At 75.4% G+C, this 55,088-nt stretch carries 53 protein-coding genes (1 of these 53 only partly in view); 23 read left to right on the top strand and 30 right to left on the bottom strand.

All coding sequences use genetic code 11. The features are described 5' to 3' along the window. Positions 1–269: 269 nt before the first annotated feature. The 5 genes from RM844_RS06880 to RM844_RS06860 all read right to left on the bottom strand — a co-directional run bounded on the left by RM844_RS06880 (position 270) and on the right by RM844_RS06860 (position 4,653). Entirely contained in the window at positions 270–464 is a 195-nt protein-coding gene (locus RM844_RS06880; protein WP_311665942.1) for a ferredoxin, read from the bottom strand. A gap of 79 nt (positions 465–543) precedes the next feature. Beyond that, on the bottom strand, positions 544–1,743 hold the full coding sequence (locus tag RM844_RS06875) for a cytochrome P450 (RefSeq protein WP_311665940.1): 1,200 nt from the start codon (positions 1,741–1,743) through the stop codon (positions 544–546). A gap of 61 nt (positions 1,744–1,804) precedes the next feature. Beyond that, positions 1,805–2,992 carry an NAD(P)/FAD-dependent oxidoreductase gene (locus tag RM844_RS06870; protein ID WP_311665938.1) on the bottom strand — a complete coding sequence of 396 codons (1,188 nt, stop codon included), beginning with the start codon at positions 2,990–2,992 and terminating at the stop codon, positions 1,805–1,807. After that, a complete protein-coding gene (locus RM844_RS06865) occupies positions 2,989–3,699 on the bottom strand; it encodes a TetR/AcrR family transcriptional regulator (RefSeq protein WP_311665936.1) in 711 nt (236 codons plus the stop codon). Before RM844_RS06865 ends, RM844_RS06870 begins: the two co-directional genes overlap by 4 nt. Positions 3,700–4,044: 345 nt before the next feature. Then, the gene (locus tag RM844_RS06860) at positions 4,045–4,653 is read right to left on the bottom strand and encodes a TetR/AcrR family transcriptional regulator (RefSeq protein WP_311665934.1); all 609 of its coding nucleotides are present in this window, start codon (positions 4,651–4,653) and stop codon (positions 4,045–4,047) included. A gap of 156 nt (positions 4,654–4,809) precedes the next feature. Between RM844_RS06860 and RM844_RS06855 the strand changes: the two genes are divergently transcribed. From RM844_RS06855 to RM844_RS06845, 3 genes are all read left to right on the top strand, one after another. Beyond that, positions 4,810–5,442: an NAD(P)H-dependent oxidoreductase gene (locus RM844_RS06855; protein WP_311665932.1), complete on the top strand. Its 633-nt coding sequence runs from the start codon at positions 4,810–4,812 to the stop codon at positions 5,440–5,442. 148 nt (positions 5,443–5,590) lie between these two features. Beyond that, on the top strand, positions 5,591–6,379 hold the full coding sequence (locus RM844_RS06850) for an alpha/beta fold hydrolase (protein ID WP_311665930.1): 789 nt from the start codon (positions 5,591–5,593) through the stop codon (positions 6,377–6,379). A 204-nt stretch (positions 6,380–6,583) separates the two neighbouring features. Beyond that, a complete protein-coding gene (locus tag RM844_RS06845; RefSeq protein WP_311665928.1) occupies positions 6,584–7,084 on the top strand; it encodes a hypothetical protein in 501 nt (166 codons plus the stop codon). Between the two features lie 198 nt (positions 7,085–7,282). Here the strand turns inward: RM844_RS06845 and RM844_RS06840 are convergent, their stop codons facing one another. Further along, positions 7,283–7,657 (bottom strand): ArsR/SmtB family transcription factor, encoded by a 375-nt coding sequence (locus RM844_RS06840; RefSeq protein WP_311665926.1) that lies wholly within the window; start codon positions 7,655–7,657, stop codon positions 7,283–7,285. 93 nt (positions 7,658–7,750) lie between these two features. Here RM844_RS06840 and RM844_RS06835 point away from each other — a divergent pair, with 93 nt between their 5' ends. Continuing rightward, positions 7,751–9,751, top strand: a complete 2,001-nt coding sequence (locus RM844_RS06835; RefSeq protein ID WP_311665924.1) for a heavy metal translocating P-type ATPase — start codon at positions 7,751–7,753, stop codon at positions 9,749–9,751. Positions 9,752–10,551: 800 nt separating this feature from the next. Here RM844_RS06835 and RM844_RS06830 read toward each other — a convergent pair. Continuing rightward, positions 10,552–11,505, bottom strand: a complete 954-nt coding sequence (locus RM844_RS06830; protein WP_311665922.1) for a TIGR03621 family F420-dependent LLM class oxidoreductase — start codon at positions 11,503–11,505, stop codon at positions 10,552–10,554. Between the two features lie 579 nt (positions 11,506–12,084). Here RM844_RS06830 and RM844_RS06825 point away from each other — a divergent pair. Then, positions 12,085–13,188, top strand: a complete 1,104-nt coding sequence (locus RM844_RS06825) for a hypothetical protein (protein ID WP_311665920.1) — start codon at positions 12,085–12,087, stop codon at positions 13,186–13,188. Between the two features lie 18 nt (positions 13,189–13,206). Here RM844_RS06825 and RM844_RS06820 read toward each other — a convergent pair whose 3' ends face one another. From RM844_RS06820 to RM844_RS06810, 3 genes are read right to left on the bottom strand one after another with little or no spacing between them, the layout of a single operon-like run. Then, entirely contained in the window at positions 13,207–14,232 is a 1,026-nt protein-coding gene (locus RM844_RS06820) for an ABC-2 transporter permease (RefSeq protein WP_311665918.1), read from the bottom strand. Further along, the gene (locus RM844_RS06815; RefSeq protein ID WP_311665916.1) at positions 14,229–15,173 is read right to left on the bottom strand and encodes an ABC transporter ATP-binding protein; all 945 of its coding nucleotides are present in this window, start codon (positions 15,171–15,173) and stop codon (positions 14,229–14,231) included. Before RM844_RS06815 ends, RM844_RS06820 begins: the two co-directional genes overlap by 4 nt. Then, positions 15,170–15,625, bottom strand: a complete 456-nt coding sequence (locus RM844_RS06810) for a GntR family transcriptional regulator (RefSeq protein ID WP_311665914.1) — start codon at positions 15,623–15,625, stop codon at positions 15,170–15,172. The genes RM844_RS06815 and RM844_RS06810 overlap by 4 nt, the downstream gene beginning before the upstream one ends. A 158-nt stretch (positions 15,626–15,783) precedes the next feature. Here RM844_RS06810 and RM844_RS06805 point away from each other — a divergent pair, with 158 nt between their 5' ends. After that, entirely contained in the window at positions 15,784–16,293 is a 510-nt protein-coding gene (locus RM844_RS06805; RefSeq protein WP_311665912.1) for a hypothetical protein, read from the top strand. Between the two features lie 28 nt (positions 16,294–16,321). Further along, positions 16,322–16,714 carry a hypothetical protein gene (locus RM844_RS06800; RefSeq protein ID WP_311665910.1) on the top strand — a complete coding sequence of 131 codons (393 nt, stop codon included), beginning with the start codon at positions 16,322–16,324 and terminating at the stop codon, positions 16,712–16,714. Between the two features lie 51 nt (positions 16,715–16,765). On the opposite strand, the gene RM844_RS06795 is transcribed toward RM844_RS06800, so the two are convergent. From RM844_RS06795 to RM844_RS06780, 4 genes are all read right to left on the bottom strand, one after another. Continuing rightward, positions 16,766–17,554 carry a hypothetical protein gene (locus RM844_RS06795; protein WP_311665907.1) on the bottom strand — a complete coding sequence of 263 codons (789 nt, stop codon included), beginning with the start codon at positions 17,552–17,554 and terminating at the stop codon, positions 16,766–16,768. 1 nt (position 17,555) lies between these two features. After that, positions 17,556–18,146, bottom strand: a complete 591-nt coding sequence (locus RM844_RS06790) for an RNA polymerase sigma factor (RefSeq protein WP_311665905.1) — start codon at positions 18,144–18,146, stop codon at positions 17,556–17,558. Continuing rightward, positions 18,143–18,331, bottom strand: a complete 189-nt coding sequence (locus RM844_RS06785; protein WP_311665903.1) for a hypothetical protein — start codon at positions 18,329–18,331, stop codon at positions 18,143–18,145. Before RM844_RS06785 ends, RM844_RS06790 begins: the two co-directional genes overlap by 4 nt. Positions 18,332–18,694: 363 nt before the next feature. Further along, positions 18,695–19,519, bottom strand: coding sequence for an alpha/beta fold hydrolase (locus RM844_RS06780; protein WP_311665900.1), 825 nt, complete (start codon positions 19,517–19,519; stop codon positions 18,695–18,697). A gap of 132 nt (positions 19,520–19,651) precedes the next feature. Here RM844_RS06780 and RM844_RS06775 point away from each other — a divergent pair, with 132 nt between their 5' ends. Next, positions 19,652–19,858 (top strand): hypothetical protein, encoded by a 207-nt coding sequence (locus RM844_RS06775; protein WP_311665898.1) that lies wholly within the window; start codon positions 19,652–19,654, stop codon positions 19,856–19,858. A gap of 85 nt (positions 19,859–19,943) precedes the next feature. On the opposite strand, the gene RM844_RS06770 is transcribed toward RM844_RS06775, so the two are convergent. Next, a complete protein-coding gene (locus RM844_RS06770) occupies positions 19,944–20,723 on the bottom strand; it encodes an IclR family transcriptional regulator (RefSeq protein WP_311665896.1) in 780 nt (259 codons plus the stop codon). A 179-nt stretch (positions 20,724–20,902) separates the two neighbouring features. Between RM844_RS06770 and RM844_RS06765 the strand changes: the two genes are divergently transcribed. From RM844_RS06765 to RM844_RS06740, 6 genes are read left to right on the top strand one after another with little or no spacing between them, the layout of a single operon-like run. Continuing rightward, positions 20,903–22,366, top strand: a complete 1,464-nt coding sequence (locus tag RM844_RS06765) for an amidohydrolase family protein (protein ID WP_311665894.1) — start codon at positions 20,903–20,905, stop codon at positions 22,364–22,366. Then, positions 22,366–24,117: an ABC transporter ATP-binding protein gene (locus RM844_RS06760; protein ID WP_311665892.1), complete on the top strand. Its 1,752-nt coding sequence runs from the start codon at positions 22,366–22,368 to the stop codon at positions 24,115–24,117. The genes RM844_RS06765 and RM844_RS06760 overlap by 1 nt, the downstream gene beginning before the upstream one ends. Before the next feature lie 27 nt (positions 24,118–24,144). Continuing rightward, positions 24,145–25,803 carry an ABC transporter substrate-binding protein gene (locus tag RM844_RS06755; RefSeq protein WP_311665890.1) on the top strand — a complete coding sequence of 553 codons (1,659 nt, stop codon included), beginning with the start codon at positions 24,145–24,147 and terminating at the stop codon, positions 25,801–25,803. Positions 25,804–25,810: 7 nt separating this feature from the next. After that, entirely contained in the window at positions 25,811–26,764 is a 954-nt protein-coding gene (locus RM844_RS06750; RefSeq protein ID WP_311665888.1) for an ABC transporter permease, read from the top strand. Then, on the top strand, positions 26,761–27,672 hold the full coding sequence (locus RM844_RS06745) for an ABC transporter permease (protein ID WP_311665886.1): 912 nt from the start codon (positions 26,761–26,763) through the stop codon (positions 27,670–27,672). The genes RM844_RS06750 and RM844_RS06745 overlap by 4 nt, the downstream gene beginning before the upstream one ends. A gap of 2 nt (positions 27,673–27,674) precedes the next feature. Continuing rightward, the gene (locus RM844_RS06740; protein ID WP_311665884.1) at positions 27,675–28,349 is read left to right on the top strand and encodes a YoaK family protein; all 675 of its coding nucleotides are present in this window, start codon (positions 27,675–27,677) and stop codon (positions 28,347–28,349) included. Positions 28,350–28,358: 9 nt separating this feature from the next. On the opposite strand, the gene RM844_RS06735 is transcribed toward RM844_RS06740, so the two are convergent. The 4 genes from RM844_RS06735 to RM844_RS06720 all read right to left on the bottom strand — a co-directional run bounded on the left by RM844_RS06735 (position 28,359) and on the right by RM844_RS06720 (position 32,499). Then, positions 28,359–29,141, bottom strand: a complete 783-nt coding sequence (locus RM844_RS06735; protein WP_311665881.1) for a thioesterase II family protein — start codon at positions 29,139–29,141, stop codon at positions 28,359–28,361. Between the two features lie 130 nt (positions 29,142–29,271). Continuing rightward, complete coding sequence (locus RM844_RS06730; protein ID WP_311665879.1) at positions 29,272–30,348, bottom strand: cytochrome c oxidase assembly protein; 1,077 nt, start codon at positions 30,346–30,348, stop codon at positions 29,272–29,274. Positions 30,349–30,471: 123 nt separating this feature from the next. Then, positions 30,472–31,203, bottom strand: a complete 732-nt coding sequence (locus tag RM844_RS06725) for a type 1 glutamine amidotransferase (RefSeq protein ID WP_311665876.1) — start codon at positions 31,201–31,203, stop codon at positions 30,472–30,474. A gap of 54 nt (positions 31,204–31,257) precedes the next feature. Then, positions 31,258–32,499 carry a MurT ligase domain-containing protein gene (locus tag RM844_RS06720; RefSeq protein ID WP_311665874.1) on the bottom strand — a complete coding sequence of 414 codons (1,242 nt, stop codon included), beginning with the start codon at positions 32,497–32,499 and terminating at the stop codon, positions 31,258–31,260. A gap of 210 nt (positions 32,500–32,709) precedes the next feature. On the opposite strand from RM844_RS06720, the gene RM844_RS06715 reads away from it, so the two are divergent. Next, positions 32,710–32,904 carry a hypothetical protein gene (locus tag RM844_RS06715; RefSeq protein WP_311665871.1) on the top strand — a complete coding sequence of 65 codons (195 nt, stop codon included), beginning with the start codon at positions 32,710–32,712 and terminating at the stop codon, positions 32,902–32,904. Positions 32,905–32,913: 9 nt separating this feature from the next. After that, on the top strand, positions 32,914–34,359 hold the full coding sequence (locus tag RM844_RS06710) for a hypothetical protein (protein ID WP_311665869.1): 1,446 nt from the start codon (positions 32,914–32,916) through the stop codon (positions 34,357–34,359). 101 nt (positions 34,360–34,460) lie between these two features. On the opposite strand, the gene RM844_RS06705 is transcribed toward RM844_RS06710, so the two are convergent. Beyond that, positions 34,461–35,672 carry an ROK family protein gene (locus RM844_RS06705; protein WP_311665867.1) on the bottom strand — a complete coding sequence of 404 codons (1,212 nt, stop codon included), beginning with the start codon at positions 35,670–35,672 and terminating at the stop codon, positions 34,461–34,463. A 17-nt stretch (positions 35,673–35,689) separates the two neighbouring features. On the opposite strand from RM844_RS06705, the gene RM844_RS06700 reads away from it, so the two are divergent. Both RM844_RS06700 and RM844_RS06695 read left to right on the top strand, forming a co-directional pair. Further along, the gene (locus RM844_RS06700; RefSeq protein ID WP_394814449.1) at positions 35,690–36,976 is read left to right on the top strand and encodes an MFS transporter; all 1,287 of its coding nucleotides are present in this window, start codon (positions 35,690–35,692) and stop codon (positions 36,974–36,976) included. A gap of 46 nt (positions 36,977–37,022) precedes the next feature. Next, a complete protein-coding gene (locus RM844_RS06695) occupies positions 37,023–37,508 on the top strand; it encodes a DUF4442 domain-containing protein (protein ID WP_311665863.1) in 486 nt (161 codons plus the stop codon). A gap of 67 nt (positions 37,509–37,575) precedes the next feature. Here the strand turns inward: RM844_RS06695 and RM844_RS06690 are convergent, their stop codons facing one another. Next, entirely contained in the window at positions 37,576–39,822 is a 2,247-nt protein-coding gene (locus RM844_RS06690; protein ID WP_311665861.1) for an MMPL family transporter, read from the bottom strand. A gap of 148 nt (positions 39,823–39,970) precedes the next feature. On the opposite strand from RM844_RS06690, the gene RM844_RS06685 reads away from it, so the two are divergent. Beyond that, on the top strand, positions 39,971–40,747 hold the full coding sequence (locus RM844_RS06685; RefSeq protein WP_311665859.1) for a GNAT family N-acetyltransferase: 777 nt from the start codon (positions 39,971–39,973) through the stop codon (positions 40,745–40,747). Here RM844_RS06685 and RM844_RS06680 read toward each other — a convergent pair. The 3 genes from RM844_RS06680 to RM844_RS06670 all read right to left on the bottom strand — a co-directional run bounded on the left by RM844_RS06680 (position 40,737) and on the right by RM844_RS06670 (position 44,235). After that, on the bottom strand, positions 40,737–41,228 hold the full coding sequence (locus tag RM844_RS06680; RefSeq protein WP_311665857.1) for a hypothetical protein: 492 nt from the start codon (positions 41,226–41,228) through the stop codon (positions 40,737–40,739). The genes RM844_RS06685 and RM844_RS06680 overlap by 11 nt on opposite strands. Positions 41,229–41,304: 76 nt before the next feature. Continuing rightward, positions 41,305–42,243, bottom strand: a complete 939-nt coding sequence (gene bla, locus RM844_RS06675) for a class A beta-lactamase (RefSeq protein WP_311665855.1) — start codon at positions 42,241–42,243, stop codon at positions 41,305–41,307. Positions 42,244–42,327: 84 nt separating this feature from the next. After that, positions 42,328–44,235 (bottom strand): penicillin-binding transpeptidase domain-containing protein, encoded by a 1,908-nt coding sequence (locus RM844_RS06670; protein ID WP_311665853.1) that lies wholly within the window; start codon positions 44,233–44,235, stop codon positions 42,328–42,330. Positions 44,236–44,356: 121 nt separating this feature from the next. Between RM844_RS06670 and RM844_RS06665 the strand changes: the two genes are divergently transcribed. Genes RM844_RS06665 through RM844_RS06655 form a run of 3 tightly spaced genes read left to right on the top strand, consistent with a single transcriptional unit; the run spans position 44,357 to position 47,114 of the window. After that, positions 44,357–45,250 (top strand): LysR family transcriptional regulator, encoded by an 894-nt coding sequence (locus RM844_RS06665; RefSeq protein ID WP_311665851.1) that lies wholly within the window; start codon positions 44,357–44,359, stop codon positions 45,248–45,250. A gap of 59 nt (positions 45,251–45,309) precedes the next feature. Beyond that, the gene (locus tag RM844_RS06660) at positions 45,310–46,287 is read left to right on the top strand and encodes a serine hydrolase (protein WP_311665849.1); all 978 of its coding nucleotides are present in this window, start codon (positions 45,310–45,312) and stop codon (positions 46,285–46,287) included. A 56-nt stretch (positions 46,288–46,343) separates the two neighbouring features. Next, positions 46,344–47,114: an AfsR/SARP family transcriptional regulator gene (locus tag RM844_RS06655; RefSeq protein WP_311665847.1), complete on the top strand. Its 771-nt coding sequence runs from the start codon at positions 46,344–46,346 to the stop codon at positions 47,112–47,114. Here RM844_RS06655 and RM844_RS06650 read toward each other — a convergent pair. After that, positions 47,072–48,322: a geranylgeranyl reductase family protein gene (locus RM844_RS06650; RefSeq protein ID WP_311665845.1), complete on the bottom strand. Its 1,251-nt coding sequence runs from the start codon at positions 48,320–48,322 to the stop codon at positions 47,072–47,074. The two genes, RM844_RS06655 and RM844_RS06650, sit on opposite strands and share 43 nt — an antisense overlap. A 214-nt stretch (positions 48,323–48,536) precedes the next feature. Here RM844_RS06650 and RM844_RS06645 point away from each other — a divergent pair, with 214 nt between their 5' ends. Continuing rightward, positions 48,537–49,919: a dipeptidase gene (locus RM844_RS06645; RefSeq protein WP_311665843.1), complete on the top strand. Its 1,383-nt coding sequence runs from the start codon at positions 48,537–48,539 to the stop codon at positions 49,917–49,919. Between the two features lie 937 nt (positions 49,920–50,856). Here RM844_RS06645 and RM844_RS06640 read toward each other — a convergent pair. From RM844_RS06640 to RM844_RS06620, 5 genes are all read right to left on the bottom strand, one after another. Then, entirely contained in the window at positions 50,857–51,423 is a 567-nt protein-coding gene (locus RM844_RS06640; protein ID WP_311665841.1) for a hypothetical protein, read from the bottom strand. Between the two features lie 121 nt (positions 51,424–51,544). Further along, positions 51,545–52,213 carry a class F sortase gene (locus tag RM844_RS06635; protein ID WP_311665839.1) on the bottom strand — a complete coding sequence of 223 codons (669 nt, stop codon included), beginning with the start codon at positions 52,211–52,213 and terminating at the stop codon, positions 51,545–51,547. Between the two features lie 140 nt (positions 52,214–52,353). After that, positions 52,354–53,376, bottom strand: a complete 1,023-nt coding sequence (locus RM844_RS06630) for an NUDIX hydrolase (RefSeq protein ID WP_311665837.1) — start codon at positions 53,374–53,376, stop codon at positions 52,354–52,356. A gap of 63 nt (positions 53,377–53,439) precedes the next feature. After that, positions 53,440–54,369 carry an ROK family protein gene (locus RM844_RS06625; RefSeq protein ID WP_311665835.1) on the bottom strand — a complete coding sequence of 310 codons (930 nt, stop codon included), beginning with the start codon at positions 54,367–54,369 and terminating at the stop codon, positions 53,440–53,442. A 43-nt stretch (positions 54,370–54,412) separates the two neighbouring features. After that, positions 54,413–55,088, bottom strand: partial view of a DUF6986 family protein gene (locus tag RM844_RS06620; protein ID WP_311665833.1) — the 3' portion only. It continues 629 nt past the right edge of the window; only the last 676 of its 1,305 coding nucleotides appear in the window; its start codon lies off the right edge, out of view; its stop codon occupies positions 54,413–54,415.

The following is a 55,088-nucleotide window of genomic DNA, read 5'->3' as shown; positions in this document are numbered from 1 at the left end:
CCCGGTGATCTCGATGTGGCACGGGAACCGGGCGGTCTTCCCGGCGACCGTCCGCCCCCCTGTGCGGTGCGGACCGGCTTCGGTGGCCGGGCCACCGGGCGCGGGGTGGCGGCCGTCCGCTCGCGAGGACACGCCGTTCCCGTGGTGGGGGGGATGGGCTTCGCGGTGCACCACCGCGTCGGGAACGAGGCTTGGGGGGGAGCACCGTCGAGGCGCCCCGGGCCGGCCGGCACGCGGTCGGTGCGCGCCGGGCGGCCCGGGCGGGTGCGCTACTCGGTGAGTTGGATGGCCAGGGCCGGGCAGACGGCGGTGGCGTGGCGGACGTTGTCGGTGTCGTCGGGGCTCGGGGTGGTGGTGAGGAGGATGGCGATGCCGTCCTCCTCACGCTGGTCGAAGACCTCGGGGGCGGCCATCACGCACTGGCCGGAGGCCACACACCTGTCCTGGTCCAGGGAGATCTGCATCAGTGTTCCTCACGTGCGAGGGGTTGGTGGGTCGGCGGTTGGCCCGGGCGGGCGGCGGGGTGCCGGGCCCGGCGCCCGGTCACCAGCTGACGGGGAGTTCGTAGACGCCGTAGACCGACCCGTCGTGCTTGAACGGGATCCGGTCCGGATCGGTGGCGAGGTGGAGGGTCGGGACGCGCCGGTAGAGGGTGCCGTAGACGACCTGGAGTTCCAGCCGGGCGAGCGGCTGACCCAGGCACTGGTGCACGCCGAACCCGAAGGCGACGTGGTGGCGGGCGTCGCGCCGGATGTCGAGCCGGTCGGGGTCGTCGGGGAAGGCCAACGGGTCGCGGTTGCCGATGTCGTTGGCGAGGATCAGCCCCTCGCCGGCCCGGATGGTCTCCCCCGCGATCTCGATGTCCGCCAGGGCCACCCGGCGCCGGCCGCTGTGCGTGATGTGCAGGTAACGCAGCAGTTCCTCGACCGCCCCGGCCACCAGGGCCGGGTCGTCCGTGGCCCGCAACTGGGCGAGCTGGTCGGGGTGTTGGAGCAGGGCGAGGGTGCCCAACGCGATCATGTTGGCGGTGGTCTCGTGGCCGGCGATCAGCAGCAGCACCCCCATCTGGGCCGCCTGGGCGCGGGACAGCTCGCCGGCCCTGACCCGGTCGGCGAGGCTGGACAGCAGGTCCTCGCGGGGCTCGGCCAGCTTCTCGGCCACCAGGCGGTCCAGGTAGTCGGTCAACCTGCCGTGCGCGGCGAACCGTTGTTCCTGGGTCACCTCCCGGTTGATGATGGTCGCGCTGTTCGCCTGGAAGAAGTCGTGGTCGGCGTAGGGGACGCCGAGGAGTTCGCAGATCACCAGCGACGGCACCGGCAGCGCGAAGGCCGTCACCAGGTCGACCGGCCTGGGGCCGGCCAGCAGCGTGTCGATCAGGTCGTCGACGATCCGCTGGACGCGGGGGCGCATCGCCTCGACCCGGCGGATGGTGAACGGGGCGGTGACCATCCGCCGCAGCCTGGCGTGCTCCGGATCGTCCATCAGGATGAACCCGATGCTGTTGCCCTGCGCCGGCACCGGGGCCGAACTGGGGTATCCGGGGCGGGTGATGTCGGCGCTGACCCGTGGGTCGGCGAGCAGCGCCCGTTGCTCGGCGTACCGGGTCACCAGCCACGGGGTACTGCCGTCCCACAGGCTGACGCGGGTGAGCGGGCCGGCCTGCTGCCGCTCCCGGAGGGACGGTGGGGGGTCGAACGGGCAGCCGCTGGCCCGGGGCATCGGGAATTCGGGGGGCTCAACCATGGTGGGGGGCGTGGGGAGTTCCTGACTCAAGGCAGTCCCTTCGCGAGGCGGTAGCGGGGCGCTAGCTGGCGGGGGTGGGGGTGAGGTGGTGTCGGAGGAGCCGGGCCTGCTTGGGCATGTTCCAGCCGAGGACGCCGGTCACGGTGTCCCCGCGTCGGTAGACCGCGACGAAACGGCGCTCGGCGATGGCGCCTTCGGCGATGGTGACCGTGTCCCCCGCGGCGGGCAGGCCGTGGAGTTGGAGGCGGGCGTCGAACTGGTCGGTCCAGGTGGAGGGGACGGGCCGGTAGGGCCGTTCGTCGCCCAGGAGCGCGCCGGCGACGGCCAGCGCCTGCTCGGTGGCGTTGGCGCGGTTCTCCCAGCGCACCAGCCGGTCGAACCCGAGGTGGTGCCAACGGGCCACGTCCCCGGCGGCGTAGACGCCGTCGGCCGCGCGGCAGTGGGCGTCGCAGACCACCCCGTCCGCGATCCGCAGGCCGCTGCCGGCGAGCCAGGCGGTGTTGGGCTCGGCACCGATCGCGAGGACCACCACGTCCGCCGGCAGCACCGCGCCGGTGGCCAGCCGCACGCCGGTCACCCGGCCGTCGGCCTCGGTGAGTCCGACCACCGCCGAGCCGGGTCGCAGGCGGACCCCGTGCTCGGTGTGCAGGGCGGCCAGCTCCGCCGCGACGACGGGGCCCAACTGCCCGGCCATGGGGGCGGGTCGCGGGCCGACCAGGGTGACGTCCAGGTCGCCGGCGGTGGCGGCGGTGGCGGCGACCTCGCTGCCCAGCACGCCGTCGCCGACCACGACGAGGCGGGTCGCCGGCCGCAGCGCCGCGCGCAGGGCCAGCGCGTCGTCCAGCGTGCGCAGCGGGTGGACGCCGGCGGGTCGGGGCCGGCCGGGTAACGCGCGGGGGCGCAGGCCCGTCGCGATCACCACGCGGTCCGCGCGCAGCGTGCGGCCGGCGGCGGTGTGGACGGTTCGGTCGGCGGCGTCGAGGGCGACGGCCGGGTCGCCGAGCAGGAAGTCGGCGGAGAGCGCCGCCAGCGCGGCGGGGGCGCGCAGCCGGGTGCGGGCGGCGTCCCAGTGGCCGGCGAGGAGTTGTTTGGACAGCGGCGGCCGGTCGTAGGGCGGGTGGGGCTCGGCACCCAGCACGGTCAGCGCGCCGGGGTAGCCGCGGCGGCGCAGCGCCTCGGCGGTGGCCAGGCCGGCGGCGGACGCCCCGACGATCAGCACGCTCGCCGGGGCGCTCGCCGCGCCGCTCACGACGGGTCCCCGGCCGGGCAGGGTCCGGGGCGCGCGGGGGCGGCCAGGGGTCTGCCGGCGGCGGCCGGGGTGGCGGGGGCGAGCCAGAGGCCGACGAGGACGTCGACCAGCGCGGTGGTGTGCTCGGACCAGCCGACGCCGTCGGCCCGCGGGTCCTGGGCCAGGACGCGTTCCCGTTCGGCGAGCGAGTGCACCAGCAGGGTGCGGGCCATCTCGACGCGCAGCAGCCGCACCTGGGGTGGCAGCGCCGGGAGGCAACGGTTGAGCCCTTCGATGGCACGGCGCAGCGTGGGGCGGCCCAGCGCCTCGTCGAGCACGTCCTCCCGCAGCACCGGGTCGGTCATCACCTGGGCGGCGAACCGCGCGTACCAGCTCTGGCCGCCGAGCGTGGCGAGGTACTCGGTGCTCGGCCGGACCAGGCAGTCGCACCACTCCCGGACGTCGGTGGAGTCGCCGAGGCCGGCGAGCATCCCGGCCCGCAGGGCGTCCATGCCGTCCGCGTGCCGGCGGACGATGGCCCGGACCAGGCCGGCCTTGCCGCCGAAGTGGTAGCCGACGGCCGTGTTGTTGCCCTGCCCGGCGGCCTCGCTGATCTGCCGGCTGGAGACCGCGACCACGCCCCGTTCGGCGAAGAGCCGTTCGGCCGCCGTCAGTATGGCGTCGCGGGTGTGGCTGGCTCGGTCCGCTCGGGGGGTCTGGCCGGTCATGACGCCACCGCTCTCCGTCGTGGGGGAACCGCCGCTGGTTCCACTCTCAGTGAAGGATCCCCACCGACAGTAAGTCAAGCACCTGACTTAAAACCGACGGGCATCGAACACGCCGGGGTCCGGGGCGTGGGCCGGTGCTCCCGACGGCGCGACGGAGGTCACGGCGGGGGCCGGCGGGCGGGCCGGACGGCGACCCGCCGCAGGCCGGTCGGCCCGCTGAAAGGGCAGGTCGGAGCTGCTCCCACCGACGGTCGGGAGGGAGGCGGGCGGAGGGTGGGCGCGGCGGCCGGGCGGGCTGACCGGGTGGCGGCCGGCGAGGGGCGGACCGGGGTCAGGACGCGGGGGTCAGCGGACCAGGCGTTCGATCAGAGTCTGCCAGGCGTCGCCGAGGAACGCGCCCGTCTCGGCCGCCAGACCCACGTCGGTCTCGGGGCGGGAGACGTAGAGCAACAGCGGGCCTTCCAGCGCGGCGGTCAGCTGGATCGCGATGCCGTCCAGGCTGGGGATCGGGCCGATCTGGCGCAGCAGCATCCGGATGTGCAGCTGGGTGACCGAGGGGTCGCCGGCCGGGACGGGCCGGCCACGCTCGAAGGAGGCCCGCGCGATGGCGTGGTGGTCGAGGAGGAAGGTGATCCGGGCGCGGCCGTAGGCGAGGAGCCGCTCGACGGGCTCGGCGCCGGGCCCCAGCGGTGGCGGTCCGGAGATGACGTGCTGCTGGAAGCGTCGCTCGTCGGCGTCCAGCAGCGCGCGGAAGATCCCGGCGCGGCTGCCGAAGCGCCGGAAGACGGTGCCCTTGCCCAGGCCGGCGCGCTCGGCCAGGCCGTCCATCGTGACCCGCTCGATCCCGAGCTCGGCGATCATCTCCCGGGCGGTCCGCAGCAGGTGTTCGCGGTTGCGCACCGCGTCGGCGCGTTCGGCGCGCGGCTTTCCGAAGGGCACGAATGAGCGGTCCACCCGGCCAACCTACCGCCCGGAATACGAAACGGGGTAAAGTCCGTTTAGGCTGTTCGTGCGGCCGCCATCCGACCCGGGCTTCCGGCTCTTCGGCGTTCCCACAGACCACCCAACCGTTCGCCCCACCGGCTCTCTTCCCACCGAGGACCCACCACCATGAACCTGTTCCGTCTGGACGCCAGCATCCTGCCCGGCACCTCCGCCAGCGCCGAGATCGCCGACATAGCCGAGGCCGAGTGGACCGCGGCGCACCCCGAGGGGACCGTGACCCGTCGCCACCTGGGCACCGACGCGCTGCCCGGTGACGCCTGGGCCCTCGCCACCACCGGCGCCTTCACCGCCGAGGCGGACCGCTCCCCCGGTCAGCTCGACGCGCTGGCCCTGGCCGCGACCCTCGCCGAGGAGCTGCAGAACGCGGACGCCGCGATCCTGGCCGTCCCGCTGTACAACTACGGCGTCTCGCAGCACTTCAAGACGTGGGTCGACCTCGTCATCGCCGGCGCCGGCCCCACCACCCCGCTGCTGAAGGGCACCCCCACCGTGCTGGCCACCGCCCTCGGCGGCGGCTACGGCCCCGGCGCGCCCCGCGCCGGCTGGGACCACTCCACCCCCTACCTGGAGCGCGTCCTCGCCGACATCTGGGAGGGCGAGCTGACCGTCATCAAGCGTGAGCTGACCCTCGCCGCCACCACCCCGGGCATGGAGGAGCTGCGCGACCTCGCCCAGGAGCAGCACACCGCGGCGCTCGCCGCCGCCCGCGACGCCGGCAAGGCCCTCGCCGGCAACTGACCCACCGCCGGCCGTTCCGCCGGGCCGGGCAAGGGGGTTGTGTGATCCCCGCCCCGCCCGGCGGAACGACCAGGCCGGGGCGGCGCGCCCGGTGGGCGGTACCCTGCCCGACGGAACAGCGCGGCCGAACGGGGCGGGAGAGCGGGACATGACGCACGCGACGGCGTCCGACGGGACACGCATCGCCTACCAGGTCCGGGGCCAGGGGCCCCCGCTGGTGCTGCTGGCCGGCCAGTCCAACGACCACCACTGGTGGGACCCCGTCCGGGACGACTTCGCGGCCGCACACACCACCGTCACCCTCGACTACCGCGGCACCGGCGACAGCGACCGGCCCGAAACCCCTTACAGCACCGAGCAGTTCGCGCGGGACGTCGTCGCGGTCCTGGACACGCTCGACATCGGGCGGGCCGCCGTCTACGGCACCTCGCTCGGCGGCCGGGTCGCCCAACAGCTCGCCGCCCGCCACCCCCACCGGGTCGATGCCCTGGTTCTCGGCTGCACCGCCCCCGGCGGCCCGCAGAGCGTGCCGCGCGCCGAGCACGTCAACCTCGCGCTGGCCCAGGCCGACACCCAGGCGGCGCGACAGGCCCTGCGGGAGCTGATGTACACCCCCGACTGGCTGGCCAGGCACCCCGGCCCGTTCCACACCCTCGGCGACCCGACGATGTCCCCCCGGGCCCGGCGCCAGCACCTGACGGCCAGCAACCGGCACAACGCCTGGGACCTCCTGCCGCGGATCACCGCCCCCACCCTGGTGGTGCACGGCGAGGACGACCTGCTCAACCCCACCGCCAACGCGGCGCTCCTCGCCCAGCGCGTGCCCGGCGCCCGGCTCCACCTCATCCCCGGCGCCCGGCACGCCTACTTCGAGGAGTTCCGTGCCGTCGCCAGCCCCCTCGTCCGCACCTTCCTCGCCACTCAGCGCCCACGGTGACGCCGCGCGCCGGGGTGCCTGACCAGGGCGGGGGCGCGGCGAGCGGCCCGAGCGCGGGTGGCGAGCCCAGGGGCTCGCGGGGCGCGCGGACAGGCCGCCACGTTCGGGTGAAACCGGCCCGAGCCAGGCGCGGGCCACCGGCCCGTGGGCAAGCATCTGACTCGGCGTGCAGAGCAACACCCGCGACGAGTGAACGAGGCAAGGATGACCATCGAGTCCACGGAACTGTCCGCCGCTCCGGAACAACTGACGGGCGAGCGGATGATCATCAGCGCGCACACCGGCGGGGTGCTGATCCCCGACTCCTTCGTCAACAAGCGACAGCACCTCAAGGCGCTCCGGGAAGACCACGAGCGTCTCCAGGGCCACCACAGATTCGATCTCACCCCGACCGGCTCCGACACCTACAGCATCCGGCACGTCGCGACGGACCGGTTCCTGGAACCGCTGCGCAAGCAGGAGGACACCGCCGTCTACGAGAACATCCGCTACCAGGGCCCCATCCTGCTGGAGAAGCAGCTGCCGCAGGCCCGTGACCAGTGGCAGCTGCGGCGTCGGGGCGACTACTACCAGATCGCCCTCACCGGAACCCGCTATGTGCTCGGGCTGACCCACCCCGACCACATGGACAGTTGGATCACCCTGCTCGACCCGTGGTGGAGCAAGGACCGGCTCTGGCTGATCCAGGAAGTCCCGCAGGGCTGACCAGGTCCACGGGCTGACGGCCGCCGTCCCACCCCCGGTCAGGGGTGGGACGGCGGCCCTCGCCTCGGCCGGCCCCCTTCCGGGCCCCTTCCGGGCCCTCGCGGCCCGGTCGGGCCGGGCGGCGGCGCGGACACCGGCGGCCACCGTGCCGCGACGCCGGGGCGGGGCGCCGGGTCGCGACGCCGGGGCGGGGTGCGGTCAGTCGCCGGGCGCCGGGGAGGCGGTGTCGCGCAGGCCGAGGCGCAGGTGCTCGACGTGGTAGAGCGCTTGGTCGAGGAGTTCGGCGACGTGGTCGTCGTAGAGGGCGTAGACGATCGAGCGGCCCCGGCGTTCGCCGGTGACCAGGCCGAGGTTGCGCAGCAGCCGCAGCTGGTGGGAGCAGGCGGACGGCTCCATGCCGACGGCTTCCGCGAGGTCGCCGACCGCGCAGGGGCCTTCCTGGAGGCGGGCCAGGATGTGCAGGCGGGAGGGGGTAGCCAGGGCCTGGAGGGTGGCGGCGACATCGGCGGGGCCGACCGCGTCGAGGCGTTCGCGGGTGGTGGCGGTGACGGGGGTGACGCGTTGGTGGCCCATGGGTGCACCCTACCCGCGACACCTGAAGACCTGTTCAGATGATCCGGTATGCTGAGGCGCTCGTGCCACCCACCCGCGAAGGGGTGCCCCGTCATGCCCGCTCTCCCCGGCCAGCGGTCCCTGCCGCCCGCCCGACCCCGCCGCCGGCTCCGCGTGCTGGCGCTGCCGGAGGCCCGCTGGGCGCTGGCGGCCCTGGTGCTGTTCCTGCTCGCCCTGCCCCTCCACCTGTTGGGCGCCCCCGGCTGGTCCTGGGGCACGCTCCTCCTGGCGACCTATGTCACCGGCGGCTGGGAACCCGGCTGGGCGGGGCTGCTGGCGCTGCGCGAGAAGACGCTGGACGTGGACCTGCTGATGGTGGTCGCGGCGCTGGGCGCGGCCGCGATCGGCCAGGTGCTCGACGGCGCCCTGCTGATCGTCATCTTCGCCACCTCGGGCGCCCTGGAGGCGGTCGCGACCGCCAGGACCGCCGACTCCGTGCGCGGCCTGCTCGACCACGCCCCGCACACCGTGACCCGGCTGCGGGCGGACGGCACCGAGGAGACCGTCGAAGCCGGCGCCCTCGGCGTCGGGGACCAGATCCTGGTCCGCCCCGGCGAACGGGTCGGCGGCGACGGCCTGGTGGTCTCCGGGGTCAGCGACGTCGACCAGGCCACCATCACCGGCGAGCCGCTGCCGGCCGCCAAGCGGGCGGGCGACGAGGTGTTCGCCGGCACCGTCAACGGCACCGGCGTGCTCCGGGTCCGGGTGACCCGCGACCCGGCGGACTCGGTACTGGCCCGGATCGTGCGCATGGTGGAGGAAGCCGCCGAGACCAAGGCGCCCACCCAGCTCTTCATCGAGAAGGTCGAACAGCGCTACTCGCTCGGCATGGTCATCGCGACCCTCGCCATCTTCACCGTCCCCCTCACCCTCGGCGACCCGTTCCGGTCCGCCCTGCTGCGCGCGATGACGTTCATGATCGTGGCCTCGCCGTGCGCGGTGGTGCTCTCCACCATGCCGCCGCTGCTGTCCGCCATCGCCAACGGCGCCCGGCACGGGGTGCTGGCCAAGTCCGCCGTGGTCATGGAACGGCTCGGCCAGATCGACGTCGTCGCCCTCGACAAGACCGGCACGTTGACCGAGGGCACACCGCGGGTCACCGACGTGCGCCCGCTGCCCGGCGGCGGGCTGGACGAGGCCGCCCTGCTGCGGCTGGCCGCCGCAGCCGAGCACCCCAGCGAACACCCGCTGGCCCGCGCCGTGGTCGCCGCCGCCCGGGAACGGGGCCTGGCGCCGCCGACCGCCACGGACTTCGCCGCGCTGCCCGGGCGGGGGGTGGCCGCCACCGTCGGGGGCCACCGGGTCCGGATCGGCTCCCCCGCCCAACTCACCGGCGACGGCGTGGGGCTCGCCGAGGAGCTGGCCGAGTTGGCGGCGGCCGGCCGCACCGTGGTGGTCGTGGAACGCGACGGGGTGCCCGTCGGGGTGCTGGGCGTCGCGGACCGGGCGCGGGCGGACGCGGCGGCCACCGTCGCCGCGTTCACCGCCCTCACCGGCCGGGCGCCGGTGCTGCTGACCGGCGACCACGAGCCCGCCGCCCGGCACCTGGCGGCCGAGGTCGGCATCACCGAGGTCAGGGCCGGCCTGCTGCCGCAGGACAAGGTGGCCGCGGTCCGCGACTGGCAGGCGCGCGGCCACCGGGTGCTGGTCGTCGGCGACGGCGTCAACGACGCGCCCGCGCTGGCCACCGCCCACTGCGGGGTCGCGATGGGCGGGGTCGGCGCCGACCTGACGCTGGAGACGGCCGACGCCGTGGTGGTGCGCGACGAACTCGCCGCCGTCCCCGCCATGGTGCGGCTGTCGCGCACGGCGCGGCGCCTCGTGGTGCAGAACCTGGTCATCGCGGGGACGTTCATCGCCGTGCTGGTCGCCTGGGACCTGTTCGGCACGCTGCCGCTGCCGCTCGGTGTCGCCGGCCACGAGGGCTCCACCGTCATCGTCGGCCTCAACGGGCTGCGGCTGCTGCGCGCGGCCGCCTGGCCCGGCGCGGACGGCGGGCGCGCGCCGGAGCGGCGACGAGGGCCTAGGAGTCCGGGCGATCGTGTGACGGTCTGAGCCTGACTCGCTGGGGTGGGCATGGGGCGGGGTCACCGCACGGATGCGGAACGGCAGCGGCTTGCGCCGTTTCTGCCGGTCAGCGGCGGGCGTTGCGGCCGGCGGCCGGATCCGCCCGAGCGGCGAGGCCGCCCGTGGGCACCGTGGCGCCGGGGACGACGGTGGCGCGGGTGAGGGGCGGGGGGGTCCCCGGCCGGCGTCCGCCGGGTGCCGGAGGCGTCGGTCAGCCGCACGGTGAAGCGGGACCTGCTCTACTCGTCGACGGCCACTGAGGTGGCGCAGGCGCCGTCCCCCGTGAGTGCGGTGCGCGGGCTGCGGAGAAGCGCCCCGCGTCAGGTGCGCGCGAAGGGCTCCGTACCGCCGGGCCGTCCTCGACGTCGGGGAGATCTCGATCGAGGCCACGTGGGGCGGCTGGTCGTCCACGTGCTGCCGGGCACCGAGGACGCCGCGACGCGGATGCTGGACGCCACGCTGGGCCGGTTCCCGTTCGTCCCGCGCTGGTGCGTGACGCCGGTGGCGCTGGGGTGGGAAAGCGACACGGCGTTCTACCGGGCGCGCGTGGACCGGCGCGTCGAGCGGAGGACGCGGCAGGTGGGGTCCTGCCGTGGGTTGGGGCGCGACCGGCGCTCTGGGGGCACCCCTGCCGGGGCGCGGGGCCGGGAACGTCCCGCGCGTCGCCTCGGAGCGGGGCTGGGCCTGCCACCCGGTGCCGGGCTCGCGGCCCCGGCGTCAGCTGCGCCACAGCGGTCGGGTGGCGACAACCGCGAGCAACCACGGCCAGCCGTGCGGGACTTCGGGGCTCAGCGTCCCGCCAGCGCCGCCACGATCGGGGCCGCGGCCTCCGTCTCGTCGAGGAGGAAGGAGCTGATGCCCAGGCGTTCGCGCAAGTCCAGCAGCTTCTGGGTCAGTTCCCTGACCGAGCCGATGAACACATGCGGCGACTCCAGGATTTCCCCGACGGTCAGCTCGACCCCCGTGCGCGCGCGGAGCGCGTCCGCCCGTCTGCGGGCCTCACCCCTGGCGTCGGCGGTGACGACCATCGGGCCGCCGGTCGGGTAGGTGTTCAGCTCCAGCTCGGGGAAACGGTCGCCGGCCGCCTCGCGGATCCAGCGCACCTTCTCCTCGGTGGCCGCGACCGTGATGCTCGGTGTGTCGAGGGTCGGCAGACCCTTGCCGTCCCGCCCGATCCGGGGCGCCAGGCCGATGATCTGGGCCTCCTTGGCGGCCAGGGTCAGCAGGCGCTTCCCCCCGCCACCGACGAAGAACGGCGGGTGCGGGCGCTGGACCGGCTTCGGTAGCGCATCGAAGTCCGTGATCGTGTAGTGCTCGCCGCGACAGGAGAACGGCTCCTCGCCGAAGCAGCCCTTGAGGACCCGGATGGATTCCGCGAGCCGGGCGACCCGCGTGCCGACGGGCTCGAAGGGGAGGCCGATCGCGTCGTGCTCGGGCCGGTTCCAGCCGGCACCCAGGCCGATCTCCACGCGGCCGTCGGAGAGCCGGTCAAGCGTCGCCAACTCCTGGGCCAGAACGGCGGGATGGCGCAGGTTGTTGTTGAACACGAAGGTGCCGACCCGGAGTCTCTCGGTCACCGCCGCCACGGCGGAGAGCAGCGGGACCGGGGCGTGGTCGGTGCCGAGATGGTCCGGGATCACCACGGCGCTGTAGCCGAGGGACTCCGCGCGCCGCGCGAAGGCGGCCAGGCCCGGGCCGTCGTACGGTTCGCCGACTGAGGTGAGGAAACGGAAGGGGCGCATGGCGCCATCGTGCCCGACCACCGCCGTCGCCGGGACCCCGCGAGTGGCGACCGACCGGCCAGCCCCGGTCGGAGATCACGTGCCGGCTGTTGTGCGGCCGGTTCGGCGGAGTCAGGCGGTGGCTGGCGCCCAGGACGACCCAGAGGCCGAGATCTGCCGCCGCCCTGGCCGTCAGCTCCCCCTCGTGCCGCACCGCCGCCGAGTCGATGGGCCAGCCCGCCAGCACCCGCTTCGCCTCGGCGCCGGAGGGATGGCCCGAGATCGCACCCTCCGGGAAGTGCACGAGTCGGACCCCGACTCCCCTGCCACACGCAGCAGTCCCGCACCGCCGCGCCGTTGGCCACGGGGTCACGGGGCACCGGCTCCGCGCGACCGCCATGCGCATGCGGGTTGTCGCGTGGCCGGTTGCACCCCGCCGTCGGCAAGCCGACGCGGGCCGTCGTGCGTAGGGTGCCTCGGGTGAGTGATCGGGGTGGGAGGGCGTAAGCGGGCCACGGCTGCGTCGAGGGTCTGCCGCGACGGGGGCGTGGGCTGGGCGCGTTGCGGGCGCGCGCGGATCCGCGTGGGGCCGCCGGGTGGGTGTACGACGGGGTCCGGCGGGACTGGCGGTGGGATCAGGTCGACGACCGGTCCTGGTATCTCGCGTGGCTGGTCCGGGAGTTGAAGCTGTCCCGGGGGCCGGTCATCGACCAGCTGGCCGGGGACGAGGAGGCGAGCGCCCGGGCCGGCGAGGTGTTGGAGTCGCTCGCGCTCGCCGGCTGCGAGGAGGCTCGGGAGGGGCTCCGGGAGTATGTCCGGACGGGCGAGCACTGGGTCCGCGTGCTGGAGTCCGTGACGGCGCGCTGGCCGGCGGAGTGGTGGGCGGACCTGGGCGAGGTGGCACGCGCGCGGATCGGTGGGGAGGCGGAGCCTCCGTGGGCCGCCGAGCCGTGGACCCGGTTCGGAATCGCGGTGCGGGCCCGCCGGTTCGCACCGCGGCCCGTCCTGGACGGGCTCGACGACGAGGAGCTGCTCGGCCTGCTGGCCGACCGCGCCACCGAGGACGACGTGAAGGTGCACGCGCTGCGTACGCTGCGCGGGCGGGGGCCGGCGGAAGGCCTGATCCCGCTGGTGCCGGGGCTGGGCACCCCGGACGGCCGGTGGCCGTTGCCCGCGCTCACCAGGGCGGTGGAGGACCTTGGCGCCCGCGCGGTGCCGGCGGCCCGGGGGTGGGCGCGGGACGGGCGCCCGTGGCTGGCCCGACTGGGCGCGGACGTGCTGGCCGACCACGGCGGCCCCGAGGTGCTGCCTGGCCTTTTGGCGAAGCTCGCCCGGCAGTGGGCGGCGCCCGGCTGGTGCGGCCCCGACCGCACCGCCCGGCGGCTGGCGCGGTTCGGGCCCAAGGCCGCCGAAGCGGTGCCCTACCTGCGGCGTTTCTGGCTGGTCACCCCGCACTCGTACGAGCGGGCCGCGTATCTGACGGCGCTCGCCGCCATCGACCAGGGCGGCCTGGACCTCGCCCGCGCCGAATCCCTCTGGGACTGCGAGGAGACCGCCCGGCTGCTGGCCGTCGCCACTGCCCCCGACCGCCCCGGGACCCGCGGCCGGATCGTCGAGTCGCGCGACGACCCGAGCGAGACGCCCGAGGTGCGGGCGGCCGCCCGGGCCCGGCTGGCCGCGGCCGGCGCGCCGCCGCCGCGCTGACCGGCCGGCGCGGCCGGGCTACCGCAGCGCGCGGCGGGCGGCGTGCCGAAGGAGGACGCCGACGCCGAGCGCGACGGCGCCCAGCGCGGCGGCGGACAGCCACTGCATGGGGGCGAGTTGGGAGAGCGGGAGGTACTCCACGGACCAGCCGACGATCTCCTGGCTCTCCTCGCACCACGCGTCGTCCGGCTCGACCTGCCCCGGGGGGACGCAAGACTCCCCGTCGTGGCTGCCGCCGTCGGCGGCGAGCCGGAAGGTGTCGAGATGCACCGCGCCGTCCGGCGGTCGGGGCGGGCCCGAGGCCGTGCCGTCGCTGGTGGTGACGGTGGTGGTGCTGCCGAAGGCGAGACGGAAAGGTTCCCAGGCGATCTTCAACGCCACCAGGATGCCCAGCGTGACGACCATCGCCGGCAGGGTGCGGCGCAGGTAGAGGCCCACGGTGGCACCGATCAGCAGTGCCAGCAGCGTCATCGCGACCAGCACCGGTCCCGTGCTGTCGAACACCTGCGTCGTCTCGAACGTGGGGCCGATGCCCCAGGCACTGATCAGGTCCCACCAGCCGCGGAAGGCCAGCCCGACCGCCACGGCGCCGAGGCAGGCGACCGCGGCGGCCGTGCCGAGCTTGGTGAGCAGCCACCGTCGGCTGCTCGACGACTGGACGCCGACCAGTTTGGCGGTACCGCTCTCCAGGTCCCCCGCGAAGAGCGGGGCGCCGAGGAAGACCCCGATCAGCAGCGGAACGAAGGTCAGGGCCAGCCCCACCAGGTCGATGCGGTCCACGTGGGGGACGAGCGCCATGTCGAAGTCCTCGCCCGCCACGAGCGGGTTGGCCGCGAGGGTGTCGGCCAGGTCGCCGCGCACCCAGAGCAGGGCGCCGGTCGTCGCGGCGGCCAGGGCCAGCACCGTCCAGAGGCCGGCTCGGTGCTGGCGCCACACCAGCCAGACCATGCCGTGCGGGCGGAGGCGGGCGCGGAGGCCGGGGCGCGGGGCGGCGGCCCGCGCCCCGGGGTCACCCTGCGGGGCGGTCCTGGTCGCGGTACTCATGCCGGCACCTCCTGGGCCAGGCCCGGGACATGGGCGCTCGGGCTAATCAGCGGCGGCGGGTCGGCCTGCCTGAGGTACGCGAGCACGAGTTCCTCCAGGGTCGGCGACCAGGACTGCCAGCCGGGGTCGACGGGCCCGCCCGGCCGGACCAGGGCGGTGATCCGGTCGCCGTGACGGTCGGTCTCCACGACGGTGTGCGGGGTGAGTCCGGCGGGGACGGTGTCGCCGCCGAGGGGGGCGGAGAGCATCCGGTGCACGCTGATGATCTCGTCGATGTCGCCCGCCAGGCGCAGCCCGCCCCGGGAGAGCAGCAGCAGGTGGTCGCAGAGTGTGTCCAGCTCAGCGACCAGGTGGCTGGAGAGCAGCACCGTGATCCCGCGCTCGGCGACCTCGCCGAGCAGGGCGGCCACGGTCTCCCGGCGCGCGAGGGGGTCCAGGTCGGCCAACGGCTCGTCCAGCAGCACCAGTTCGGGCCGCTTGCCGAGCGCCAGGGCGAGGGCGAGCCGGGTGCGCTGCCCGCCGGAGAGGCCACCCACCCGCTGTGTCGGCGACACGCCGCCGGCGCGGACGAAGTCCTCGGCCAGGCGCTGGTCCCAGCCGGGGTTCAGCTCCCGGCCCAGGCGGAGCGTCTCGGCGACGGTGAACCGCCGGAAGAGCGGCTTCTCCTGCGGCAGGAACGCGGTGCGGGCGCGGGCCTCCGCCGAGCCCGCCGGGTGGCCGAGGATCTCGGCCCGGCCGGTGGACGCGGACCTGAGGCCGGCGGCGATCTCCAGCAGCGTCGTCTTGCCGGCGCCGTTCGGCCCGACCAGGCCGCAGACCCGGCCGGCGGGCAGCCGGAACGTGGCATCGCGCAGGGCCCACTTCCGGCCGTACCGCCGGCCCAGCCGGCGCACTTCGAGCGCCACGCCGTCCGCTCCGGTCGTCATGGTGCCGGTCGTCATCGTGGCTCCCCCCGCCCCGGCCGGTCGGTCTCCCCCGACCGGTCGGCCGCGATCGCGGGCACGGCGCCGCCCAGCTCCCAGGCCAGGTCGAGGGCGGCCTGCACGGCGTGCCGGTCGAGCCCGGCCAGCCGCGCCCGGTCCAGCCAGGACGCCAGCTCGGCCACCAGCGGGGAGCCGGGGTCCAGGCGCGGGTGCTCGGGCACCTCGCGGACGAAGGTGCCGCGCCCCTGTACCAGCTCCACCAGGCCCTCGCGTTCCAACTCCCGGTAGGCCTTGAGGGTGGTGTTGGGGTTGACCGCGCAGGTCTCGGCCACCTCCTTGGCGGTGGGCAGCTGGTCCCCCACCCTGAGGGCGCCGGTGCGCGTCGCCTGCTTCACCTGCTCGACGAGCTGCTGGTAGGCGGCGACCCCGCGTCGTCTCTCGACCGTGAACCTGATGACCACAACCGTCACTCCACTAGTTGACTAGCAGAATGATGGTCGCGGCCGGGACGTGGTGTCAACTTCGGTCGACGCGCGGCCACTTGCCGGTTGGCACCGCTCTGCGAGGATGGCGCGTGACGCCGGAGCCGGGCCGGTCCGGTGTGCCGGCCCGACGAGCGGGGACGCCGATGCCGCACGAGACCGCCGACCTCCTGCTGGCCGCCGGGCGCGCGGTGGGGCTGCGGTGCTACCTGGGGCCGCTGCCCCTCGACGCGGACGCGTTGCTACGGGGGGAGCGGGAGAGCGACCTGCCCCGGCTGCCCGACGGCGCGTCGGAGTACCACTTCGAGGCGCGCACCGTCGGTCTCATCGGCACCTTCTTCACGCTGCGGCTCGGTCCCGAGGGGGCGCCGATCCTGGTGACCGGCGACGGCGGCCACCACCCCGCCGACCCCGACGGGCTGCGCGCGGTGGCCGACCACGTCAACGGCTTCGCGGGGAATTCGGTGCTCGGACCGCGGACGTACGTCTGGCTGCAAGGCCACAGCGGCCAGGCCCGCGCGGCGGACGAGGCGCACCAGGCGCGGCTGCGGGTGGCGATGGCGCGGGCCGGCTGGCCGGTCGCTCCCGCCCCGCCGACCGGCCCGACGACGCGAACGGCCGGGCGGCGCTGGCGCTGGCCGTGGAGCCGCGGCTGACGGCCCGGCGCCGGCCTAGGCTGGCCCCGTGCGCAACGTCTTCGTGTTCCCCGCGGGCGAGCGGGCCCGGACCGTGTCCTGGCTCGACCGGCACGCGCCCGCGCAGCGGGAGCCCTGGCACGTGGCGGGCTGCCTCTGGGTCGAGATCGACGACGAACGGTCCGGCCTCCTCTTCCACGACTGGGAGCCCGAGGACGTGGCGGTCCTGGAAGCGGCCGTCGGCCACCGCCCCACCTGGGCCGCGCGGATCGACGTCTCCGGCCGGGTCAACGGCAGGCCCGAAGTGCGCCAGCTGGTCGGACTCCTGCTGGCGCACGGCGGCGTGGCGGTCGACGACCACTCCGCCCACCCCTGGACCGCGCCGGAGATCGCCTCCGACACACCCGTCGGCGGCCTGCGCTTCTTCAACTCCCCTGGGTAACCCAGGCGTTGGGTGAGCCGGCGGGTGGGCCGGCCCACCCGCCGGCGCGGGCTACGCCGTGGCTTCGAGCTGCTCGACCAGGGTGAGGTCGGCGCGGGGGATGTCGCCGAAGAGCGGATGGTGATCCGTCTCCAGGCCCCGGATCGCGACATTCAGGCGCGGGTTGATGGTGCTGTGCCGGGGCTGGTCGCGCTGGCCGAGGGCGGCGACGATGCGCAGCAGCATGGACTCGATGGTCGGCGTTCCGCGGCGATAGAGGACCGGTTCCTCCCAGACGTAGAACGTCCGTCGGGGCGCGCCGCGGCGGTGTTCCTGGTCGTCGAGGGCGGCGGCCTCCTCGGCCCAGTGCTGCGCGTCGCGCATGTCGCCCTGCTGGAGGTGGAGCAGGTAGAGGCAGAGGGCGGCGGTGGACTTGCCGGCGCCGGCGGAGAACTGCCACCAGAAGCGGGCGCCGTCGTGCCTCCTGGAGAGGTGGAGCAGGCAGGCGAAGACCATCGCCCCGTCGGGTTCGATCCGGTCGACCAGGCCGGCGATGTCGGTGGCGGCGTGCGAGGTCCTGATGATCAGCCGGGACAGCTCGGCCAGGTCGCGGCCGGCCCGGTCCTGGAGGATGGCGGGCGGCCGCGGGCCGGGGGGACGGCTCGCGGGGGCCAGGGCAAGGGCCTGGATCGCGAACTCGTCGCGTTCCAGCGCCTCGCGCCACAGGGCGTCGGCGATGTCGCGTTCGATCCGGCGGCGGGACTCGGCGGCCTCCTCCGCGGCGCTCTCGGCGGTGACGTGGGGCGGGGGCGCGGCGGAGTCGCCGAGCAGGGCGTCGATGTCGGTCTCGTCGTACCTCATGTCACTCCTCTTCGTCGTCACGGACGACGCCGGACAGTCCCAGTTCCTTGGCGAGGCGGGCACGGGCCACCATCCGGTGGGAGCGGACGGTGGGGGGTTCGACGCCCATGATGTTGGCGACCTGGGCCGGCGCCAGGCCCAGGACGTACTGGAGGACGATCACGTCGTACTGCCGCTCGGGGAGCTTCGCGATCGCGGCGTAGAGGCCCAGCGAGCTCTCCAGGGCGGCGAACCGGGTGCGGGCGGCTTCCAGGACGCGGCGGCTGGCACTGCGGAACGCGGCGACGGCGGTCAGCGCCGGCTCCTGGCCCCGGTGGGCGAGCTCCTCGGCGATGGTGATCTTCAGGATCGCCCAGGCAGCGGCCTCCGGCGCCGGCTCCCGCATCAGGCGGGTCCAGCTGCGCGCCAGGTCCATCATCACCTGATGCACGAGCTGACCGGCCAACTCGCGGTCATCGAGCTGGAGTTCGGCGTAGTCCTTGTAGGTGCGGTGGTAGCGGTCGTGGAACGCCCAGAAGGCGGCGGGCAGCCGGCTGGTGATCTCGTGGACGGCGCGCGCGTGGGGGGATATCCCGGGGGTGTGGTCGCTCACGCCTCGCGCTCCTTCCCGGCCGGGGCGACGGCCGCCGGGAACGGGGCGGGGTGACGCTCCGCGAGGGCGGTGGCGCCGATCCGGACGCCGGCGCCCAGCAGGCGCCGCAGCAGGAGGCGCGCGTCAGGTACCAGCACGCGTAAGGCGAGAACCAGGGTCACGACGTTGTTGCCAAGGTTGCTCACGAAGATCCCTCTCGGGGTAGTTCCTGGTGGCCGGGACCCCCGTGCCGGCCTCTGACGGTGAGCGGTCGCTCTCTGCCATCAGCTAACCCCTCAGGGCTGCGGAACGTTGATGTCACTTCATGGACAACCCGTGAGCGGCACCGCGACTGCCTGGGCATATGCCGGGGGCGGCCCGGTGCCCGCGCCCCCTCGCCCGCCTGCCGGGCCCCGGCGGGCCGGGCTGACCAGCCGTTACGCGCCGGCGCACAACCCCGGCGCGAGGCGGGCGACCACGCGGGCATATCCATCGCTTCGCCAGCGGGGTGACACAGATCACGCCACGGCGGAGGTTTCGCCCGGCCCCGGCTACGCGCCGGGGCCGGTTCAGGTGAGGAAGTCGCCGAGGGTCGCGGTGAGTTCGGCCGGGGTGTCCTCCTGGACCAGGTGGCCGGCGCCCGGGAGGAGGGTCAGCTCGGCGGTGGGGACGCGGGCGGCCAGTTCGTGGGCGCGGGCCACCGGGATCCAGGTGTCGTCCTCGCCCCAGCAGATCAGGACCGGAAGGTCGAGGGAGCCGTAGCGGTCCTGGATCTCGTTGGTGTAGCGCTGGTCGGCCTGGGCGATCTGGCGGTAGAAGGCGGCCTGCCCCCGCTCGCCGAGCCACGGCTCGGCCAGCCGGTCGAGGACGGCCGGGTGCAGCCCGGGGCTGCTGGCCGTGCCGAGGTACTCGCGGACCAGCGCGCGGTGCAGGTGCGGTGGCAGCTGTTCGAAGACCGGGGCGTGGTCGCCGACCAGGCGGAAGAACGGGGAGCCCCAGGGGGCCAGCGCGACCGGGTCGACCAGGGCGAGGCGGCGGTAGCTGGCGCCGTGCAGGAGGTGCGCGCGCAGGGCGACGGCGCCGCCGAAGTCGTGGGCGACAACGCTGGGTTCGGCCAGGCCCCAGTGGTCGAGGAGCCCGGCGAAGACCCGCCCCTGGGCGGCGAGCGAGACGTCCTGGCCGTCGAACTGGGCGGAGGCGCCGTAACCCGGCATGTCCCAGACGAGGACCCGGTGGTTCCTGGCGAGCGCCCGGGCGACGGCGCGCCAGACGTAGGACGAGAACGGGGTGCCGTGCAGCAGCACCACCGGCGGGCCGGCCGGGTCGCCGAGCTGGCCCCAACGCACCTGCCCCGAGGGGCTGTCGAAGGTCTCGGTCAGTTCCCAGTCGCGCATCGCGCGCCTCTCTTCCCTCTCGCTCGCGGATCCCGCCCGCCGCCTGCCCGGGCATCCTACGGCGGCGGGGAGGTGTGGGGTGGGTTCGGTGAAGCCGGGCCCGCGGCGCCGCCGGGCTGCTACCCCTGGTACATGGCGACGAGTTTCCGCACCAGGGATGGGCACACGGTCCGGTTCGGCAGCACGGTGTGGGCGGTGAACGGCACCGGCCCGTTCACCCTGGTCAGGCCGGAGTCCGCGCCGGCCGGCTGGGTGGCGATGGTCAGTGACGACGGGGAGGAGTACCGGCTGCACGCCCCGGAGGACGTGCCGCTCTACTACACCGTCAACCGGCCCTGAGTCCGGCACCCGAGCCCTGAGCCCCGCGACCTGATTCCCGCGCCCTGGGCTCTCGGCCCCGAGCCCCGGGCGGCGGCGAGAGGGGTCAGCCGGACTGGGCGTGCGAGCGGGCGATGGCGCGCGCGCCTGAGCCGAGCAACTCCTGGACGGCGCGCAGCCGTTCGTCCGTGGCGCGCATGGTGGGCAGGCAGCAGCCCAGGCTGCCGAGGACCGCGCCGTCCTCGGTGCGGATGGCGACGGCCGCGCTGGTCAGGCCCTCGACGAACTCGTCGCGTTCGGTGGCCAGGTCGTGGCGGCGGACCAGGCGCAGGCTCTCGATGAGCCGGTCGGCCGAGTCGATGGTGCACCCGGTGAAGCGGGTGAGGCCCTTGTCCCGGACGAGGGCGGTGGTCTTGGCCTCCGGCAGCCAGGCCAGGATCGCCTTGCCGGCGGCGGTGGCGTGCGCGGCGTCGGACAGCTCCCCCCAGCCGTAGCCGGCGCGGATGGCGTGGGGCGACTCCAGGCTGGAGACCATGGTGAGTTCGCTGCCGTGGAGCACGGCGAGGACCACGGTCTCCTGGGTCTGGCCGTGGATGGCGCGCATCACGGGGTCGGCGAGCTGGCCGAGGTTGAGCTGGGCCGGGTTGGGTCGGCCGAGCTTCCGGGCGGCGGCGCCCAGGGTGTACTTGCGGTCGGCCGGGTTCTGCGCGACGTAGCCGCGCCGGCTCATGGTGGACAGCAGGTGGTGACAGGTCGAGGCGGAGAGCCCGGTCTGGGTGGCGATCACACCGAGGGGCAGCTCGGCCGACGAGTCGGCCAGCACCTCCAGGATGGTGAAGGCCCGGTCGACCGACTGGATGGTGACCTTGCCCCCGCGCTCGCTCACGCCGTCCTCCGTGCTGGTGTGGTGCCCGCCGCGGCGCGGCCGGCCTCGGCACGCCGCGTGTTAATTCCCTGTTCCGCGACGGCGGATGTGGCCGCTGACCGCTTGACACCTTATCTGAGACGTCCCCATGCTAAGCCACACTGTTAAATCATGTTTCACATTATGAAATGGCTTTGGGTATGGATCACCACACGAAACTGATCAGGGGAGCGGCGGTCGTCACCGTCGATCCCGCCCTGGGCGTGCTGGAGACCGGGGACGTCCTGGTCGAGGGGGACACCATCGCCGCCGTCGCCCCCGCCCTGGACGCGCCGCCGGCGGCCCAGGTCGTCGACGGGCGCGGCCACATCCTGATCCCCGGGCTGATCAACGCCCATCTGCACGCCTGGCAGACCACGGTGCGCGGGATGGGGATGAACTGGTCGGGCGTCGAGCACCACCTGCGGATGCAGAGCCAGTTCGTGCCGGCCCTCACCCCGGAGGACCTGGGGCACGCCGAGTTCGTCGGGGCCGCCAACCTGCTCGACGGCGGGGTGACCTCGGTGCTGGAGTGGTGCCACGGCAACCGGACCCCCGAGCACAGCGACGCCGCGCTCGACGGACTGCGGCGGGCCGGCGTCCGCGGGGTGTTCGCGCACGGCACGGTCAAGACCCTCCCCCGGGACGGCGAGCCGCACTTCTCCCAGGTGCCGCACCCGCGTGCCGAGGCGAAGCGGCTGCGCGCGGTGCTGGACGGCGACCCGCTGCTGACCCTGGCGCTGGGCGTCCTCGGCCCGGACTACGCGCCGATCGAGGTGTGCCGGCAGGACTTCGGGCTGGCCAGGGAGTTGGACGTGCTGACCACCGCGCATGTCTCCGGGCACCCGGGCAAGGTGCCGGACGGCTACCGGCGGATCGTCGCCGAGGGGCTGCTGACCGGCCCGCACAACGTGGTGCACGCCACCGCGATGGCCGACGACGAGCTCCGGCTGCTGCTGGACCACGGCGCCTCGATCACCGCCACCTCCAGCGTCGAGGTGAACGGCGGCTTCCGCGAGCCGGTGATCGGCCGGGTGCTGGCGCTGGGCGGCCGCCCGTCCATCGGCACCGACAGCGAGACGGCCACCGCGGCCGACATGTTCGCCGCGATGCGGGACTCGCTGACCATCCAGCGGCTCTTCGACCACCACGCCGCCCAGCGGGCGGCCGGCGTCCGCCCGGGCCGGGCCGCCACCAACCAGGTGGCGCGCGGCATGCCGGTGCCCCCCAGGAAGACACCGTCCAGCTACGACGCGCTGCGCTGGGCCACCCTGGACAACGCCCGCGCGCTGGGCATCGACGCGCTCGTCGGGTCCATCACCCCGGGGAAGCGGGCCGACCTGGTGCTGCTGCGCGGCACCGACCTGAACCTGACGCCGGCGCTCAACCCGGTGGACGCGGCCGTCGGATTCGCCCACCCGGGCAACGTGGACACCGTGCTGGTCGCCGGCCGGACCGTGAAGAGCGGCGGGGTGCTGCGGGCGCGGGCGGCGGCGCAGGCGGCCGGCGCCGCGCTGCGCGAGCGGGCCGAGCGGTTGCTGGCCACCCTCGGCCTGGCCGACCTGCGGGACAGCACCGGGACCCGCCCGGTCCCCCCCGGCCCCGGCCACCCGGCGGGGTCCTGATGTCCGAGCGCGCCAGCACGCCACGGCCGGCGGCCGAAGCCGAGCCCGTACTGCGGATCACCGACCTGTCCGTCACCTTCCACACCGAGAACGGCCCGGTGACCGCGCTGGAGCGGGTCGGCTTCGAGATCGCCAGGGGCGAGATCCTCGCCGTGGTCGGCGAGTCCGGCTCCGGCAAGTCCGTCACCACCCGCGCCGCCCTGCGCCTGCTGCCGCCCAACGCGACCAGCCACGGCGACATCCGGTTCGCCGGCACGGGGCGGCCCGTCGCCGAGCTGAGCCCGGCGGAGCTGCGGGCGCTGCGCGGCGCCCGGGCGGCGATGATCTTCCAGGAGCCGTCGGCCGCCCTCAACCCGGTGCACCGGATCGGCGACCAGATCACCGAGAACATCCGGCTGCACCGGACGGTCAGCCGCCGGCAGGCCAGGGCGCGGGCGGTCGAACTGCTGGACACCGTCGGGCTGCCGCACCCGGAGCGGCTGGTCCGCGCCTACCCGCACCAGCTCTCCGGCGGGCAGAAGCAGCGGGTGATGATCGCGATGGCGATCGCGCTGGAGCCCGACCTGATCATCGCCGACGAGCCGACCACCGCGCTGGACGTGACCGTGCAGGCCGGCATCCTGCGGCTGCTGCGCTCGCTGCGCGAACGGCTCGGCACCGCGGTGCTGTTGATCACCCACAACATGGGGGTGGTCGCCGACCTGGCCGACCGGGTGGTGGTGATGCGGGACGGGGCGGTGGTCGAGCAGGGGTCGGTCGAGCAGGTGCTGCTGCGGCCCGTCCAGCCCTACACCCGGGCGCTGCTGGCTGCCGTGCCCCGGCTACCGCCCCCCGTCGAGGACCCCGTCGAGGACCCCGTCGAGGACCCGGTCGAGGGCGGCGCCGAGGAGCGGCGGCCGGCGGACGGGCGGGAGGTGGCGCTGGACCTGTCCGGGGTGACCATCGAGTACCCGGGCGGGCTGCGTCGGCCGCCGTTCCGCGCCGTCGATGACGTCTCCTTCCAGGTGCGGGCCGGTCAACTGGTCGGCCTGGTGGGGGAGTCGGGCTCCGGCAAGTCCACCCTCACCAAGGCGGTGGTCGGGCTGCTCACCCCGACCGCCGGCACCATCCGGGTGCGCGGCACGGACCTGGCGTCGGTGCGCCGGCGGGAGCGGACCGCGCTGCGCCGGGAGATCGGCATGGTCTTCCAGGACCCCAGGGCCTCGATGAACCCGCGGATGACCGTCGGCGAGAGCATCGTCGAGCCGATGGCCATCCACCGGGCCGGCACCCCGGCCGAACGCCGGGAGCGTGTCCGGGAGTTGATGGACGCCGTCCAGCTGCCCGCCGCCCTGCGGGACCGCTACCCACACGAGCTGTCCGGTGGGCAACGCCAACGGGCGGGCCTGGCCCGGGCGTTGGTGCTGAAGCCCCGGCTGCTGGTGGCCGACGAGCCCACCTCGGCGCTGGACGTGTCCGTGCAGGCCCGGATCCTGGAGCTGCTGAAGGGTCTTCAGACCGAACTGGAGTTCGCCTGCCTCTTCATCACCCACGACCTCGCCGTGGTCGGTGAACTCGCCGAGGAGACCGTCGTGTTGCGGCGGGGGCAGGTCGTCGAGGCCGGCTTGACCGAGCGGGTGCTGCGCGCCCCACGCCACCCCTACAGCCGGCAGCTCGTCGCCGCCGTCCCGGTGCCCGACCCCACGGCCCAGCGGGTCCGGCGCCTCGCCTTCGAGCGGGCCTCCGCCGCCCCCACGCCCACCGAACCCTGACGACTGAACGCTAAGGAACCACCGCTCATGCCCACCGGTTCACCCCCGACCCAGCGCACTCCGGGCAGACCCGCCCGGCTCGCTCTGGCCGGCCTCGCCCTGGCCGCCGTCACACTCGCCGGCTGCTCCCCCGTCCAGCCCACCCACATCGAGTCCGTCAGCCGCCCGGACGCGTTCGGCTCCGCCGCCGACCCCGCGGCGGTCCGCGACGGCGGCACCCTCGTCTTCGGCCTCTCCACCGACCCCGACAAGCTCGACCCGACCCTGACCAGCTCGCTGGTCAGCAAGCACGTCTTCGCGTCCTTCTGCGAGTCCCTCTACGCCTACGACGCCGACTCCTCCATCACCCCCCAACTGGCCGCCGAGCTGCCCGAGATATCCGCGGACGGCACCGTCTACACCATCCGGCTGCGGGAGGACGCCGTCTTCGCCGACGGCGACCCGCTGACCGCCGACGCCGTCGTCACCACCTTCGAGCGCAACCTCGAACTCCCCACCTCCCAGCGCCGGTCCGAGCTGGGCCCGGTGCTGGCGACGGAGGCGCTGGACGAGCACACCGTGCGGATCACCCTGGCGGAGCCCTACGCCCCGTTCGCCTCGGTCCTCGCCGACCGGCCGGGGATGATCCTCAGCCCGCGGGCGCTGGCCGAGTTGGGCGAGGACTTCGGCGACGCACCGGTCTGCGTGGGCCCGTTCCGCTACACCGACCGGGTCGCCGGCACGTCCATCAGCGTCAGCCGGGACCCGCTCTACTACGACGCCGACGCCGTGCACCTGGACCGGATCGAGTACCGGGTGGTGCCGGACGCCAACATCCGCGCCGCCAACCTCCAGTCCGGCGCCGTGCAGGTCGCGGACAACATCTCGCCGCAGGACATCGGCGCCCTCGACGCCGACCCGGCCGTCGAGGTGCTGACCGCCACCTCGCCCGGCTTCCAGGGCATCCACCTCAACCTGGGCAACACCGACGGGATCGGTGCCGAGCCCGTGCCGCTGGACACCCCGCTCGCCCAACTCCCCCTGGTGCGGCAGGCGTTCTCCCTCGGCGTGGACCGGGCCTCGCTGGCCAGGGCGGTCTTCGGCGGCTGGTACGACCCGGCCTGCGGGCCGCTCGCCGACAGCAGCCCCTACGCCACCGAGGCCAGCCAGGCCTGCCCCGACCACGACCCGGAACGCGCCCGGGAGTTGCTGACCGAGGCCGGGGTGGAGATCCCGTTCCGGATCGAACTGAAGGTGCCCAACCAGCAGGACCCGCTGCGCTACGCGCAGGCGCTCAAGGCCGACGCGGCCGAGGCGGGCTTCGACATCGCGGTGGTCCCCACCGAGTTCGCCACCCTGCTCACCGACGCGGACAACGGCAACTACCAGGCGGCGCTGCTCGGTTGGTTCGGCCGCCCCGACCCGGACGGCAACCTCCGCTCCTACATGGCCACCCGGGGCAGCTCCAACTACACCGGCTACACCAACCCGCGGGTCGACGCCTGGCTCGACGAGGCAACCGCCAGCGACGACCCGGCCCGACGAGCGGCCATCTACGGCGAGCTGACCCGCACCCTCAACGAGGACCTGCCCTACGTCTACCTGTACCGGCAGCGGACCCTGGTCGCCGTCAGCCAGGCGAGCGGCGTGCGGCTGGACCCCGTCGGCGTCGTCAGGCCCGCGTTCGCCGGCCTTGAGCAGCGGTGAGGACGCCATGTTGACCCACCTGATGACCAAGGCCGGTCAGGCCGTCCTCACCATCTTCCTCGCCTCCGTCGTGGTCTTCCTCGGCGTGCGGGCACTGCCCGGCGACCCGGCCGTCACACTGGCCGGCGACAACCCCGACCCCCAGGTGGTCGCCGCGCTCCGCGCCGAACTCGGCCTGGACCAGCCGCTGGCCACCCAGTACGTCCGGTACGTCGAGGGGCTGCTGCACGGCGACTTCGGGGAGTCCGTCAGCAGCGGGCAGCCCGTCGCCACCATGCTCGGCCAGGCGCTGCCGGTCACCCTGCAGCTGACCCTGCTGACCGTGCTGTGCGGCTCGCTGATCGGCGTGGCCACCGGCGTGGTCGCCGCCTGCCGGCGGGGCCGCTGGCCGGAGTGGGCGGCCAACGGCTTCTCCCTGCTGGGACTGTCCGTGCCGAACTTCTGGCTGGCGATCCTCGCGGTCAGCTACGTGGCCTCCGTGCTCACCTTCCTCCCCACCTCCGGCTACGTCTCCCCCACCCAGGACCCCTGGGCGGCCCTCACCCACCTGATCGTCCCGGCGCTGATCCTCAGCACCTCGTTCGCCGCCATCGTGATGCGGCAGACCCGGGCCAGCATGCTGGAGGCGTTCGGGACCGAGTACGTGCTGGCCGCCCGGGCCAAGGGCATGCGCGAGACCCGCGTGGTCCTGCACCACGCGCTGCGCAACAGCCTGGTGGTGGTGCTGACCATCATCGGGCTGCAACTCGGCGCGCTGCTCTCCGGCGCCGCCGTCATCGAGCAGATCTTCGGCCTGCCGGGCATCGGCCGGCTCGCGGTGCGCTCCGTCTTCTCCCGTGACTACCCCGTCGTCCAGGCGGTGGTGCTGATCAGCGCCGTCGCCTACGTCCTGATCAACCTCCTGGTCGACGCCCTCTACACCGTGATCGACCCCCGTGTGCGAGTAGGTGGCCAGCCGTGACCCAGCCCAACTCCCCCGTGGCCAGCCCCCCATCGGTCCCGCCGACCGGGACGGAGGCGACCGCCCCCGGCCGGCGCCTGTGGCGGCGGCTGCGCGCCCACCGGATGGGCCTGGCCGGCCTGGTGGTGCTCGCCCTGATCGTGGCCGGCGGCCTGCTGGCGCCGCTGATTTCGCCGCACGACCCGGGCGCCACCCACCTGGAGGCCATCTACCAGCGCCCGTTCACCGTCGGCTACGGGCTGGGCACCGACGACCTCGGTCGGGACATCCTCAGCCGGGTCCTGCACGGGGTGCGCGCCTCGCTGCTGGTCGGTGCGCTGGCGCTGGCCATCTCGCTGGCCGTCGGCGTGCCGGCCGGGCTGCTCGCCGGCCGCTACCGGCCCGCCGACCTGGTCGTCTCCCGGCTCACCGACCTGGTGCTGGCCTTCCCCTTCCTGCTCTTCGCCGTCGGGGTGGCCGCCGTCCTCGGCCCGTCGCTGTGGATCGCCGCCATCGCCATCGGCGTCTCGCACATCCCGTCCGTGGTGCGGGTCACCCGGGTGGAGACGCTGCGCATCGGCCAGCTCGACTTCGTGCTGGCCGCCCGCGTCCAGGGCGCCGGCGACGCGCGGGTGTTCACCCGGTACGTGCTGCCCAACGCGCTGTCCGCGCTGATCGTGCAGGCCACCGTCATCATGCCGACCGCGGTGCTCAGCGAGGCGCTGTTGTCCTTCCTCGGGCTGGGCATCCAGCCGCCGACCCCGAGCCTGGGCGGCATGCTCTCGGACGCGCAGCAGTACGCGTCGACCGCGCCGTGGGCGGCGATCGCGCCCGGCGTCGCGATCGCGCTGATCTGCCTCGCCTTCAACACCCTGGGGGACGCGCTGCGCGACGCGCTGGACGTCACCACCGGCGGGCCAGCCCGCTGACCATGTCCCACCCCGCGGCGGACCGCCGAGTCGTCCGGCTCATGCTGGTCCTGACCTTCGCCACCGGGATCGTCGACGCCGTCGGCTTCCTGGCGCTGGCCGGGATCTTCCCCGGCAACATGACGGGCAACCTGGTGCTGCTCGGCACCGGTGCCCTCGGCGGGCACCGGCTGGCGCTGGTCGGGTTCGCGGTGGCGCTGGCCGCGTTCGTGGCCGGCGCGGCGCTGGCCGGGCTGGTCCTGCCCCGGGCCCGTACCGGCTGGCGGCGGCCGCACACCGCGCTGTTCGGCTGCGTCGGGCTGCTGCTGGCCGGCGCCGGCTGCTGGCTGGCCGCCGGGCCGCACCCCACCGGGGCCACGCTCACCGCGCTCACCGGGCTGCTCTGCCTGGGCATGGGCGTGCAGACGGCCGCCGCCCGGCACCTCGCCGTGCCGGACGTGACCACCGTCGTGGTCACCGCGGCGCTCGCCGCCTGGGCCGCCGAGCTGGCCGACCGGCGGGGCCGGCCGCACGCGGCCCGCCGGGCCGGCGCGGTGGCCGCGCTGACGGCGGGCGCCGTCGCCGGCGCGGCCGCGCACGCCGCGCACCCGGCCGCCGGCGTCGGCCTGGCGGCGGCCGTGGTGCTCGGCACGACGGCGGCCGGCGGGCGCGGGGCCGGTCGGCGGCCGGGGCGGTGACCCGGCGGGTCAGCCGGCCAGGGCGGTGAGGTGCTGGCGGACGGTGTCGGCGACCGCGGGGAACTGGTCGGCGAGGTAGAAGTGGTCGCCGGGGAAGGTGCGGAGCCGGAAGTCGGCGCTGGTGTGCCGGGCCCAGTCGCGGACCTCGGCCAGCTCGGCGACCGGGTCGGCGTCCCCGACGAGGGCCAGCAGCGGGCAGGGCAGCGGCGGGCCGGGGGTGAAGCGGTAGGTCTCGGTGGCCTGGAAGTCGCCACGGATCGCGGGCAGGACCAGGGCCCGGATCTCCGGGTCCTCCAGCAGCCCGGTGCCGGTGCCGCCGAGCCGGCGCATCTCGGCCAGCACGCCGGCGTCGTCCCGCCGGTGGATGTCCCCGTCCCGGTGCCGGTCGGGGGCGCGGCGACCGGAGGCGACCAGCGCGCGCGGCGGGCTGCCGGCGGCGGTGAGCCGGCGCGCGGCCTCGAAGCCGATCAGCGAGCCCATGCTGTGGCCGAAGATCACCAGCGGCCGGTCCAGCCACGGGGTGAGCGCCTCGACCACGCCGTCGGCGAGCGCGGCGACGGAGGTCAGCGGGGGCTCGGTGTAGCGGTTCTGCCGGCCCGGGTACTGCACGACGAGCACGTCGAAGGTGTCGCGCAGGGCGGCCGAGAGCGGGTGGTAGTAGCTGGCGGAGCCGCCCGCGTGCGGCAGGCACACCAGCCGGACGGGCGCGTCGGGCTCGGGGTGGAACCGCTGGAGCCAGGGGCTGCGGGCGAGCCCGGCCCCGGATGTCGCGCTGTTGGTCGTCTGCCGCACTGATCCCCCGATCACCTCGCGCCCGGGCCCGCCTGACCCGTGGCCCGCGGCAACCCGCCCCGCCCGGCGGGGAGTTCGGCGCCCACTATACCGGCGGGTCAGGGGCGCCGAGCGAGCCGGCGGCGGTCGGTCAGGGCGTCGGCCGGTCGGCCGCGCCGGCCGGCTGCCGGGCGGGCGCGGCCGCGGCCGGCCGCTCGGCGGGGGTGGACGCCTCGGCAGCGGCCGGCTGCTCGGCGGCCGCGGACCCGGCCGGGGGCCGGGCGCCGCGGGTGCGCAGCTGGGCCAGGTACGCGTTGTAGGCGGCCAGCTCCTGGTCGCCGTCGCGGTCGGCGGCCCGGTCGAGCCGGCGGGAGGTGCGCTGCTCGGAGACGTACCACTGCACCACCAGGGCCAGCAGCACGACCACGGTGGGGATCTCGCTGAACGCCCAGGCGATGCCGCCGGCCGCCGACTGGTCGGCGAGCGCGTCGGTGCCGAGCGTGGCCGGGATCTCGGCGTAGGAGTCCACCATCGGCTCGCTGGCCATCATCAGCGCGATGCCGAAGAAGGCGTGGAACGGCATGGTGGCGAACAGCTCCAGCATGCGCATCAGGTGGCCGGCCCGGCGGGGGCCGGGGTCGACGCCCATGATCGGCCAGAAGAAGACCAGCCCGACGGCGAGGAAGTGCAGCATCATCCCGACGTGCCCGACCCGGGTCTCCATCAGGAAGTCGAAGAGCGGGGTGAAGTACAGCCCGTAGAGGCTGGCGATGAAGAGCGGGATGGTGAACAGCGGGCTGGTCACCATCCGGGCGTAGCGGCTGTGCAGCAGCGTGACCAGCAGCTCGCGGGGGCCGGTGCGGCCGCGCCCGGCGGCGGGCAGGGCGCGTAGCAGCAGCGTGACCGGGGCGCCGAGCAGCAGCAGGATCGGGGAGACCATGCTGATCACCATGTGCTGCACCATGTGGGCGCTGAACAGGACCATGCCGTAGTCGTTCAGCCTGGTGCAGGTGACGGCGGCGACCGAGAGGACGCCGAGGGCGAAGGCGATGGTCCGGCCCGGACTCCAGGCGTCGCCGCGGCGGCGGAGGCGGACCACGCCCCAGCCGTAGAGGGCCAGGACGAGGAGGCAGCCGATCAGGAAGATCGGGTCCCCGCCCAGCTCCAGCGCGCGTCCCGGTGTGATGGGCGGCAGCTCCGCGTGGCCGCCGTGTTCACCGTGCCCCATCTGCGTACTCCCTGTGATGTGCCCGTTGCGTGGCCAGCCTAGGGAACGGTCGGCGCGGGCCGGCGGCCGGGGTCCCCTCCGCGCGTGGCGCGCGGCGGGCCCCGACCGGCGGGGTCCGGCGGGTCAGGCCGGGGCGGTGGCGGCGGCGATGCGCTCGTTGCGCAGCGCCTCGTACCAGCGGTCGTCGACCGGCGGGAGCGCGTTGGCGTCGAGGGTGAGCTTGATCAGCAGGTCGGCGATCTGCGGGTTGCGGGCCATCACCGGGCCGTGCATGTAGGTGCCGAAGACGGTGCCGTTCCAGGCGCCCTCGGTGCCGTCCCCGGTGCCGTTGCCGTTGCCGAGCCGGACGTGGGCGAAGGGGCGGGCGTGCGGGCCGATCCGGGTGATGCCCTGGTGGTTCTCGAAGCCGGTGAGCTGGGGCAGGCCGAGGTGCTGGTCGATGTCGGCGAGGACGTCGCCGACGCAGCGTTCGCCGGGGCCGCGCTCGCTGACCACGTCGAGCAGGCCGAGGCCCTGCTGGCGCTGGCCGAGGTCGTTGATGAACTCGTGGCCGATGATCTGGTAGCCGGCGCAGACGGAGAAGATGATCGCGCCGTTCTGCACGGCGCGGGTGAGGCCGCCGTCGCGGAGCAGCCGCTCGGCGGCCAGCCGCTGCGGGCGGTCCTCGCCGCCGCCGATCAGGTAGATGTCGCCGGAGGTCGGCATCGGCTGGTCGGAGCGGACGTCGAGGCGTTCGACGGCCAGGCCGCGCTGCTGGGCGCGGCGCTCGACGACCAGCACGTTGCCCTGGTCTCCGTAGGTGCTGAGCAGGTCGGGGTAGACCCAGACCAGGCGCAGGCCAGAGGAGTTGCTCATGGGGGCTGTGGTTCCTCTCGGGCTTCGTGTCGTCTTCCGTGGCGTGCCGGTGGGTCAGTTTCCGACGACGCGGCGGATGTCCTGGAAGGCGGTGTAGTTGGCGATGACCTCGATCCGGCCCGGGGGCAGCTGGGCGAGGGCCTGGTCGAGGTTCTCGTAGACGCCGAAGGCGACGCCGGCGACCTCCAGGCGCACCGCGAGGTCGAGGCGGCGGTCGCCGATGACGGCGATGGGGTGGCCGGCCAGCCGGGTGTAGTCGACGTCCCAGAGCCAGGAGGTGTCGGTGCCGTCGGCGCCGCGGGCGTTGACGGACAGCAGCACGGGGGCGGGCGGCGGGTCGATCAGGGAGAAGGTCTCCAGCCAGCCGGCTGGGTTCTTGGCGAGCAGCAGCCGGAGGTCGCGGCCCTGGTGGCTGACCACGTCGTAGCGGCCGGCGACGGCGGCGACCGACTCCATGCGCTGGAGGGCGACGTGCGGCGGGATGCCGAAGACGGCGGCGACGGCGGCGGCCGTGGTGGCGTTGGCCTGGTTGGCGCGGCCGGGGAGCTGGAGGCGGATCGGCCAGGCGGAGCCGTGCGGGTCGATGACCTGGCCCTGGGAGAGCACCCAGCTGGGCGCCGGGCGGCCGAAGCCGCACTCGCCGCAGCCCCAGTTGATGTCGTCGGGGCGGTGCATGACGCCGCCGCAGGCCGGGCAGGACCAGGCGTCGTCCTTCCACTCCTGGCCGGCGGCGACCCAGATGACGTTGGCCGACGAGGAGGCGGCCCAGACCACCAGCGGGTCGTCGGCGTTGGCGACGACGGTGGCCTTGGAGCCCTGGAGGCCCTCGCGCCAGTGCTCGGCGAGCATCCGGGTCTCGGCGGCCCGGTCGAGCTGGTCGCGGGAGAGGTTGAGGAGGGCCACGATCTTCGGGTTGACGTCGCGGGCGACGCCGGTGAGGTACTTCTCGTCGACCTCGATCACGCCGTAGCGGGCCTCGGCGCCGCCGGAGAGGGCGGAGGTGATGCCGGCGGGCATGTTCGCGCCCAGCGCGTTGGAGACCACCGGGCCGCCGGCGCGGAGGGCCTCGGCGATGAGTCGGGTGGTGGTGGTCTTGCCGTTGGTCGCGGAGACCAGGACCACGTCCAGGTGGCCGGCGAGCCGGGAGAGCAGCTCGGGGTCGACCCGGAGGGCGACCTTGCCGCCGATCACCGATCCGCTGCCCCGGCCGGCGGCCCGGGAAACCGCCGCGGCCGCCTTGCCCGCCGTCACGGCCAGCTTGGACCGCGCCGACAACGGCTGCGTGCTGTCTGCCATGGTCTTTCTTCCTCCTCGCCCTCGAACAGGGGCCAGCCTATCGAGGTCTGGGACGGGGGCCGTACCGCAGCGCGGGGCGGACCTCTGACGGAGCGTGAGATGAGGGCCCTGACGGCGACTTTCCCCCAGATGACCCTATTAAGTGAAATGTGGCTTATGGCAGCTTTACAGTGCTTGCCAGAAGCCGCCGGAACCCAGGGGAGTACGCACATGATTCTGTCCGTCTCGGGAGTCGTCCTGCTGGGGGCCGTGGTGGTCCTGTTCTTCCGCAAGGACGGGCTCAAGGTGACGCACGCGCTGGTCTGCGCGCTGTTCGGCTTCTACCTGGCGGGGACGTCGATGGCGCCCGGCATCCACGAGGGCGGGGCGAGACTGGCGCACCTGCTCGGCGGGATCGCGCTGTAGTCGCGCGTGGTGCGGACCGAGGTGACGCGGGGCGGCTGGTGGGGCGCGGTCGGGCTGCTGGCGTGGGGGCCGTGGGTGGTGGTGCGGGGGCTGGCCCGGCTGGTGCTGGCCGTGTGGTGGTGGGCGGCGCGCGGCCGGCGCCGGCTGCCGGTGGCGGTGGCCGCGGTGGCCCTGTGCGGCGCCGCGGTGTGGCTGCCGCGCCTGGGGGCGCTGTTGACCGTGGCGCTGCTGCTGGTCGCGGTGGCGCTGGGGTGGCGGGACGGGCGGCGGGGGCGGGGCCGTGGCCGGTGCGCCGGCGATCCGGGGTGCGGTGAGGTGGCGGGCTTCGGCCGCCGGCCGAGGCGCCGGGGCCGGCCGGCCACCGAGGTGGCGGTGGGCGGGGACGGGGCGGCGCCGTGGCCGGTGGGGGTGGTGGCGCAGCGTTTCGTGTGCGCCCCGGGCGAGATGGTGCTGGGATGCACGGACCCGACGTCGGCTGACCGGCGGGTGCCGGCGGTGGGCGAGCACGGCCCGCTTGAGGTGGCGCCGCTGGTCTGGCGGACGGGGCCGCGGGCCACCGAGCCGCACCTGCTGGTGGTCGGCTCGCCGGGGGCCGGCGGCTCGGGACTGCTGCGGTCGGTGGCGCTCCAGGCGTTGGCCGGCGGCGCCGCGGTGCTGGTGGACGGCGGGGGGACCGGCGGCTTCGGGTGCTTCGCCGGCCGGGTCGGGGTGTGGGGGGTGGAGTCGACGCCGGCGGGCGCGGTGGCGGGGCTGGCCTGGGCGGCACGGGAGACGGAGCGCCGGCTGCTGCTGGACGCGGCCGACCGGCGGGCCGAGCAACCGTTGTGGTTGGTGGTGGACCGGCCGGTGCTGCTGGCGCACCGGGCCTGGGCGGCGGGCGCGGGCGACCCGTTGGGCTGGCTGGACGTGCCGTTGCGGTTCGGCCGCGAGGCGCTGGTGACGGTGGTGTTGGCGGAGCAGGTGGGGGTGTGGGAGGCGTTGGGGGCCGGCGCGCTGGAGTGTGTGCGGGCCCGGGTGGCGCTGGGTGAGCTGACGGTGGAGCAGGTGGCGCGGGTGGTCGGGGGGACGCCGCCGCGCGGGGCGGTGCCGGGGGCGGGCGCGGGGTTCGCGCGGCTGGGCGCGGGGCCGGTGAGCCGGCTGCGGGTGCCGGCGGCGCCCGACCCGTGGGACGAGACGGCGCTGGCGGCGCAGCGGCACGCGGTGTGGCGGCTGTTGCCGCCGTCGTTGGCCGGGTTCGGGACGGTGGCCGAGGTCGAGCGGGTGGTCGAGACCGAACAGCTGGCGGGCGAGGCGACGGGCGAAGTGGCGTACGAGGCGGGGCCGGGGTGGGCGGCGGGCGGGGTGGAGGCGATGTTCGGGGGGCCGGTCGATGAGGAGCCGGGCGGCACGTTCGGGGACCCGGCGGGCGGGACGTCGGGCGGCACGTTCGGCGGGACGTTCGTCGAACGGGAGTAGCCGACGGGCGGGTTGGCCGGCATCCGCGGTGGGGGGCCGCCGACCGGCTGGCGGCCCTCCACCGCGGGTGCCGTGGGCGGCGGAGGGGCGCCGGGGTGCGGTCAGCCGGGGAGGGCGGCGAGCGGGTCGTCCAGGACCGGCTGCCAGGCGAGTTCGGCGGCGCCGACCAGGCTGTTGTAGTCGAGGGTGCAGGCGGTGACGGGCACCGTGCCGCTTCGGCGGCCCCACAGGCTGCGGGCCTGCACGGCGCCGCGCAGCCGGTCCGGGTCGGCGGCCAGCAGCCAGCGGTGCAGGCCGCCGAGGATGATCCGGTCGGGGTTGAGGATGTTGACCAGGCCGGCGAGGCCGAGGCCGAGCCGGTCGGTGACCGCGTGGGCGGCGGCGCGGACCGCCGGGTCGCTGCCGTACTCGGTGGCCAGCAGGTCCCTGGCCTGGTCCAACAGGCTGCCCTCCGGGCCGGGTTGGCGGCCGGCGGCGTCGAGCAGGGCCAGCGGGTCGGTCTCCACGTCGAGGCAGCCGCGGCTGCCGCAGTGGCAGGGGCGGCCGGCGGGGTCGACGGTGAGGTGGCCGACTTCCAGGGCCAGGCCGGCGCTGCCGGAGTGCAGCCGGCCGTCGAGGACCAGGGCGCCGCCGACGCCGCGGTGGCCGGTGGCCACGCACAGCAGGTGGGCGGCGCCGCGGCCGGCGCCGTGCCGGTGTTCGGCGAGGGCGGCGAGGTTGACGTCGTTCCCGCAGTAGCCGGGGACGGCGAGGCCGGCCTCGGCGAGGCAGTCGTTGAAGATCTCCCGTACCGGGGCGCCGGCGCGCCAGGCGAGGTGGAGCGGGTTGAGCGCGGTGCCCTCGGGTTCGGCGACGGCCGAGGGGACGGCGAGGCCGGCGCCGACGCAGGGCCGGCCGCTGGCGCGCAGCAGGTCGGCGCCGGCGGCGACGATCTGGCCGATGATCTGCCGGGGGTCGGCGGGCACGGTGGTGCAGGCCGGGGTGGTGGCGTGCAGTTGGCCGCCGAGCCCGACGAGGGCGGCGCGGTAGCCGTCCGCGTGCACCTGGGCGGCGAGCGCCACCGGGCCGCCGGGGTCGATGGACAGCCGGTGGGAGGGGCGGCCGTGGCTGCCGGTGGCCCCACCGGGCCGGGAGTCGACGGTGATCAGGCCGAGCGTCTGCAGTTCACTGGCGACGGCGCCGGCGGTGGCGCGGGTGACGCCGAGCGCGGTGGTGAGGACGGCGCGGGTGGGGGCACGACCGGTGTGGACGAGCTCCAGCGCCGGGCCCAGCGCGTTTCGGCCACGTTCCAGTCTGGTACGGGTGTGGGTCACGCCCCTATTCTGGCTTTGTGTCTCGAATAAACAAACTGCGGGCTTTGGTGTCGCCCGCACCCGGTGGCAACGATGCTGACCAGGGGGTCGCACGGCGCGAACTTTGGCTGGCGCGGGTGGCGTTGACGGCGTTCTTCGCGGTGGACGGGTTCGTCTTCGCCGGCTGGGTGGTGCGGATTCCGGACATCAAGGAGCAGACCGGGGCGTCGTCCAGCGCGCTGGGCCTGGCGCTGCTCGGAGTGTCGGTCGGCGCGGTGGTGACCATGACGCTGACCGGCCGGCTGTGCCAGCGGTTCGGGAACCACCGGGTGACGGTGGCGGCCGGGGCGTTGCTGGTGGCGAGCGTGGCGCTGCCGGCACACGCGGGCTCGGCGCCGGCGCTGGGGGCGCTGCTGCTGGTCTTCGGGGCGGGGTTCGGCGCGGTGAACGTGGCGGCCAACAGCGCCGCGGTGGAACTGGTGGCGGCGCTGCGGCGGCCGGTGATGCCGAGCTTCCACGCGGCGTTCAGCCTGGGCGGGATGCTGGGGGCCGGACTGGGCGCCCTGGTCGCCGACCGGTTGGGGGCGGCGCCGCACCTGGGGCTGCTGGCGGCGGTCGGCCTGCTGGTGGTGGCCTGGGCGGGGCGGGTGCTGTGGCGCGGCGACGTGGGCGGGGCGACGGCGGCGGACCCGGGGGCCCGCGTTCCGGCGGCGAGCGCGCCAACGACGGGCGGCCCGGCGGCGGTTGGTGGCGGGGGTGGGCGGCGCGGCCCGGTGGGCTGGGTGGTGGCGCTGCTGGGGGCGATCGCGCTGTGCACCACCTACGGCGAAGGCGCGATGGCGGACTGGAGCGCGCTGCACCTGACCGAGACGCTGGGGGCCGATCCCGGGCTGGCGGCGGCGGGTTACTCGGTCTTCGCGCTGGCGATGACGGTCGGGCGGCTGACGGGGTCGGCGCAGCTGGCCCGGCTGGGGACGGTCCGGGCGCTGGTGCTGGGGGGCGCGCTGGGCGCGGTCGGGATGACGCTGGGGGCGCTGGCGCCGGTGGTCTGGCTGGCGCTGGTCGGCTTCGCGCTGACCGGCCTGGGGTTGGCAAACGTTTTCCCCATCACCATCGGCGCGGCCGGGGAGTTGGCGGGGCCGCGCGGGGTGGCCGCGGCCTCGACCGTCGGGTACGGGGGGATGCTGGCCGGGCCGGTGGCGATCGGCTTCCTGGCCGACTGGTTCAGCCTGTCGACGGCGCTGACCACGGTGGCGGCGCTGTCCGCGGTGGCCGCGCTGACCAGCTGGGCGACGCGGGACGCGCTGCGCGGGGGCGGCGCCTGAGACCCGCCATTACCGGCGGGTAACCATCCGTGGTAGCTTTCCGGTCATGTCCGTTCGTGCCATCGGTCCCCTGGGGTTGCGCCGGCTGTTGCGCTGGTGGCCGCCGTTCCGCGCGGCCGGCGTCCGGGTGCAGTACATCGCGCCCGACTGGAGCGCGGCCCGGGTGCGGATGCGGCTCGGCCGGCTCAACCGCAACTACTTCGGCACCCAGTTCGGCGGCTCGCTGTACTCGATGTGCGACCCGTTCTGGGCGCTGCTGGTGCTGAACCGGCTGGGCCCCGGCTATGTGGTGTGGGACAAGGCCGCGGAGATCGAGTACGTGTCGCCGGGTCGCAGCGACGTCTTCGTCGAGTTCGTGCTGACCGAGGAGCGGGTCGCGGAGATCCGCGAGGCCACCGCCGACGGCGCCAAGGCGCTCCCCTGGTTCGACTGCGTGGTGCGGGCCGCGGACGGCTCGGTGGTGGCGCTGGTCCGCAAGCAGCTGTACGTGCGGCGCAAGCGGGAGAAGGCCGCCGCCGGCCAGGCCGGGTAGCCGACGAAGAGGAGGGGCGCCCCCCGGCGCCCCTCCCCCGGCGCGGCCCGCGGCCGCCCGGTCCGCCTCAGGCCGCCGGCATGCCGACGCCCGCCGGGACGCGCTCGGGTTCGGCCGGCGGCGGCGCCTCCTCACGCAGGCCGAACCGGTCGTGGAAGCGGCGCAGCGGGCGCGGCGCCCACCAGTTGGCGCGGCCGGCCAGCCGCATGGTGGCCGGCAGCAGCACGGTCCTGATCAGGGTGGCGTCCGCCAGGATGACCAGGGCGGTGCCGATGCCGAGTTCCTTGAGGAAGACGACGCCGCTGGTCGCGTAGGTGGCGAAGGTGACCACCAGGATGCCGGCCGCCGCGGTGATCAGCGGGGCGGTGCGGCGCACGCCGGCGACGACGGCGGCGTTGGTGTCGCCGGTGCGCCGGTGCTCCTCGGTGATCCGGGCCAGCAGGAAGACCTCGTAGTCCATGGACAGGCCGTAGGCGACGCAGAACATCAGCAACGGGATGCTGGGTTCGATGGAGCCGGTGGGCGTGAAGCCCAGCACGCCGGAGAAGTTGCCGTCCTGGAAGATCCACACCAGCGCGCCGAACATCACGCCCAGGCTCAGCAGGTTGAGGACGGTCGCCTTGATGGGCAGCAGCACGCTGCCGGTCAGCAGGAACAGCACCAGGGCGGTGGCCACCAGCACCAGGGTGGCCAGCAGCGGCACCCGGGAGAGCAGCACGGAGCGGAAGTCGGTGGTCTCGGCCGGGTAGCCGCCGACCTCGGTCGGCACCGGCGCCGGGACGGCCCGCAGGTCGGCGACCAGGCCCGGCACGTCGCCGGCCATGGCCTGCTGGGTGGGCACCACGGTGAACAGCGAGCCGCCGTCCGCGCCGGTCATCGCCTCGGACGCCGCGCCGGGCGGCTCGGCCAACTCCCCGTCGCGGTGCGTGCCGACGGCGGAGACCACCTGGAACGCCCCGGGATGACGGGAGAGTTCGGCGGCGTAGTCGCCGGTGTGCGCGGCGCTGAGCCGCGCGTCAGGTCCGGTGACCAGGAAGATGTTGTCGGTCGGCTCGGCGGTGAAGTGCTCGGCGGTCTCCTCGGCGACCACCCGGCTTGAGGTGCCCTCCGGCAGCGTCCGCTGGTCCGGCAGCCCGAACCGCAGCCCGAGCACCGGCGAGGCGGCCAGCAGCAGCACGGCCAGCGCGGCCAGCCCGGTGACCAGCGGCCTCCGCAGCACGAACCGGGCGGCGCTCTCCCACCAGGCGGCCACCCGCTCCTCGCGCCGCGGACGGTCGAAGCGGTGGCCCCAGCGGGCCAGCGCCGCCGGCAGCAGCACGGTGGCGCCGCCGACCGCGGCGAGCACCACCAGCACCCCGGCGTAGGCGAAGGAACTGAGGAAGAAGAACGGGAAGACCAGCAGGGTGGCCAGCGAGATGGCCACCGTCACGCCGCTGAAGAGCACGGTGCGCCCGGCCACGGCCACGGCCCGCACCACGGCCTCGTCGGTGCTCAGCCCGGCGTCCCGCTCCTCGCGGTAGCGGTTGATGACGAACAGGCAGTAGTCGATGCCCAGGCCCAGGCCGAGCACCAGGGCCAGGTTGGCGGCGAAGGTGGAGACCGGGGTGAACTGGGCGATCAGTCGCAGCCCGGTGAGGGTGGCCAGCACGCTGAACAGGCCCACGCCGACGGTGACCAGGGCGGCCACGGTCCGGCGGTAGACCAGGGCCAGCAGCAGCGTCACGGTGGGCAGCACGATCAGCTCGGCGGTCAGGAAGTCCGCGGTGGCCTGCTCGCTGACCTGCCGGGAGACCTCCTCCTGGCCGCCGACCGCGACCCGGACCGTCTCGTTCTCCCAGGTCAACTCGGGCGAGAGGTCGGCGAGTTCGGCGCGGGTCTCGGTGGCGTCGCCCTCCAGCCTGGCCAGCACCAGGGCGCGGCCGCCGTCCTCGGCGCGCAGCGCGACGTCCCGGTCCGTCCAGTAGGCGGTGACGTCGGTGACCATCGGGTGGTCGGCCAGGTCGGCGGCGATCCGGTCGCCCTCGGCGACCACCGCCGGGTCGTCCACGTCGCCATCCTTGGCGGTGACCAGCAGCGCCAGATTCGGGTTGCCGGTGCCGTACTGCTCGCGCAGCACGTCCTGGACCCGGACGGACTCGGTGCCGGGCGCGTCCCAGCGGGCGAGTTGGAGGGCGCCGGGCGCGCCAGCGCCCAGCACCCCGAAGAGCGGCAGCAGCACGGCGGCGACCAACAGGATCGTGCCGGGCCACCGCACGGCGAGCCGCCCCAGCCGGGTCAGGGGACCGGTCCTGGCGGAGGGTTGTCGTCGTGCCATCACGGGGAAGTACCTCTTTCGAACGGTGAGTTGTCACCGTGACCGACCCCGCTGACCAGGCACTGGAACGTGCGCTGGAACAACCGCTGGAACGCGCGCTGGAATATCCGCTGGAACGACCCGCCCGGCGGCGCGGAGAGTTGAGCCCATGGACCTCGTGGTGAGCGGAACGGGCGGCCGATGGGTGGCGCGGCGGGACGGGGCGGTCGTGGGCGAGCTGGTCGCCCGGGTCCGGCCCGACGGGCGGTGTTTCCTGTTCCCTGGGGACGGGCCGCCGGCGGCGTTCGGGGCGCTACTCGACGCCGCGCTGGGCGAGTTGGGCGACCGGGACGTCCACCTGGAGGCCGCGCCGACGGACGAGCTGGCCGCCCGCGGCTTCGTCGTCCACCGGCGGGAGCACCTCTACCGGCTGCCGATCGGCGCCGAGCGGCCGGTGACCCCGCCGGCCGGCTACGCCTTCGTCTCGGCGGCCGACGCGGACCTGGACCGGCTGCGGGTGCTGGACGAGCGGCTCCGGGGCCACGTGCCGGGCGTCTCCGGGTGGCGGAACGAGCCGGCCGCGTTCGCGCGGGAGACCTTCCAGGACCCGGAGTTCGAGGCCTCGACCTATCCGGTGGCGGTCTGCGCGGCGACCGGCGACTACGCGGGCCTGGCCCGGGTGTGGGTGCGGCGGGACGGCCGGCCGCCCCGGCTGGGGCTGGTCGGGGTCCGACCGGCGCACCGCCGGCGCGGCCTGGCCCGGGCCCTGCTGGCCCGGGCGTTCGCACCGCTGCGCGCGCGGGGCGTCGGCGAGGTGGTCACCGAGGTGGACGAGACCAACACGGCGTCCCGCGCGCTGATGGCCGGCTTCGGCGCCCGACGCACCGGCACGGCGGTCGAGTTGCGGCGGGCGGGCCGAACCGGTGAGGCCGGGGCTACCGGGTGAACGTCAGGACGTCGCAGAGATCCGGGTCGCCGAGGTACTGGTGGAGCGTGGGGGACGGGGTGCTGCCGCCGACCTCCAGGTCCCTGTCGTAGATCCCCTCGTCCTCCCGGAGCACGCCGTCCAGCTGGTGGAAGTCCAGACTCAGGTCGCCCAACGGGGACGCGGGATCGTGCAGGGTCCACTCCCCGTGGCCGGTCCGACTCTCGCGCTCCTCCCGTTCCCGGGTCGTGTGGTGCGAGTCGCGGTGCTCCCGGGGTATCTCGCCCTGCCAGTCGGTGACCCTGAAGGTGCCGTCGGCGGCCAGGTGGAGGGCGCCGAACGGGTCCCCGGTGTAGTCGCCGACCAGGTCCGGGGCGGCGAGCCCGGCGGGCCGGTCCGGGAGGGCGCAGGCCCAGGGCAGCAGCCCACAGCCGGTGCCACCGCCCAGTAACAACCCGCCCAGCAGCACCGCGACGAGCGCCGTTGCCCGCACCCCGACCATGACCGTCCCCCTGTCCGCCCGGCGTCCCGCTGCTGGTCTACCCGCCCCGGGGCCGATGGCACCGGGGCGGGTGGAATCAGCGGCCGAGGGCCTCGACGGCCACGGTGGCGGCCTCGGCGATCAGGGCGTCGTCGTGGGCCGCGTCCGCCGTGTCACGGGCGGTCAGCACGGCCAGCACGATGGGGGCTCCGTCGTCGTCCGGCCAGAGCACGGCGATGTTGTTGCGCCCGCCGTAGCCGGCGGTGCCGCTCTTGTCGGCGACCGCCCAGCCCTCGGGGACGCCGGCCCTGATCAGCGCGTCGCCGGTGATGTTGGTGGCCATCCAGGCGGTCAGCAGCTCGCGCTCGGCCGGCGGGAGCGCGTCGCCGAGCAGGAAGCCGCGCAGCGTCTCTGCCATCGCCCGCGGGGTGCTGGTGTCGCGGGTGTCGCCCGGCGTGGCCTCGTTCAACTCCGTCTCGTAGCGGTCCACTTCGGTGACGTCGTCGCCGAGTTCGGCCAGCACGTCCTGGAGCCCGTCGGGGCCGCCAAGCACGTCGAGGAGCAGGTTGGCCGCGGTGTTGTCGCTGTACCAGAGGGTGGCGGAGGCCAGGCCGCGCAGCGTCATGCCGCCGTCGACGAAGTCCTCCGTCACCGGCGAGTAGTCGACCAGGTCGTCCGCCGTGTACTCGACCACCTCGCCCATGCCGGCCAGGCCGCGTTCCCGGAGCACCGCGCCGGCCAGCAGCGCCTTGAAGGTGGAGGCGTAGGCGAACCGTTCGTCGGCCCGGTAGGCGACCTGCTGGCCGGTGCCGGTGTCCAGCGCGTAGACGCCGAGCCGCGCGTCGAAGGACCGCTCCAGGTCCTGGAAGGCGGGGTCGGCGGCGTCCGCCGGGGGCGGTTCGGCGGCCGACTCGGTGGTGGACTCGGTCGCGGCGGCCGGGGCCGACTCGTCGGCCGTGGCCGAGCAGCCGGGCAGGACGGCGGCGAGCGCGAGCAGGGCGACCAGCCAGGGGGCGCGGCGGGTGCGGTGGGTCATGCGGTGTCCTTCCGTTCAACGGGCTTCGTGAGGTGGTTCGTCGGGTGCTTCTTCGGGGGGTTCTTCGGGTGCTTCGTCGTGCGGTCAGAGGGAGTTGAGGAAGTCGGCGGCGACCGGGCCGGCGTCCGAGCCGCCGGAGCCGCCGTCCTCGAGGGCCACCGCGAAGGCCAGGTCGCCCGCGCCGAGGTAGCCGGTGAGCCAGGCGTGGGTGGAGAGTTCGCCGGCCGCGTTCTCGAACTCGGCGGTGCCGGTCTTGCCGTGCGGCTCGCCGGGGACGCCGGCCAGGGCGGCGGCGGAGCCGTCGGTCACGGTGGCGCGCATCATGGCGCGCAGCGCCTCGACGGTCGCCGGCTGGAGGGCGGCCGGCGCCTGGTGGGGCGTCTCGACGGCGTCGGGCACCAGCACGGGCTGCCGGAAGCCGCCCTCGGCGACGGTGGCCGCCATGGAGGCCACCACCAGCGGGCTGGCCTGCACCTCGGCCTGGCCGATCAGCGAGGCGGCCAGCTGGTTGGCGTCCGCCGTGACGGGCACCGCGCCGTCGAAGGTGGCGGCCCCGACGGTCCATTCGGCGCCGACGCCGAACGCCTGGGCGGTGGTGCTCAGGGTGTCGTGGGCGAACCGGTCCAGGTGGTCGATGTAAGCGGTGTTGCAGGAGGCGGTGAACGTCTCGCGCAGGGTGGTGTCGGGGCCGAGCTCGAACTCGTCCTGGTTCTCGAAGGACTGGCCGTTCACGGTGACCGTGCGGGGGCAGCCGAGCACCTCGTCCGGGGTGGCGCCGGCCTCCAGCAGGGCCGCCGTGGTGACGATCTTGAAGGTGGAGCCGGGGGCCAGCCGGCCCTGGAGCGAGCGGTTGAAACCGTCGGCCGGCGCGTCGGCGGCGGCCAGCACGTGGCCGGTGGACGGCTGGATCGCCACGATGGAGCCCTCCCGGCCGGTCGCCGCCAGCGCGTCCTCGGCGGCCCGTTGGACCTCCGGGTCGATGGTCGTCAGCAGGGGGCTGCCGGGGGCGCCGGCCGGCCCCTCGTCGAGGGTCGCCACCGCCGCGCCCGAGGCCCGGTCAGCGATGACCACGGCGGCCCCGACGGCGCCGGACAGCTGGGCGTCGTACCGTTCCTGGAGCCCGGAGGCACCGGCGCCGGTGTCCGGGTCGAGCGCGCCCACCAGGGAGCGGGCGGCGTGCGCCACCGTCCGGGTGGCGGAGACCGCCTCCAGCCCGGCGACGGCCCGCAGCTCGGCCTCGTGGTCGCGGAAGACGGCGTCCCGCACGGTCACCACGGAGACCACCCCGTCCGGCTCGGCGGCGGCCACCCGGTCGGCCAGCGCCTCGGTGTCGACGCCGACGTCCAGCGCGTCGATCGCGGCCCAGGCGGCGGCCGGCTCGGTGAGGTCGGCGGGGCGGACGCCGAGGTCCCAGACGGTGGCGGGGCCGGCCAGCTCCTGGCCGTCGGCGGCCAGGATCGGGGCCCGCTCCGGCCGGTCGGTGGTGAGCACCAGGGTCTGCCCCGCGGCCAGCTCGGGGTGGACCAGTGCCGGCTCCCAGGCGACCTGCCAGCCGGCGCCGCCCGCGTCGTCGGCCGGCGGGTGTACCGGCACCGTCGACGGGTAGCTCCAGGCGCCCAGGCCGGGCAGCGTGAAGGTGGCGGTGAAGGGGACGGCGAACGCGTCCCGGTGGGCGTCGGACGGGGCCGGCACGGGCGGGCCGGCGAGTTCGAGGTCGAGCGCCTCCGGGCGGGTGTTGTCCCGGACGGAGGTCAGCAGCGAGAGCGCCGCCTCGGGGTCGTCGGTGAACCGGGCCGCCCGGGGCAGCTCGCCGGCCGCCCAGGCGTCGAGGAAGCGCTCGGCGCCGGCGGTCGCCGCCCGTTCGTCGGCCGTCGCGCCGTCCGCGGCGCCGCCGGGGCGCAGCACCAGCACGGCCACCGCCAGCAGCGCGGCGACCAGCGCCAACCCGCCGGCCGCGTAGGCCGTTCTTCGCTTTCGGGCATGGGGCGTCATGCGCGTCCCTCCACTGTTCTGGGGAGAATCTCCTGGCCAGCGCCCACTCTGGGGCCAGGCACCGGCCACGGTCCAAGACGCGAACGCGCCGTCCCATGCCGAGTTGGCATAATGCCCGGCCATGGATCTGGTCGGAGCGTGCCGCGCCTTCGTGACGGTGAGCGAGCGCGGGAGTTTCACCGTCGGCGCGGCGGCGGCCCGGATGGCGCAGTCCGTCGCCAGCCGCCGGGTCGCCGCCCTCGAACGGCACCTGGGCGGGCGGCTGTTGGAGCGGACCGCGCGGGCCGCGACGCTCACCCCGTTCGGCCGCGACATGCTGCCGCTGGCCACCAGCCTGGTGCGGCTGGCCGACCGGCTGGAGCACGAGGCGGAGGAGGCGCGGCGCGGCCCGCTGCGGCTGGCCGTGCCGGACACCTGCGGCGCCGGTCCGTTGGCCCGGCTGATCGCGGCGGCGCACGGCGCCGGCCTGCTGCTCGACCCGCGCCCGGCCGCCCCGGCCGAGCGCGCCGAGCTGGTGCGGACCCGGCAGGTGCGGGCCGCGCTGCTGGCGACACCGGCCGTCGAGGCCGCCTGGACGGTGCCGCTCGGCCTGGCGGTCACGGACGGCGCGGACGACGGCCCGCTCTACCTGGACACGTTGCGGCCCGGCCGGACCGACCGCGACCAGCGGGCCCGCCGGATCTGGTTGCAGACGGAGGACGACGTGCCGCACATCAGGGACGGGCTGGCCCGGCTGCGGGACGCGGTCGGGCTGCGGCCGGCACAGCTGGCCGGCGCGCACGGGGTGGCGGCGGCGGCCGGGGAGGTGCTGGGCCGGGGCGACGCGCTGCTCTGCTCGCCGGCGCAGGCCGCCGAACTGGGCCTGCGCTGGCGGCCGGTGGGCGAGGCGCCGGAGCTGGCCAGGGGGTTCACGCTGGCGGTGGCGGACGCCTCGGACCCGGAGGCGGCGCTGCTCGGGGTGGCGTGCGCGGCCGGCATCGCCGGCTGCCTGGGCGCGCGGGAGGCGGCGGCGTGAGCGGCGGGCGGCCGGGAGTCGGCAAGACCGGAGTCGGACACACGGGAGTGGGCGGAGTCATGGGGACGACGGGCGGCGCGGGGGCCACCGGACGGCTGCTGCGCGAGTTGGGCCGGGAGCTGCGGGACGCCGGGCTGCACGGCTCGTTCCTGGTCCGGGACCTGGGGACCGGCGACGAGGTGGGCATCGGCCCGGACATCGAGTTCCCGACCGCCTCGCTGGTGAAGGTGCCGCTGGCGCTGGCGACGCTGGAGCGGGTCGCGCTGGGCGAGTTGGACGGCGCGACGGTGCTTGAGGTGCCGCCGGGTCGGATCACCACGTTCGGGCCGACCGGCATGAGCCGGTTCCGGCACCCGGCCCACATCGCCGTGGACGACCTGCTCTACCTCGCGGTCTGCATCAGCGACGAGGCGGCCGCCGGCGCGCTCTTCCGGCTGACCCCGCCGGCCGAGGTGGCGGCGGTGCTGGACCGGCTCGGGGTGCGCGGGATCACCGTCCGGCACCGGACGGGCGAGCTGGTCGACACCCCGGCCGAACGGTTCGACGCGGCGGACGCGCACCTGGCGCACGCCCTGGCGATCGACGCCGGCACCCCGGGGCGCGGGCACCGGGTGCCGCAGCTGGACATCTCCCGCGCCAACACCGGCACCGCGCGCGCCTTCGTCGACCTGCTCCAGGCGATCTGGCGGGCCGGCCCGGACGAGGCCGACGCGACCGGCGCCCATGCCGGCGAGCCGAGCCCGATCCGGCCCGAGGTGGCCACCCGGCTGCGCGAGCTGCTGGCCAACAACCTGCTGCGGCAGCGGCTGGCCCCCGACTTCACCTCGGACCTCACCACCTGGTCGTCGAAGACCGGGACGCTGCTCAACCTGCGGCACGAGGTGGGCGTCGTGGAGCACGCCGACGGGCGGGCCTACGCGGTGGCCGCGCTGACCGAGTCGCGGGTGCCGGCCAGCCGGCAGCCGGGCGCGGAGGCGCTGATGGGGCAGGTGGCCCGTCGCCTGCGGGACCACCTGCGGTCCGGGCCGACCGGCTGACCGGCCGGCCCGTTCCGCGGTCCGGTCAGGGCGGGCGCCGCGTTAGGCTCGGTGGCATGGCGGACGCGGTACGTGGTGAACTGCTCGGGCCGATACGGGTCTTGCGCGACGGTGTGGAGCTGCCGCTCGGCCCGCCCAGGCAACGGGCGGTGCTGGCCGTGCTGTTGCTCCAGGAGGGCCGGCCGATCACCTTCGAGGCGCTGGTGGACGCGGTCTGGGGCAGCCGCCCGCCGGCACAGGTGCGCAACCTGGTGCAGAAGTACGTCTCCGGCATCCGGCGGGCGCTGGGCGAGGGGGCCGGGCCCCGGTGGACCGGCAGCGGGTACCAGCTGACCGGCCTGGCGATCGACGACCTGGCCGACCGGCGGGCGCTGCTGGCGCGGGCGGTGGCGGCCAGGGACGCCGGTGACCTGGCGCGGGCCGACGCGCTGGCGGCGCGCGCCGAGGCGCTGTGGCGCGGGGAGTTCGCCGAGGGGCTGGCCGGCCCGGTGCTGGCCGCCGAGCGGATGCGCTGGGCGGAGAAGCGGCTGACGGTGCTGGAGATCCGGATGGAGGCGGCCGTGCTGGGCGGCCGGCACCACGCGTGCGTGCACGAGCTGATGCGGCAGGTCGCGGCGCACCCGCTGCGGGAGCGGCTGGTGTGGCTGCTGATGCTGGCGCTCTACCGCAGTGGCCGGTCGGCGGACGCGCTGCTGACCTACGAGGAGACCCGTCGGCGGATGGCGCGCGAGCTGGGCTGTGACCCGGGGCCCGAGCTGCGCCAGCTGCACCAGCGGGTGCTGCGTCAGGACCCGGCTCTCTCCCCCGACTCGTCGCTGGTCTCCTGATCCTCCGGCCGGCGGTCCAGCGCGCTCATCGCGCGGCGCGCCAGCGGGTGCGTGCGGACCAGCCCGGCCAGCGTGGTCGAACCCCGGGTGACCTGGGTGAACGCGACCCAGGCCGGACGGAAGCCGACCAGCGTGGTGTGCAGCAGCCGCGGCCGGCGGGAGAAGATGGCCAGCATCCGGCGGCCCACGCCCATCTCCACGCCGAGTCCCGACTTGATGGCGAAGGTGTAGTTGAGGGCCTGCCGGCGGGCGTCGACCGCGTCGGCGGACTCGGCGATCCGCACCGCCCACTGGCCGGCCAGCCGGCCGGAGCGCAGCGCGAAGGAGATGCCCTCCCGCGTCCACGGCTCCAGCAGCCCGGCCGCGTCGCCGCAGACCAGGACCCGGCCCCGGGAGAGCGGGGAGTCGTCGGTGCGGCAGCGGGTCAGGTGTCCCGAGGAGATGGCCGGCTCGAATCCGGCCAGGCCCAGGCGGCCGATGAAGTCCTCCAGGTACTGCTTGGTGGCCGCGCCCTCACCGCGGGCGGAGATCACCCCGACGGTGAGCACGTCGCCCTTGGGGAAGACCCAGCCGTAGGAGCCGGGCAGCGGGCCCCAGTCGATCAGGACCCGGCCGCGCCAGTCGGCGGCCACCTCCGGCGGCACCGGGATCTCCGCCTCCAGGCCCAGGTCGACCTGGTCCAGCCGGACCCCGACGTGCGCCCCTATCCGGCTGGCGCTGCCGTCCGCGCCGACCACGGCCCGGGCCAGCACCGTCTCGCCGCCGGCCAGCACCACGGCGACGGTGCGCCGGTCGGGCACCGCTGGGCCGTGCTGCTCGACCCGGGAGACGGTGACCCCGGTGCGCAGCTCGGCGCCGGCCTTGACGGCGGCCTCGGCCAGCCGCTGGTCGAACTCGGGGCGGTTGACCAGCCCGAAGAGCATCCGCTTGGAGCGGCGGGTGCGGGCCAGCCGGCCGTTGTGAGCGAAGGTGACGGCGTGCACCCGGTCCATCAGGGGGAGTTCGAAACCGGGCGGCAGCGCGTCCCGGCTGGGGCCGAGGATGCCACCGCCGCAGGTCTTGTAGCGGGGCAGCTCGGCCTTCTCCAGGAGCAGGACGCGTCGGCCGCCCTCGGCCGCGGCGCGGGCCGCGGAGGCGCCGGCGGGGCCGGCCCCCACCACGACGACGTCCCAGACGATGCGGTCCTCGGCTTCGTTCTCGCTGCTCACGTTGTGCCCGTGCTCCCCGTTACGGTCTTCTTGCCTCGCCGTTCAGCATCCTAATTCGTCGTCATCGGCGGGTGGCCGTGGGTGGGCGGCGGTGTCGGTGCCCTGTGACATCATCGGTCGCACCGTTGTTCGGGCACGGTCTCCGGTGCCGTGTGCCGACGCCGCACGAGGGTCGTTCCGGGCCGCTGACCGCGCCCGGCCCAAGGAGAGTTCCATGCCGCTCACCCCGCAGCACGCCGCCCTGGCCGAGACGATCGACGCCGCCCTGCCGCGGGCCCGGGCGGAGTTGGCCGAGCTGGTCGCCTTCCGTTCGGTGGCCGACCCGCAGCAGTTCCCGCCGGCCGAGTGCCAGGCGGCGGCCCGCTGGGTGGCGGACGCGCTGCGTGCCGAGGGCTTCCCCGAGGTGCGGATCCTGGAGACCCCGGACGGCACCGAGTCGGTCTTCGGCCATCTGCCGGGCCCGGCCGGCGCGCCGACGGTGCTGCTCTACGCGCACTACGACGTGCAGCCCCCGCTGGACGAGGCGGCCTGGACGTCGCCGCCGTTCGAGCTGACCGAGCGGGACGGCCGCTGGTACGGCCGGGGCGCGGCGGACTGCAAGGGCGGGGTGCTGATGCACCTGCTGGCGCTGCGGGCGCTGCGCGCCCAGGGCGACATACCGGTGGGCGTCAAGGTCATCGTGGAGGGCTCGGAGGAGCAGGGCACGGGCGGCCTGGAGCGGTACGCCGAGGCACACCCGGAGCTGCTGGCGGCGGACGTGCTGCTGATCGGCGACACGGGGAACGTCCGGGCCGGGCAGCCGACGGTGACGGCCAGCCTGCGCGGGATGGTGGCGCTGGACGTCCGGGTCGAGACGCTGGCGGGGAACCTGCACTCGGGCGCCTTCGGCGGGGCGGCCCCGGACGCGCTGGCCGCGCTGGTGCGAATGCTGGGCTCGCTGCACGACGCCGAGGGCGACGTGGCGGTGGACGGCCTGGCCGTGGACGGCGCGTGGGCCGGCACGGCGTACGAGGAGGGGGCGTTCCGGGCGGACGCCGGGGTGCTGGACGGGGTGCGGCTGGTCGGCTCGGGCGCGGTCGCCGACCGGCTGTGGGCGCGGCCCGCGATCACGGTGGTGGGCATCGACTGCCCGCCGGTGGTCGGGGCCACGCCCTCGGTGCAGGCCAGCGCCCGGGCGCTGGTCAGCGTGCGGGTGCCGCCGGGGATGGTGGCCGGCCCGGTGGGTGAGCTGGTCGCCGAGCACCTGCGGGCGCACGCGCCGTGGGGGGCCAGGGTGACGATCGAGCAGCAGGGCGAGGGGCAGGCGTTCCGCGCGGACGTGACCAGCCCGGCGTACGCCTCGATGGCCTCGGCCATGCGGGACGCCTACGACGGGGTGGAGATGGCGGTGATCGGCCAGGGCGGCTCGATCCCGCTGACGGCGACGCTGGGCGGGCTGTACCCGGCGGCCGAGGTGCTGATGATCGGGCTGAGCGACGCGGCGGCCCGCATCCACGCGGTGGACGAGAGCGTCTCCCCCGACGAGCTCCGCCGCATGTCCCTGGCCGAGGCCCTCTTCCTGACCCGCTACGCGGAGTCCATCACGACGACGACCTGACCGTCGCCGCCGGAGCGGCTCCGGCGAAGCCGGGGCCGGGACGGCCGCGACGCGTTCGGCGGCCGGCCAGCGGGCGGGCGCCTCCGGCGCGGGAGCCGGCCCGGCGCCCGGCGCCAGCCGGCAGGCCCGCCAGCTGGCCCGGCAGCCGGACCGGCGGTGCAAGACCGGCGAAGCCGGGGCCGAGACGACCGCGACGCGTTCGGCCGCCGCCCGGCGGGCGGACGCCTTCGGCGCCGGCCGGCAAGCCGGCAGAGGACGACGGCCGATCGGCGAAGTCCGAACCGGATCCGGCGGGAGGGCAGTCCAGCGAAGCCGAACCAGGCCCGGCGGGAAGCCGGTCCTACCGGAGGTGCGGCCGGACCGGCCTCCCCCGTTGCCCCGCCGCCCCGCAGAGGACAACGACCGGTCCGGCGAAGCCGGGACGGGCCGGCGGGAGGCCGGTCCGGCGGTTGGGGCAGCGGAGCAACGGCCGGACCGACGTGGGCGGCGGCTCCCCGTCGCGGAGCCGAGACCGGACGGCGGCGACACGCTCCGAGACCCCGGAGCGCACGGCGCGGGAACCAGCCGGCGCCCGACCACCGATCGACTGGCTGACGGCCAAAGCCAACAACCAGACCGGCGGGATCTTCGGCAGCGCCGGCACCGCGCCCGACACACGGCCGATCCGGCCGGAGGCCGGGAGCGGCAGGCAGCGGGCGGCGACCGGCACAGGGCCGGTCCGGCCGAAGGCCGAAGCGCCCGGCCGGCGGTGTCGAGCAGGTCCGCGGAGCGGGCCGGGCCCGCTCCGCGGCCCGCTCGTTCCAGGCCGCCGGTGGTGGCGCCCGAGGATCTGACCGAGGGCGGCCTTCCGTTCCCCGGCACCCCCCGCCCGCTGACCGCTACCCGCCGCCCGCCGGCTGCCCCCAGGGGGCAGCCCGCCGAGCCGCCCGGCCAGGGCTCAGTGGCGGGCGGCCCGGCGGCGGACCAGCATGGCGGCGCCGGCCACCGAGGCGATGGTCAGGCCGGCGCCGGCGAGCACCATGGGGGCGACGCCGGACTGGCTGCCGCCGACGCCGGCCTGCGCGCCGAGGCTCGGCTTGGCCGTCGAGGTGGCCGCCGCGGTCGGCGTCGTGGTCGGGGTCGGGCTGGTGGTTGCCTCGGCGATGACCAGTCGGGCGGCTGCGCTCTGCGCGCCGCAGGTGAAGATCACGTCGTACTGGGCGCCCCGCCGGGCGTCGGTGTCCACCGTGGTGCGGGCGCTCTGGAGTTCGCCGGGGATGCCGAGCACCACCCGGTCGAAGACGGGGGACTCGGCGGTGGCCTCGTCGTCGGTGCAGCCGGTGACGGTGAGGTCGACGGCGCCGCCGGGGCGGACGGTGCCGGGCGAGACGCTGTAGCCGAAGTCGACCAGCTGCGCGGGCGCCGGGTCGTCCACGGCGAGGGCGGCCGGCGCGGCGGTCAGCAGCGCGGTGCTGGCCAGGGCGGTGGCGGCCAGGGCGGTCCGCGCGGTCCGTGTGCTGCTCATGGAAGGACTCCTTCGTCGCCGGTGCGCGGGTGGCGCGCTGCTCGCCTTCCGACAGAAACACGGCGCCGGTTGGGCAACACCCCAGGGACGGCGAACGGGTTAGTGGCCTGGGCCGTTCGCGTCAGGTGGTGCCGGTGAGGGTGGCGTAGACGACGACGTTGGCGCGGTAGCCGCCGGTGCCGGGCTCGAAGTCGCCGCCGCAGGTGATCAGGCGCAGCTCGGGGCGCTCGGTGTCCTGGTAGACCCGCTCGGGGAGTTGGTACTTGTCGTAGATGGCCGTCTCGTAGACGGTGAACGTCACCTCGCGGCCGTCCTCCCTGACCACGTCCACGGTGTCGCCGGGGCGCAGCTCTCCGAGCCCGTAGAAGACGGCCGGGCCGGCGGCGTTGTCCACGTGGCCGACCAGGACGGCGGTGCCGGCGGCGCCCGGGGAGGCGGCGTCCCGGTACCAGCCGGCGAGGTTGGGCACCTCCTGCGGTGGGGCGTCGACCCAGCCCTCCGGGTCGAGTCCGACGGAGGTGAGCGGGGCGTCCACGTCGATGGCCGGGATGGTGACCCAGGTGGGTTCGGACTGGCCGACGGGCCCCGCGGCGCCGGTGGGCGGGGCGCTGGCGGTGCCACCGGTGGCGGGCTGGGGCGGGCCGGCCTCGCCGTGCAGGGCGCCGGCCATGATGGTCAGTCCGAGGACGACCGTGCCGGCCAGCAGGCCGAGGACCGCCTTGGTGCCCCAGCCCATCGGCTCGTCCGGCCAGGGGTCCTGGTCCGGCGGGGGTGGGTCGGGAAGGCGCATGAGGGTCACCGCTCGTGGGGAGTCCTCCCCCGTTCTGGGGCCGTCGGCACCACGCTAGGCCGAGTGCGGGTGGCGCGCGATTCCAGCCGGCCGGCGGCGGGCGGGGCGGCGGCCGGTGAACGGGCCCGGGCGGGCCGGGGTCAGCCGCCGACCGGCTGGCCGCGCTCCAGGTAGAGCGGGTGGCCCAGGGCGCGGGCGCGCAGCGCGGCGCGGAGCCGGGCGAGGCCGCCGGGGCGCAGCAGCGTCGCGGCCTCGGTCTCGGTGACGAACCGCCAGTCGCGAAGTTCGTCGGCGGGCAGCCGCAGGCCGGAGCACCGTTCGGTGGGCAGCAGCCCGCCGTCGAAGAGCAGCCGGATACCGCCGAAGCTGCGCGGCCCCGGCGGCTCCCAGTCCACCACCAGCGGGGTCGGTTCGGTCTCCAGGCGCAGGCCCAGCTCCTCGATCACCTCGCGGGCGGCGGCCAGGGTGGGCGCCTCGCCGGCCTCGACGACGCCGCCGGGGAACTCCCAGCCGGACTTGTACGTCGGATCGACCAGCAGGACCCGGTCCAGGTCGTCGAAGAAGAGGACGCCGGCGGCCAGCGTCGCCGCCTTGGGCGGCGCGGTCTGCACGATGGTCCGGGCGCCGTCGCCCCGGCGGACGCCCTCGGCCAGGGCCTCCGCGGTCTGGCGTGGGGTCAGCCGGGAGGCGGCGACGGGGTGGGCGTCGCCGGTCAGCCACGGCAGGGCGGCGTCGTAGTCGGGGAGGCGGGCCAGGCAGCGGGTGCGGACGGCCTCGCCGTCCTCGGCGGCGCGCTGCTCGATCCGCGCCCGGAGGAACGTTTCTTCAGTCTGGAGCAGGAAGTGCAGCACCGGGATGCGGCGGGCGGCCAGCCCACCGAAGATCTCGTCCCGGTAGGCCTGGCTCAGCAGGCTCAGCGGGGTGATCAGCGGGCCCGGCACCTCGGCCAGCAGGGCCGAGGCGGTGTCGACCACCAGGCTCCGCCACGCGGGCAGGTCCTGGTAGTCGTCCACCTCGGCCAGCCGCTCCTTGGGCAGCAGCCCGCGCAGCTGGTCGCCGATCAGCTCCGGCTCGAACAACGTGCTGCCCGGCAGCAGATGGAGCAGCTCGTGGGCCGCCGTGGTCTTGCCGGCACCGAACGCGCCGTTGAGCCAGATGATCACGAACCCCCTCCTTCGTCGTCCGAGGATCAGTTGCCCGCTGCACCCCGGGGCAAAAACGTCGTCCTACTCCTGCCAGCAGACGGCCGCCGCCCCCACCAGGCCGGCGTCCGTGCCCAGTTGGGCCGGGACCAGCTCGATGCCCTGGACGAACGGCAGCGTGGCGTACTCGGCCAACGCCCGCCGCACCGGGGCGAAGAGCACCTCGCCCGACTGGCTGACGCCGCCGCCGATCACCACCGTCTCGATCTCCACCAGCGTCGCGGTGGCGGCGATGCCGGCGGCCAGCGCGCGGGCCGAGCGGTCGAAGGCCTCCAGCGCGATCGGATCGCCGGCCGCCGCCGCGGCGGCCACTCCGGCGGCCGTGGCGTCGCCGCCCGGCTCGGCCGGCCGCCAGCCGGCGGCCAGCGCGTACCGGGCGATGTTGGTGCCGCTGGCGATCCGCTCCACGCAGCCGCGTCCGCCGCAGGGACAACGGTCGCCGTTGAAGTCCACGCTGATGTGGCCGATGTGGCCGGCGTTGCCGGTCGGCCCGGCGTAGAGCCGGTCGGCCACGATCAGCCCGCCGCCGACGCCGGTGGAGACCACCATGCACAGCGCGTTGCGCCGGCCCCTGGCCGCGCCCAGCCAGTGTTCCCCGGCAGCGATAGCGGCGCCGTCCCCGACCAGCGTGACGGGCAGTTCGCCGACGACCTTGCGGACGCCGTCGACCAGCGGGAACTCCCGCCAGTTGGGGATGTTGACCGGGCTCACGGTGCCGAGCCTGGCGTCCAGCGGGCCGGCGCTGCCGATGCCGAGGGAGCGGACCCTGGCCCAGTCGGCGGTGTCGGTGAGGTGGGTGACCACGTCGGTCACCGCTCGCAGCACGTCGGCGGCCGACTCCCGGGCCGGGGTGGGCCGTTGCACGCGGTGGAGCAGTTCCCCCTCGCCGGTGACCAGCGCACCGGCGATTTTGGTGCCGCCGATATCAACGGCGGCGACAAGATCAGTGGTCATGAGCGGAAAGCCTGGCCGGTAGGAGCACAGTTGTCCAGTCCGATCATCGTGCGCCGGAGGCAGGACGGGGCGCGGCGTACTCGGTCACGCGCTCCAGCGTGAGCCCGGTGCGCCCGGTGACTTCGGCCGCCGCCAGCGCGCCGCAGCGCAGCCCGCGGAGCAGGAAGCCGGCGAGCGCGCGGGCGGTGGCCGGCTCGTCGAGCAACGCGCCCTGGGTGCCGGCCGCGTAGTCGGCCAACCGGCCGGCCGCGTCCGGCAGGCCGGCGCGGTAGAAGGCGTACACGGCGGCGTAGCGGGTCGGCAGGTGGCCGGGGTGCATGTCCCAGCCCTGGTAGTAGCCACGGGCCAGGGCGCGGGTGACCAGCCGGTGGTGGGTGTGCCAGGCGGCCCGCACCCGCTCGGGCGGGCCGACCGGCAGCACCTGGGTTGAGCCGTCGGAGAGCCGCACCCCGGTGCCGGCGGCGGCCAGCTGCATCACGGCCTTGGCGTGGTCGGCGGCCGGGTGGTCGGGGGCCTGGTGGGCAGCGCTGATGCCGAGCGCCGCGCTGTAGTCGAAGGTGCCGTAGTGCAGGCCGGTCAGCCGTCCCTCGGTGGCGTCCAGCAGCCGGGCGACGGTGGCCGTGCCGTCCGGGCCGAGCACGGCGGCCGGGGTCTCGACCTGGATCTCGAAGCGGAGCCGGCCTTCGGGCAGGCCCAGGGCGCGCTCCAGCGCGGCGCAG

The sequence above is a fragment of the Streptomyces chisholmiae genome (assembly GCF_031845445.1).
Taxonomy (GTDB): domain Bacteria; phylum Actinomycetota; class Actinomycetes; order Streptomycetales; family Streptomycetaceae; genus Streptomyces; species Streptomyces chisholmiae.
The sequence above is the reverse complement of the archived record's forward strand: the minus strand, read 5'-3'. Positions and strand labels throughout refer to the sequence as shown.

What these genes read in the sequence shown, in the direction of transcription:
- RM844_RS06880 (WP_311665942.1), bottom strand. Translation starts at nt 464, where the DNA reads ATGCAGATCTCCCTGGACCAGGACAGGTGTGTGGCCTCCGGCCAGTGC.
- RM844_RS06875 (WP_311665940.1), bottom strand. Translation starts at nt 1,743, where the DNA reads ATGGTTGAGCCCCCCGAATTCCCGATGCCCCGGGCCAGCGGCTGCCCG.
- RM844_RS06865 (WP_311665936.1), bottom strand. Translation starts at nt 3,699, where the DNA reads ATGACCGGCCAGACCCCCCGAGCGGACCGAGCCAGCCACACCCGCGAC.
- RM844_RS06855 (WP_311665932.1), top strand. Translation starts at nt 4,810, where the DNA reads ATGAACCTGTTCCGTCTGGACGCCAGCATCCTGCCCGGCACCTCCGCC.
- RM844_RS06850 (WP_311665930.1), top strand. Translation starts at nt 5,591, where the DNA reads ATGACGCACGCGACGGCGTCCGACGGGACACGCATCGCCTACCAGGTC.
- RM844_RS06845 (WP_311665928.1), top strand. Translation starts at nt 6,584, where the DNA reads ATGACCATCGAGTCCACGGAACTGTCCGCCGCTCCGGAACAACTGACG.
- RM844_RS06840 (WP_311665926.1), bottom strand. Translation starts at nt 7,657, where the DNA reads ATGGGCCACCAACGCGTCACCCCCGTCACCGCCACCACCCGCGAACGC.
- RM844_RS06835 (WP_311665924.1), top strand. Translation starts at nt 7,751, where the DNA reads ATGCCCGCTCTCCCCGGCCAGCGGTCCCTGCCGCCCGCCCGACCCCGC.
- RM844_RS06830 (WP_311665922.1), bottom strand. Translation starts at nt 11,505, where the DNA reads ATGCGCCCCTTCCGTTTCCTCACCTCAGTCGGCGAACCGTACGACGGC.
- RM844_RS06820 (WP_311665918.1), bottom strand. Translation starts at nt 14,232, where the DNA reads ATGAGTACCGCGACCAGGACCGCCCCGCAGGGTGACCCCGGGGCGCGG.
- RM844_RS06815 (WP_311665916.1), bottom strand. Translation starts at nt 15,173, where the DNA reads ATGACGACCGGCACCATGACGACCGGAGCGGACGGCGTGGCGCTCGAA.
- RM844_RS06805 (WP_311665912.1), top strand. Translation starts at nt 15,784, where the DNA reads ATGCCGCACGAGACCGCCGACCTCCTGCTGGCCGCCGGGCGCGCGGTG.
- RM844_RS06795 (WP_311665907.1), bottom strand. Translation starts at nt 17,554, where the DNA reads ATGAGGTACGACGAGACCGACATCGACGCCCTGCTCGGCGACTCCGCC.
- RM844_RS06780 (WP_311665900.1), bottom strand. Translation starts at nt 19,519, where the DNA reads ATGCGCGACTGGGAACTGACCGAGACCTTCGACAGCCCCTCGGGGCAG.
- RM844_RS06775 (WP_311665898.1), top strand. Translation starts at nt 19,652, where the DNA reads ATGGCGACGAGTTTCCGCACCAGGGATGGGCACACGGTCCGGTTCGGC.
- RM844_RS06765 (WP_311665894.1), top strand. Translation starts at nt 20,903, where the DNA reads ATGGATCACCACACGAAACTGATCAGGGGAGCGGCGGTCGTCACCGTC.
- RM844_RS06760 (WP_311665892.1), top strand. Translation starts at nt 22,366, where the DNA reads ATGTCCGAGCGCGCCAGCACGCCACGGCCGGCGGCCGAAGCCGAGCCC.
- RM844_RS06755 (WP_311665890.1), top strand. Translation starts at nt 24,145, where the DNA reads ATGCCCACCGGTTCACCCCCGACCCAGCGCACTCCGGGCAGACCCGCC.
- RM844_RS06750 (WP_311665888.1), top strand. Translation starts at nt 25,811, where the DNA reads ATGTTGACCCACCTGATGACCAAGGCCGGTCAGGCCGTCCTCACCATC.
- RM844_RS06740 (WP_311665884.1), top strand. Translation starts at nt 27,675, where the DNA reads ATGTCCCACCCCGCGGCGGACCGCCGAGTCGTCCGGCTCATGCTGGTC.
- RM844_RS06730 (WP_311665879.1), bottom strand. Translation starts at nt 30,348, where the DNA reads ATGGGGCACGGTGAACACGGCGGCCACGCGGAGCTGCCGCCCATCACA.
- RM844_RS06725 (WP_311665876.1), bottom strand. Translation starts at nt 31,203, where the DNA reads ATGAGCAACTCCTCTGGCCTGCGCCTGGTCTGGGTCTACCCCGACCTG.
- RM844_RS06720 (WP_311665874.1), bottom strand. Translation starts at nt 32,499, where the DNA reads ATGGCAGACAGCACGCAGCCGTTGTCGGCGCGGTCCAAGCTGGCCGTG.
- RM844_RS06715 (WP_311665871.1), top strand. Translation starts at nt 32,710, where the DNA reads ATGATTCTGTCCGTCTCGGGAGTCGTCCTGCTGGGGGCCGTGGTGGTC.
- RM844_RS06695 (WP_311665863.1), top strand. Translation starts at nt 37,023, where the DNA reads ATGTCCGTTCGTGCCATCGGTCCCCTGGGGTTGCGCCGGCTGTTGCGC.
- RM844_RS06690 (WP_311665861.1), bottom strand. Translation starts at nt 39,822, where the DNA reads ATGGCACGACGACAACCCTCCGCCAGGACCGGTCCCCTGACCCGGCTG.
- RM844_RS06685 (WP_311665859.1), top strand. Translation starts at nt 39,971, where the DNA reads ATGGACCTCGTGGTGAGCGGAACGGGCGGCCGATGGGTGGCGCGGCGG.
- RM844_RS06680 (WP_311665857.1), bottom strand. Translation starts at nt 41,228, where the DNA reads ATGGTCGGGGTGCGGGCAACGGCGCTCGTCGCGGTGCTGCTGGGCGGG.
- bla (WP_311665855.1), bottom strand. Translation starts at nt 42,243, where the DNA reads ATGACCCACCGCACCCGCCGCGCCCCCTGGCTGGTCGCCCTGCTCGCG.
- RM844_RS06670 (WP_311665853.1), bottom strand. Translation starts at nt 44,235, where the DNA reads ATGACGCCCCATGCCCGAAAGCGAAGAACGGCCTACGCGGCCGGCGGG.
- RM844_RS06665 (WP_311665851.1), top strand. Translation starts at nt 44,357, where the DNA reads ATGGATCTGGTCGGAGCGTGCCGCGCCTTCGTGACGGTGAGCGAGCGC.
- RM844_RS06660 (WP_311665849.1), top strand. Translation starts at nt 45,310, where the DNA reads ATGGGGACGACGGGCGGCGCGGGGGCCACCGGACGGCTGCTGCGCGAG.
- RM844_RS06655 (WP_311665847.1), top strand. Translation starts at nt 46,344, where the DNA reads ATGGCGGACGCGGTACGTGGTGAACTGCTCGGGCCGATACGGGTCTTG.
- RM844_RS06645 (WP_311665843.1), top strand. Translation starts at nt 48,537, where the DNA reads ATGCCGCTCACCCCGCAGCACGCCGCCCTGGCCGAGACGATCGACGCC.
- RM844_RS06640 (WP_311665841.1), bottom strand. Translation starts at nt 51,423, where the DNA reads ATGAGCAGCACACGGACCGCGCGGACCGCCCTGGCCGCCACCGCCCTG.
- RM844_RS06635 (WP_311665839.1), bottom strand. Translation starts at nt 52,213, where the DNA reads ATGCGCCTTCCCGACCCACCCCCGCCGGACCAGGACCCCTGGCCGGAC.
- RM844_RS06625 (WP_311665835.1), bottom strand. Translation starts at nt 54,369, where the DNA reads ATGACCACTGATCTTGTCGCCGCCGTTGATATCGGCGGCACCAAAATC.